Raw genomic sequence first — 55789 nt, forward strand, 5'->3', positions numbered from 1 at the left:
TCGCCGTGGTTCCCGATCCAGGATCCAGGGATTACCGGACAGCAGACGGCGATCCTGAATACGGTCGCAGTCGGCTTGGTCGTCTTTGGCATCAGCCAGCTCGAATATGTCGCCCTGCAGCGCTGGCAGGAGGTGACGACGATCCTGATCGGATTGTGGCTCATCGCTTCGCCCTACGTCCTGGGCTATTCCGGTGAAGGCTTTCTCCGTGTCTATCATACCGGCCTCGGCGCCGTGCTCGTGCTGCTCGGCATGCTGCAGCTGTGGCAGGACTGGGACCTGACCGACCAGGACATGCTCAAGCACGGACAATAGCGCGCCAATATCGGCAGGCCCGCCAGCCGCAGGCGGCGGGCCTGTATCCGTTCAATCGGCGGCTTTGGCGAGCCTGGAATCTTCGGGCTGCTGCTGCGGGCGCAGGCATCCCTGGCAGATGACCAGGGAGCGGTTGACCCTGGCGTCCTGCTCGGACGCGCTGCCGTCCTGCTGCTGCCACCATTCCTTCGAAGCCGACTGAAGCCCGGCTTGCGACCTCTCGCGCTCGGATCGGGCCGCGGCGCGTGTCGGTTGCGAGGCTGCATGCGGTCGATTGGGATCCTCGCCGGCGCCATCCCAGGCATAACGGGCGGGCTTGAAGGCAGGATCGGGCGCCAGGTGGGCTTGAGGACCCACGGCACATCCGGCGAGCGCCAGCGACAACAGGAGGACGGCGGGCGCTTTGACCATGATACGGCACTCTGCACGCGAGAACTGAGCGAGGGTGCGCCGATCATGTTTAAAATTCCCTGAACGGTTGCGGCCGCGCCCGCGACCAACGCGCATGCGCCACCTGATGCTTCTGCTCGCCCTGATCGCCTCCGCCGCACGTGCCGAGGATGCAAAGCCGTTCAATCCGTCCGACTATCCCCCCGGCGTGCAGCAGGCGCTGCGCTACGCCAATGAGGAATGCACCAGCCAGGACGGCGGCGCGGTGAGCTTTGCGCCCGATACGGTGCGCCGGACCGACCTCACCGGCGATGGCCGCGACGACTACATCGTCGATTTCAGCGACACCAAATGCGGCGACCGCGAGACCACCTATTGCGGAACCGGCGGCTGCGACATGAACATCCTGGTGACGCTGCCGGACGGCAGCGTGCGCAAGGTATTCGACGGCCGTGTCCTCCGCTACAGGATCATGACGGCGCGGACGAAGCGAGGGTCTGCGCGCATCCGCTTCGATCTGCATGGCAGCTTTTGCGGCGGCTTTGGCCCGCAGGCCTGCGTCAAGACGCAGACGATCACGGCAACGCCGTTCGCGTTCAAGCAGCCGTAGGGCAGGTGTGCGGCCGGCAGCCTTGCAGGGCCGCGGGCGATGGCGATAAATGGGCCGCAATGAGCGGGCGGCGAGCGCGCCGTCCGCCCTCGAAGAGGAAGCCCGATGCAGCCCCTGCGCATGTCCCGCCGCGTCATGAATCTCGCTTACATGCTGACCCAGAATGCGCGGCGGCACGGCGGGCGTCCCGGCTTCGTCTGGGGTGACAGATCCTGGACCTGGCGGCAGATCGATGCGCAGGTCTCGGCGCTGGCGGCTGCGCTCGCTGCGCGCGGCATCGCCAAGGGCGACCGCATCCTGGTCCATTCCAAGAATGGCGACGAGATGTTCTTGTCGATGTTCGCCGCATTCCGGCTCGGCGCGGTCTGGGTGCCCACCAATTTCCGCCTGATGCCGGACGAGGTCACCTATCTTGCAGAGGCGTCCGGGGCGAAGGCGTTTCTGTGCCATGTCGATTTTCCCGAGCACGCGGCGGCCGTGAAGTGCGGCGCGCTGGAGTTCACCTGGAGCGTCGACGGCAAGGCCGCGTTCGGCGAGACGTCGGTTGCGGAGGCCATCGCCTCGCGGGCCGGCGAGGCGGTCGAGAACGCTGCCGTCGAGCACGACGATCCCTGCTGGTTCTTCTTCACCTCGGGCACCACCGGGCGCTCCAAGGCGGCGGTGCTGACCCATGGCCAGATGGGCTTCGTCGTCACCAACCATCTCGCCGATCTCACGCCCGGCGTGACCGAGAACGACGCATCGCTGGTGGTGGCGCCGCTGTCGCATGGCGCCGGTGTGCATCAGCTGGTGCAGACCGCGCGCGGCGTCTGCACCGTCTTGCTGCCGACCGAGAAGTTCGACATCAACGAGGCGTTCCGCCTGATCGAGACGCATCGGGTTGCCAATCTCTTCACCGTGCCGACGATCCTGAAGATGATGGTCGAGCATCCCGCCGTCGACAAATACGATCACTCCTCGCTGCGTCACGTGATCTATGCGGGTGCGCCGATGTATCGCGAGGACCAGAAGACCGCGCTGAAGAAGCTCGGCAAGGTCATCGTGCAATATTTCGGCCTCGGTGAGGTCACCGGCAACATCACCGTGCTGCCGGCGGCGTTGCACGACGCCGAGGACAGTCCGCATGCCAGGATCGGCACCTGCGGCTTCGAGCGCACGGCCATGCAGGTCTCGATCCAGGACGACGAGGGCCGCGAGCTCGCGGCGGGCCAGAGCGGCGAGATCTGCGTGATCGGGCCTGCCGTGCTCGCCGGCTACTACGACAATCCCGAAGCCAATGCCAAGGCGTTCCGCAATGGCTGGTTTCGCACCGGCGATCTCGGCCACATGGACGAGGAGGGCTTCGTCTACATAACGGGCCGCGCTTCCGACATGTACATCTCCGGCGGCTCCAACATCTATCCGCGCGAGATCGAGGAGAAGATTTTGACGCATCCGGCGGTCGGCGAGGTCGCCGTGCTCGGCGTGCCCGATGCGACCTGGGGCGAGGTCGGCGTTGCCGTCTGCGTGGCGCGCGAGGGCGAGAAGGCGGTGAGCGAGGCCGAGATGGCGGCATTCCTCGGCCCGAAGGTGCCGCGCTACAAGATGCCGAAGCGCTTCTTCTTCTGGGATGCGCTGCCGAAATCCGGCTATGGCAAGGTGCCGAAGCGCATGGTGCGCGATGAGCTCGAGGCGCGCGGCCTGCTCGATCTCGACAAGACGAAGGCCGGCTGAGCGCAGCCGATGCGGAATATCAAGCAGCCGGGCGCGCCCGTCACAGAGCGCATCCAATGGGTGGAGGCGAGGGGGCGCGCCTTCTCGTTCGCGCTTCAAGCGGGCCTGCCGTTGCTGGAAGCCGCGCGGCGCGGCTTTGCGGCCGAAGGTTTTGCGAGCGGCGTGCTCAACTTCCGGCACGGCGCGCTCGGGCCGTTCGCCTATGTGATGCCGGCGCTGTCGAAGACCGGCGAGAACGCCGCGTTCTACAGCGATACGTACCGGCCCGGCGGCGTGACCCGCACGCGGCTCGGCAGCCTGACGCTCGGCACGCGCGACGGCGCGCCGTTCTTTCACTGCCATGGGCTGTGGACGGAGGCGGACGGCAAGGCCGGCGGCGGCCACATGCTGCCGGACGAGACTGTCGTCGCCGAACCGTTCGAGGTCGACGCCTTCGGCATCGACGGCGCGATGTTCACCGCCGAACCCGATCCCGAGACCAACTTCAAGCTGTTCGGGCCGGTGGCAGCCGCGCGCAGCGGCGCGCGCACGACGCGCCGTGCCTTCGCGCTGCGGCTGCGGCCGAACCAGGATTTTGCCGGCTCGCTCGAAGCGTTTTGTCGCACGCACGGTATCGCGCGCGCGCGGATCCATGGCGGCGTCGGCTCGACCATCGGCGCGCGCTTCACCCATGGCGGGGTGACCGAGCCGTTTGCGACCGAACTGGCGGTGACGGCCGGGCTCGTCGCGCCCGGGCCCTCCGGCGCACTCGAAGCGGCGCTCGACGTTGCGCTGGTCGACTATACCTGCGGCCTGGCGGAGGGGCGCCTGGTCCGCGGCGACAATCCGGTGCTGATGACCATGGAGCTGGTGCTGGAGGCGCTGGACTAGATTGCAGCCTGAACTTGTCGTGGCTGCTGAAGCCACTTCTTTTGAATGTCTGTTCCTGATATGTTCTATGGGTTGCGAGCTTTCTCGGACAGGGCAGGGAGTGGTGAATATGCGAGGGCGACAACGCGACATCAGGCTGCCTGCTCCCTATCTCCGCCGCGTCTGGCTCGACCGCGCGCTGGTTCCGGACTGGGAGGCATATCCGTATTGTCTGCCGATCTTCCGCGAGGAATTCGACCTGAGCTTCGACACCGCGATCACCATCGTCGTGGGCGAGAACGGCACCGGCAAGTCGACCATCCTGGAAGGTATCGCAGCGCTCGCGGGTTTTGACGACGCCGGCGGCGGCAAGGGCTATCGCCCGGTCGATCATTCCAACGCGCGCGAGATCATGGGGGGCGAGTTGTCGGCCGCGCTTCGCGCCGGCTGGGTGCCGAAGATCACCAACGGCTGGTTCTTCCGCGCTGAGACCTTCTTCTCCGTTGCCAGATTTCTCGATGAAGTTTCGGGCACGCCGCCCGATTTCCTGTCCTACTCCCATGGCGAGGGCTTTCTGCGCTTCTTCGAGGAGCGGTGCCAGAAGCAGGGCATCTTCATCTTCGACGAGCCGGAGTCCGCGCTGTCGCCGGCGCGCCAGATGGAGTTTCTCAAGCTGCTGCACCGCATGGATTCCTCCCGCAATTGCCAGGTCATCATGGCCACCCATGCGCCGATGCTGATGGCCTATCCCAACGCGCGATTGCTGCGGCTGACCAAGCACGGCCTCGAGCCCGTGACGGTGGAGGAGACCGATCATTACCGGGTGATGCGCGAATTCTGCAACGATCCGCGCGGGTTCGTTGAGGCGGCGCTGGGGGAGTGAATGCACCGTCCATTGTCATTCACCGGCTTCCGTAGTATATTTCTGCCATGATCAGATCTTGGCGGAACGCCGCGAGCCGTAAGGTCTGGGATGGTGAGCGCCCGAACCAGTTTCGCGGACTCGATTTCGAGGCGGCGGCCGAGTTGTTGCTTGCACTGAATGTTGCGAAATCGCTCGGCGATCTAAGTCCGTTGAAGAGCGTCGGATTGCACAAGCTGAAGGGCGATCGCAGAGGACAATGGGCGATGACGGTCAATGAGCGTTGGCGCATTTGTTTCGAATTCAGCAAGGGCGATGCCTACGAGGTGGAAATCGTCGACTATCACAAGGGCTGACATCCATGGCTCCGCTCGTTCATCCCGGCCGGTTGCTCAAGCGCGAATTGGTTGCGCGGGGGCTGAGCGCCAACAGGCTTTCACTCGACATCGGCGTTCCCTCGGGACGGATCACCGATATTTTGAATGGACGCCGAGGTATCTCGGCTGACACCGCGGTGCGACTTGGTCGGTATTTCGGCAATAGTCCTCAATTTTGGCTGGACCTGCAGGGGCAGTACGACATCGGTGTCGTCGAGCGGGAGAAGGGCGCGGAGATCGCTCGGCGGGTGAGGCCCGCCGACGCGGCTTGATCGGCTCGCCACGTTGGTGTCCCGGACAAGCTGCAACGCGAGAGCGTTGCGGCGCAGAGCCGGGACCCAGGGGCTGCACGTCGCGCTGTTGCATGGGCCCCGGCTCTGCAGCGCATCACCATAGCGCGTCGAAGACGCGCGTGAACGCGCTTATGGTGCTGCGCAGCGTCCGGGGCACGAGACCGTTGTCGATTGGTGGGCACGGTTTCGCATCCTCGCGGCAGAGTTCGCCCGAGCTTTGCTGCATTCACCACCCTCAAATGTGCCGAGGGCGCAGGGAAGGCCGGGTGCCGGCTGGCACCCGCGGTCCACTGTGCGAAAGCGTGTGCTTAAGGAAGCTGCACAGCGGCATACAGGTGAAGCCAAAACATCCGGCCTTCCCTGCGCAGTGGGTTGACGGCTTATGTCGTGCTCTCCCCGGGGAGCGTTGCACTATTGCCCCCGTCGCCTTGCGGCGGATCGATGTGCGCACCGGTTGGCCGCCGCATCGCCGCAAAGCTTGACGCCAGAACCCCGGGCGCCAGGACCACACGATTTTGCCGTACGCGAGCTGCGCCTGTCGTGTGCGCGCGTTGCCTGCTCACGGTGTGACCCGCCCTGCAAACCGACGGCGCGCGACGCGGCCCGCGTCCACCACCTCCCAACCCGCGTTCGTGACGATCGCGATCCGCCCCTCGGCCCGGGTTGAGGTGGTCGAGATATGCGACATTTCCGAATTCTAGTAAAGCGAATTGTTTTGAGCTGGAGGCATTGACCTTCCCGTGGGTGTTTCGCGCGTTGGGCCGCGCAACAGCTTGTGGGGCGCGCCGGGCGCCGCCGCAACGGCGCCACGAACCGGTCTCCCCTCGGCCCCAAAATGCGCTAGGATGACTGCAGCGCGCCCAAAGTCGCGCACGATCAACGGGACGTATGAGGAAACGAGAATGAGGGTGACGATTGGACGGCGCACAGCCGTGGCGGCGGTTCTGACGGCCGCGGGAGCGGCGGCTTTGACGGTGGCGCTCGCGCCGGCTTTTTCACCAGCCTGGGCCCATGGCCCGACCCGGCAGAAGGTGCGCGAATCCATCGAAATCAACGCGCCGCAGGACAAGGTCTGGGCCGCGATCCGCAATTTTCAGGACATGAGCTGGCTGCCGCCGGTGACCAAGACCACGGGCGAGAAGGGCAACGAGGTCGGCGCGACGCGGACGCTGACCCTGCAAGGCGGTGCGACGGTCGAGGAGGAGCTCTACAAGTACGAGCCCGACATGCTGAGCTATTCGTACCGGATCACCAAGGTCGACGTGAAGGTGCTCCCCGTGACCAATTATTCCTCGACCCTGACGGTGTCGCCCGCGCCCGACGGCAAGTCGAAGGTGGAATGGGCCGGCGCGTTCTACCGCGGCTTTCCCAACAACGATCCGCCGCCGGAGCTGAACGACGAAGCCGCCAAGACCGCGGTGAGCGGGCTCTACAAGACCGGGCTCGAGGCGCTGAAGAAAAAGATCGAGAGCGGTAGCTGATCGTGCGGGCACTGGCCTTGCGGGCGCTGCTCCTGGCGGCGCTCGCCGCTGGCCTTTGCTGTGCTGCTTTTGGCCCGGGCTTCGGCAGCGCGACTGCCGAGGAAGCGTTCGTCACCAACCAGCTCAGCGACGATCTGACGGTCGTGGACCTCGGCAACCTTCGCGCGGTGGCAACCATTCCGATCGGCGGCAAGCCGGCCGGTGTGGCCGTCAGCGCCGACGGGCGCCTTGCCTATGTCACCAGCCCCGATGCCAAGGCGGTGACGGTGGTAGACGCCGCCGCGCGGCAGGTGGCGGGTCGCGTCGAGGTCGGCGGCGGCCCGCTCGGCATCGCCGTGGCGCCAGATGGCAAGACCGTCTACGTCGCCGACTGGTACGCGGCCGCCGTGCGGGTGATCGATGCGGCCTCGCGCAGCGTGACCGCCAGCATCGCGGTCGGCGCCTCGCCGTCGGGGCTGGTGCTGACGCCGGACGGCAGGCTGCTGCTCTCGGCGGACCGTGACGACGACAGCGTTTCGGTGGTCGACACCGCGACGCGACAGCGCAAGACGACGATCAAGGTCGGCACCCGTCCGTTCGGCGTTACCATCGATGCCGAGGGCAGGCGGGCCTACACCGCCAATGTCGGCTCCGACGAGGTCTCCGTGATCGACATTGCGGAGGGGCGCGAGATCGGTCGCGTGCCGGTCGGCCTGCGACCCTATGCCGTGGCGTTGACGGGAGGGCGCGGCTTCGTCACCGACCAATATGGCGGCACGGTCAGCGTGTTCGATGTCGCGAGCCTGAAACCGATCAAGCGCATCAATGTCGGCGACTATCCCGAAGGCATCGCGGCGACCGCCGACGGCAAGCGCGTCATCGTCGCCTGCTGGGAGAGCAACACGCTTGTTATCATCGATGCCACTGAGTTGAAGGTCATCGGCGAGGTCAAGACCGGCGACGGCCCAAGGGCGTTCGGGGCATTCTTGCGCAGGACGGAGTAGGGCTGCGCAGGGCGTAACCCACCAATTTCGTCCCGCATCGCTGAAGCATGGTGGGTTACGCCGAACAGATGCGCTTCGCACATCCGCTCGGCTAACCCACCCTACGCGTCCGAGCTAGTATCGGCACAATCTCGTCCATCCGCTCGAACACATGGTCCGGCCCCAGCGCCCGCAGCGCTGCCGGCGCCGCGTAACCCCAGCACACCGCACCGCAGGCAATGCCGACGGCGCGCGCCGCCTCGATGTCGCGGACCTCGTCGCCGATCGCGATCGCCTGGTCCAGCTCCACGCCGGCGTGTTTGACGACCCGGCGGAATTTTGCGGGCTTGCCGAACAGCGCCGCCGCGCAGTCGAAATGCGAAAACAGCGCCGCGGCATCCCCGAGCTTCTCGCGCGCATTGGCCTCGCTGTCGGAGGTCACCAGCGCGAGTTGCACGCCGTTATCAGCCAGCGTCCGCAGCATCGTCTCGACGCCGGCAAAAAGCTCGATCTCGCTGGCCGCTTCCGCCTTCAACCGCCGCGCATGCCGCGCGATCGCCGGCAGCTTCCACAAGGGCACTTCGAGGTGGCTGAGGATTTCGCGCGTCGAGGCATGCCGCAGGCCTTCGATGTCCTCAGCGGCGACGCGGCGAAAATCAAAACGATCGGCGATGTCGTTGATGGTGCGCAGAAACCAGGGGAAGCTGTCGGCCAGCGTGCCGTCGAGATCGAAGATGGCGAGGGCGTAGGGCAATTGGAGGAAGATTTGAACTTAAGAGAGAAGAATCTTGAATGATCACTTTCCGATTCGCTTCTGGATCACGTTGATCTCTCTTATCATCGCACTAACATCCTCATGGGATTTGTTTTTGGCAGTCCATTCTTGAGCTTTCTTGAGCAGAGTCGCGCATCCGCCCGCGAACGATTGTTGTTCGATTGCCGACCAATGGTCAAAGTGCTTTGCGGCTAGACCGGCTAGTGCTCGACCGGCCTTGAACGGGTAATGGCGATTGTCGTCCTTGAAAATTTGCTTGAGGAGAAGGTTGAATCCAGATTTGAACAGACGAAATGCTTGATCTGGCCGATCAATCCAAGCCGCATGTTCGAGCTGAAATCTGGCGTAGTAGTTATCAATCCTAACCGTATTTGGACGGTTCTTCGAGTTCTCACGGGCATAAGCATTCTTGAACGCGGTTTCTGCGTCAGAAAATTGCGAAGCGATCGTGGATGCGATGCCGAGCTGCAACCAATAGTCGGGGTTGTTTCGGGTATCTCCTATCGGCCGAATAGTCTCGTAGTATTTCACAAGCATTTTCAGTTTGTTGCGCTCTGAAAATAGTGGCTCGATCACGTTGTATCGCGTCAAATTAAAGTAAGCGTCTCGAAATTCGGAATCAGAGTTTTGGTTCGCTACAGCCGCTTCGTAAATGTCTGCGAGACATTCGCAGATCGTTTCATCGTCAACATAGTTTTGTAGCATGAAAAGGCTGGTGACGTTCGTCCTTGGGCGAATTGAGGACGCATCCACGACGACAAAGTGTCTGATTTGATCGGAGTATTTCCGAAGAAGATCCCGGACGTTCCTTATCCGATAGAACGATTGCCAGTCGTTGATCCAGAAATTGTATCCTAGAAAGCTAACGATCAGAGCGGTAGTAAAAAAGCGCCTTGCGTCGACATTTTCACTGATGGGCGCCAGAATTGATGCAATTTCTGTTTTAACCTTTTCTGATTTTAGGATCTCTAGCAATAACCTATAGAGAGATCGATTGAGCGCCCCTGAAATGTACCCTCGTCGATGGCCAGGGGTGCGGCCAGCTAACTCTTTCGTCCACAATCCCGTAAAATTTGTAAGCTCTTCGAAATCTGCAATTTCCCTGTCCGCGAGTTGGTCAAGAACAATCTCGGGAACATGCGAAGACAACAGGTGTTCGCGGAGCAGGGGCCAGACTACCTCGTGAGTCGCTGATCTTTCCGTAACAACGAGTACATGATGGGCCGGTCGGCGCCGGATGTAGTTTCGCACCGTGTCGATATACTTGCCGTAGCCATCGACGATAAGGCAAACCTTTTCGTTGATCGTAGAAAGCCGATCTAGGTCAGACTCAAGCTTTCTACCGTCTTGTACCCAATAGACTTGATAGCCGGCCGAGATCAAAATCCTCGCGACGTCAAACGCAGCGAATGTTTTTCCGGACGCAAGGTCGCCGACAATTGCGAAGTCGCGGGCATCTCCGCGAACTACCGCTCGCGCGCAAGACTCAACTAGCGTGCGTGTCACATTAAAGGGGGTTTTGCCCACCACCAATGCGCCAGAGACGATCTCTGGGAAAGCGAGCGCTCCGTACACGAACTGTTCAAATATCTTTGCGGTTACCGGGCGATCCGCGTTTGCTCCCTTGAGTTCGCTTACCGGTGCAATTGAATAGAATGTCGGCGAAAGCTCCGACTTTTGGAACGTCTTCTTAGCCTCGGTAATCAAGTTGAAGAGTGACTCGATGCCGTCCGTGTTTACCGCGCCAAACGGCTCAAGGGTCGCAACTTCAACTTCGTCGGCATCGGGAGCGATGAAGAAAATAGTCTTGGCTTGCAGCGCCGTTGTGAGGAGTAGTCGGGCAATGTCGAGATCAGCCAAGCTGTAGCCGACAAATATGACCATCCGAGTTACGCGCAGATCATTTAAGAAGAACTGGCACCACTCCTTCTGTGATTCAAAATTTGAGTTAGCGTAACTATAGTCCGTGAGCCGGAGGTTTTCCGCGATGGTCTGCGGGGCAACAGTTTCGATTGAGCCATTTATATGGACGATTGCGCCGTCTGGAATCTCAATTGTCGGATCTTGAAGATTGTAGGATGCTCTTCCTCGTGAGCTATGCCGCGCGAACTCGATAGCGTTGTCATAGTTCGTCGTATAAATTCGTCGCCAAGGCAGCTTGTAAAAATCGATGAGTTCCTTTGACATCGAATGGACGGTTAACGCGTTCACAAGATATTCGTAAAGACGAGCAGACCCGAACTTCTTCACGTAGAAGCTCGAAATCTTCTCCAAAGGAAAGATCTTCCTGGTGCCAGTTTCAGCGTGTAGCTGTTGTTTTAAAACTTCACCGTTAGGTAGTGTGGCGCCATTTTTGTTCTTACACAGAAAAGAAAGGCCTGCGCCGACGAAGAGAATGGCGCTGCCTTCCAAAATAGCGTTTGTGAAAAATGGCCGGAAAGGCGCTTGGTCCACAGCAATCACTCCGGGCGAATAGATCTGAAAATTATTCGAATGAACCGTTCTTAGAGGCGGTTGTCAACCAGTGATAGAATTATATCAGTGAGGAGGCTCGTGAAAGTTACTCCGCCGCCTCGCTCGTACTCCGCCGCTTCGGCTTCCGTGCCTTCTTCAGCACCGGGTCCAAAAACTTCCCCGTATAGCTCCTTGGCGCCTTCACAATATCCTCCGGCGGCCCCCACGCCACGATCTCGCCGCCGCCGTCGCCGCCTTCGGGGCCGAGGTCGATGACCCAGTCGGCGGTCTTGATGACTTCGAGATTGTGCTCGATGACGACGACCGTGTTGCCCTGCGCCACCAGCTCGTGCAGCACCTCCAGCAGCTTCTTGACGTCGTGGAAGTGCAGGCCGGTGGTGGGCTCGTCGAGGATGTAGAGCGTGCGGCCGGTGGCGCGCTTTGACAATTCTTTCGCCAGCTTGACGCGCTGGGCTTCGCCGCCCGACAGCGTCGTCGCCTGCTGGCCGACATGGATGTAGTCGAGGCCGACGCGGTGCAGGGTCTGGAACGTCTCGCGCACGCGCGGCACCGCCTTGAAGAACTCGGCGGCTTCCTCGACCGTCATGTCGAGCACGTCGGCGATGGACTTGCCCTTGAACAGGACTTCGAGCGTCTCGCGGTTGTAGCGTTTTCCTTTGCAGACGTCGCAGGTGACGTAGACGTCGGGCAAAAAGTGCATCTCGATCTTGATGACACCGTCGCCCTGGCAGGCCTCGCAGCGGCCGCCCTTGACGTTGAAGGAGAAGCGGCCGGGCTCGTAGCCGCGCGCCTTGGACTCGGGCAGGCCGGCGAACCATTCGCGGATCGGCGTGAAGGCGCCGGTATAGGTCGCCGGATTCGAGCGCGGGGTGCGGCCGATCGGCGACTGGTCGATGTCGATGATCTTGTCGATGTGCTCGAGGCCCTCGATGCGGTCGTGCGGGGCTGCGCCTTCGCTGGCATTGTTCAGCTTGCGGGCGATGGCGCGATAGAGCGTGTCGATTAGCAGCGTCGACTTGCCGCCGCCGGAGACGCCGGTGACGCAGGTGAACAGGCCGAGCGGAATCTCGGCCGTGACGTTCTTGAGGTTATTGCCGCGCGCGTTGACCACCTTGATGGTGCGGCGATGGTTCGGCGGACGCCGCTCCGGCACCTCGACCTCGAGCTCGCCGGTCAGGTACTTGCCGGTCAGCGATTTCGGGTTGCGCATGATCTCGGCGGGCGTGCCTTCGGCGACGATGTTGCCGCCATGCATGCCGGCGCCGGGGCCGATGTCGAGCACGTAATCGGCGAGACGGATGGCATCCTCGTCATGCTCGACCACGACCACGGTGTTGCCGAGGTCGCGAAGTCTCTTCAGCGTGTCGAGCAGGCGGGCGTTGTCGCGCTGGTGCAGGCCGATCGAGGGCTCGTCCAGCACGTAGAGCACGCCAGTCAGTCCCGAGCCGATCTGCGAGGCCAGGCGGATGCGCTGGCTCTCGCCGCCGGACAGCGTGCCGGAGGAGCGGGACAGCGTGAGGTAATTCAGGCCGACGTCGAGCAGGAAGGTGAGGCGCTCGCGGATCTCCTTCAGGATGCGGCCGGCGATCTCGTTCTGCTGCGCGTTGAGCGCGCTAGGCACGGTCTCGAACCATTCGCCGGCCTTCCTGACCGACAGCTCCGAGATCTCGCCGATGTGCTTGCCGCCGACCTTGACGCAGAGCGCCTCGGGCTTGAGACGAAAGCCCTTGCACGCCTCGCAGGGCACGTCGTGGAAATACTTCGCCAGCTCCTCGCGCGCCCACTCGCTCTCGGTCTCGCGGTAGCGGCGGTTGATGTTGGTGATGACGCCCTCGAACGGCTTCCTGGTGTCGTAGGAGCGCACCCCGTCCTCGTAGGAGAACTTGATCTCGTCATCGCCGGAGCCGTGCAGGATGGCGTCTTTCGTCTTCTTCGGCAGGTCCTTCCACTTGGTGGTCAGGGTGAACTTGTAGTGCTTGCCGAGCGCGGTCAGCGTCTGCACGTAATAGGGCGAGGACGACTTGGCCCAGGGCGCGATCGCGCCCTTGCCGATGGCGAGATCCTTGTCGGGGATGACGAGGTCCTCGTCGACATGCTGCTCGACGCCGAGGCCGCCGCAGGCGGGGCAGGCGCCGTAGGGGTTGTTGAACGAGAACAGGCGCGGCTCGACCTCGGGAATGGTGAAGCCGGAGACCGGGCAGGCGAACTTTTCCGAGAACAGCATGCGCTCGGGGCCGCTCTTGTCGTGGATCTTGGCGGTCTTCTTCTTCTCCTCAGTGGGTGCGGCCGCGGGCGCGTCGGCGAACTCGACGACGGCAAGGCCCTCGGCGAGCTTCAGCGCGGTCTCGAAACTTTCGGCGAGGCGCTGGCCGATGTCGGCGCGCACCACGATGCGGTCGACGACCACGTCGATGTCGTGCGGGAATTTCTTGTCGAGCGTCGGCGCCTCGCTGAGCTCATAGAAGGTGCCGTCGATCTTGACGCGCTGAAAGCCCTTCTTGAGCCATTCGGCGAGCTCCTTGCGATACTCGCCCTTGCGGCCGCGCACGACGGGCGCAAGCAGATAGAGCCGCGTGCCCTCGGGCAGGGCGAGCACGCGGTCGACCATCTGCGAGACGGTCTGGCTCTCGATCGGCAGGCCCGTGGCCGGCGAGTAGGGCACGCCGACGCGGGCCCAGAGCAGGCGCATATAGTCGTAGATCTCGGTGACGGTGCCGACGGTGGAGCGCGGGTTCCTCGAGGTGGTCTTCTGCTCGATCGAGATCGCCGGCGACAGGCCGTCGATCTGGTCGACGTCGGGCTTCTGCATCATCTCCAGGAACTGGCGTGCATAGGCCGACAGCGATTCGACGTAGCGACGCTGGCCCTCGGCGTAGATGGTGTCGAAGGCGAGCGAGGATTTGCCGGAGCCGGAGAGGCCGGTGAACACCACCAGCTTGTCGCGGGGAATCTCGACGTCGATGTTCTTGAGGTTGTGCTCGCGCGCGCCGCGGATCGTAATTGCGCGCAGGCTCGAGCCCGCGTTCTGTTGTTGGCGCTTCGCCTTGATCACTTCATCCATCCGAGTTGCCCCTAGGGAATCCCATGGGTGCGCGACCGCGCCAGTAAAAAGGCGCGCTTCGTCCGGAACCGGGATCGGCGCCGATGGGGTTGTCAGCGAACGTAGGAAGAACGCGCGCGGATTTCCAGAGGGAGTTGCGAATCGTCAACGGAATGTTGGCACGCTGGCGGCATCTGGCAGCAGGCGCTGCACTGAACCGGCGCGTATTCGCCAAAACAACGTACCGCCAAAACAAAAAGGCCGGCGCGAGGCCGGCCTTTCGTGACGATGTGACCGTCGGTCGTGATCAGTACTTCGCAACCACCGGGCCACCGAAGTGATAGTTCACGCCGACCTGCACAGTGTGGAGGTTGAGCGTACCGGTGGGAATGGCGCCCGAGAAGTAGGTCTCGCCGTCGAGGCTGCGATAGAGGTACTCGCCCTTCACCGACCATTGCGGAGCGAAGTACGCCTCGACGCCCGCGCCGACGGTCCAGCCGGAGTGGAACTTGCTGTCGGAGGCCGAGAGGCCGCCCAGGGTGGCGGTGAGCTTGTTGTCGATCCAGGCGTAACCACCGGTGCCGTAGAGCAGCACGTTGTTGATGGCCCAGCCGATGCGGCCGCGCACGGTGCCCATGGCGTCGGTCTTGGAGGTCAGCGAGGCGGGGACGCCACCGACGCCGGCGACGAAAACCGTGCCAGCTGCCGAGGCGCTGACGTCAGCCCAGGCGGCATCGGCCTCGAGGCCGAACACGACGTTGCCGGTCTGCCAGTTGTAGCCGGCGGTGCCGCCGACGAAGCCGCCCTGCATCTTGGGGTCGCCCGAAGAGGCTTCCCAAGCGCCGCCACCGACGATACCGAGGTAGAAGCCGGTCCAGTTGTAGACCGAAGCCAGCGGAGCAACCGGCGCCTTGGTGTAGGGGCGAGCCGCGAGATCAGCAGCCGAAGCAGGGGCCGCCAGAGCGAACAAACAGGCCGAAGCCAACAGAACTTTCTTCATTTTCAACTTAATCCCAGTCCCAGTTTCTATTGTTGCCTTCCTGACGGAAGGGCAGCGGACTCAACGGCCCAACTGAGGCAGTGCTTACACCACTGAAGCCGCAAGTTGTGTCTCCGAGAAGCCACAGTGGTCGAAAAGGTGATGGTTACTGACTCATTACGGCTGCATATCTGATCTCCCGATGACAAAGGCCGGCGCGAGGCCGGCCTTCAATCATCGAACGATGTCAGAGAGATATCAGTATCTCGCGATCAGCGGCCCGCCCCAGCGGTAGTTCACCCGGATCAGGCCGATATCGACGTCCTGGCTGATACGATCGGAGCGTGTAACGGCGCCAAGCGGGGCCGCCAGCAGGTTGCCCGAACCGGTGAAAGTCATCGTGCGGTTGCCGAGGAAGATGTGGTCGTACTCGAGGCCCACCGTCCAGTTCGGCGCAAATCCAAACTCGATTCCTGCGCCCACAACGCCGCCCCAACGGGTCTCGTTGGCCCGGTCGAACTCGAGACCCGTGACGAGATCGTAGCTGCGGTAGCGGTCGCTGACGACGGCGCCGCCGCCTTTCACGTAGAGCAGCACGTTATTCCAGGCGTAGCCGACCTGGCCGGTGATCAGACCGAAGGCATCGATCTTCGAGCGATTGCGCAGGCCCGTGCCCACGAGCACCGTGCTGATGTTGTCGCCGGAGAAGTCGGCCCAGTTGCCCTGGCCTTCGAGGCCGAACACCCAATTGGTCGACTGCCAGCGATAACCGACCTGGCCGCCAACCGTGCCGCCGGTCGCGCTGTGACAGCCCTCGCCAACCAGGACGCCGGTCCCGGGCGTGACGAAATCCCAGCACTTGCGGCTGCTGCCGCCGCCGCCGTTGATGCCGACGTAGAAGCCGCTCCAGTCGTAGATGGCGGCGACCATCGGCGCCGGGGCCTTGGTGTAGGGCCGCGCGGCGAGATCCGCCGCGCTGGCGGGAGCCGACAGGCTCAATGTCACTGCACCGATGGCACCAATCAGAATCTTGTTCATTGCAGTCTCCCCAGTTTTCGCCGCTTCTCGCAGTCCCCGAAGCAGCGGATCAGGCGCGACGCCCTTATGATTCAATTACAGGGCGATCGTAGTCCCAAGACGGCGCCGAGTCCGTCTCTCAAATGCCACACTTGGCGGTGCCCGACAGGGGTCGCAACTTGCTCAATGTTAAGCGGTTTTGCCTGTTTACGGGAACCTCGCTCGGTTCCCGTCGTGGAACATTCCTTGGCGCCGGCGGGATGAATCCCAGATTCTGTCTCGATGGGCGATCGGGAAGAACAAATCTGGAACGTAGCGAAGGTCGATGCTATATGTGGGGATAACCCAGGGGGTGATGGGCTGAGGGGCGCCTGCGAGCGTATAGGGTCGCCCCAACAGGGCGCAGAGGAACGCGGGCAGCGCGCTCGGCCTTTGAAATCAGTGGCATTCGGAGTGGAGAGCGGCGATGGCGGGAAGCGTCAACAAGGTCATTCTGGTTGGAAATCTCGGCAAGGATCCTGAAATCCGCCGCACCCAGGACGGGCGGCCGATTGCGAATTTGAGCATCGCGACATCGGACACCTGGCGCGACAAGAACACCGGCGAGCGCAAGGAGAAGACCGAGTGGCACCGCGTCGTGATCTTCTCGGAGCCGCTTTGCAAGATCGTCGAACAGTATCTGAAGAAGGGCGCCAAGGTTTACATCGAAGGTGCGCTGCAGACCCGCAAATACACCGACCAGAGCGGTGTCGAGAAGTATTCGACCGAGGTCGTGCTGCAGGGCTTCAACTCGACGCTGACGATGCTCGACGGCCGCGGTGGCGGCGGCGGAGGCGGCAGCTTCGGTGACGAGCCGGGCGGCGATTTCGGCTCTTCCGGCCCCGTCAGCAGCGCGCCGCGCCGTCCTGTTGCCGCCGGTGGCGGCAGCCGCAACAGCGACATGGACGACGATATCCCGTTCTGAGAGCGGATCGGACGAGGGGGCGCTGGCCGGGTTCGGCGGCGCCTTTGCACGTCGTGTCAGCAAACCCTGCCAATTGACGGAACGGGCTCGGATTTCCGAGCCCGCTTCATGTTCGGGTTGAACTCGGCCCGCGCTCGGCAAAGCGGACTGATGGGCGCTCGCCGCGCGGGGGATCCATGTTGCCAGGGGCGATTTTGGACGACCTGTTCCAGGTTGATTCCGGAGGCTCCCTGCAACGCCGTAAGTCATTGGAAAAATAAGCGGAAAAAGCGCTTCCGAGTCCCCGCCAAGGGTGGTTATCAGGGGTGCGATGCGCTATATGATTCCCAGACAAAAACTCACCGGATTCCCCCTTGGCTGACGACGACAACAAGCCCGGCGACCAGCCGGCGCAACCCTCGGACATTCGCCCCGTCTCCATCTTCGAGGAGATGAAGAAGTCCTATCTCGACTACGCCATGAGCGTGATCGTGGCGCGGGCGCTGCCCGATGCCCGCGACGGTCTGAAGCCGGTGCACCGCCGCATCCTGTTCTCGATGAACGAGCAGGGGCACACGCCCGACAAGAAGTACGTCAAGTCCGCCCGCGTGGTCGGTGACGTCATCGGTAAGTATCACCCGCACGGCGATCAGTCGATCTACGACGCCATGGTCCGGATGGCGCAGGACTTCTCGATGCGCGTGCCGCTGATCGACGGCCAGGGCAATTTCGGCTCGGTCGACGGCGATCCCCCGGCTGCCTATCGTTACACCGAAGCGCGCCTGACAAAGGCGGCGCTGGCCCTGTTGGCGGACATCGACAAGGACACCGTCGACTTCCAGCCGAACTACGACAACAACGAGACCGAGCCGTCGGTCTTGCCGGCCAAGTTCCCGAACCTTCTCGTCAACGGTGCGGGCGGCATCGCGGTCGGCATGGCGACCAACATCCCGCCGCACAATCTGGGCGAGGTCATCGACGCCTGTGTCGCGCTGATCGACAACCCCGCGCTCACCATCGACGAGCTCATCAACATCGTGCCGGGACCGGACTTCCCGACCGGCGGCGTCATTCTCGGACGGCAGGGCATCCGCTCGGCCTATCACCTCGGCCGCGGCTCGATCATGATGCGCGGCAAGGTCGCGATCGAGACCTTCCGCAAGGAGCGCGAGGCGATCATCATCACCGAGATTCCCTACCAGGTGAACAAGGCGACGATGGTCGAGCGCATCGCCGAGCTGGTCAAGGAAAAGAAGATCGAAGGCATCGGCGACCTGCGCGACGAATCCGACCGCGACGGCTACCGCGTCGTCATCGAGTTGAAGCGTGACGCCGTTCCGGACGTGGTGCTGAACCAGCTCTACCGGTTCACGCCGCTGCAGACCAGCTTCGGCGTCAACATGGTGGCGCTCGACAGCGGCCGTCCGCGGATCATGCATCTGAAGGACCTGCTGACGATCTTCGTCGACTTCCGCGAGCGGGTCGTCACGCGGCGCACCAAGTATCTGCTGGCCAAGGCGCGCGACCGTGCGCATATCCTCGTCGGTCTCGCGATCGCCGTCGCCAATATCGACGAGATGATCCGCGTGATCCGAAGCTCGCCCGACCCGACCACCGCCCGCGACACCCTGATGTCGCGCGACTGGCCAGCCCGGGACGTCGAGGACATGCTGACGCTGATTGACGATCCGCGCCATCGCATCAGTGCGGACGGCACGATCCGGCTGTCGATGGAGCAGGCGAGGGCCATTCTCGACCTGCGGCTTCAGCGCCTGACCGCACTCGGCCGCGACGAAATCCGCGACGAGCTCGACAAGCTCGCCGGCGAGATCGCCGATTATCTCGACATCCTGCGCTCGCGCGAACGCGTGCTCGGCATCATCAAGACCGAGCTCGCCGAAGTGAAGGCCGAGTTCGCCACGCCGCGCCGCACCGTCATCATCGAGCAGGAGGGCGAGGTCGAGGACGAGGACCTGATCCAGCGCGAGGACATGGTCGTCACCGTCTCGCATGCCGGCTACGTCAAGCGCGTGCCGCTGTCGGCCTACCGCGCCCAGCGCCGCGGCGGCAAGGGCCGCTCCGGCATGCAGACCCGCGACGAGGATTTCGTCAGCCGGCTCTTCGTGGCGTCGACCCATACGCCGGTGCTGTTCTTCTCCTCGCGCGGCCAGGTCTACAAGGAGAAGGTCTGGCGTCTGCCGGTGGCCGCGCCGAACGGGCGCGGCAAGGCGCTGATCAACATCCTGCCGCTGGAGCAGGGCGAGCGCATCACCACCATCATGCCGCTGCCCGAGGATGAATCGACCTGGGGCAACCTCGACGTGATGTTCGCCACGACGGGCGGCAATGTCCGGCGCAACAAGCTGTCGGACTTCGTCGACGTCCGCCGCTCCGGCATCATCGCGATGAAGCTCGACGACGACGAGGCGATCGTCGACGTGCAGATCTGCACCGAGCGCGACGACGTGCTGCTGACCGCCGCCGGCGGCCAGTGCATCCGCTTCCCCGTCACCGACGTGCGCGTGTTCACCGGGCGCACCTCGATGGGCGTGCGCGGCATCGCGCTCGCCGGTTCCGACAAGGTGATTTCGCTGGCGATCCTGCGCCACGTCGAGACGACCTCGGACGAGCGCTCGGCATATCTGAAGATGCGCCGTGCGGTCGCCGGCGAAGCCGGGGCCGAGGAGGCGGCAGTAGACGCCGAGGCCGAGGAGACGTCCGGCAGCTTCCAGCTCGCCCAGGAACGTTATGCCGAGATGTCGGCGCAGGAGCAGGTCGTGCTCACGGTGTCGGTCAACGGCTACGGCAAGCGGACCTCGTCCTACGAATACCGCACCACCGGGCGCGGCGGCAAAGGCATCGTCGCCATGAGCGTTAACAACCGGAACGGCAACCTGGTCGCCTCGTTCCCGGTCGAGGACGCCGATCAGATCATGCTGGTCACCGACAAGGGCCAGCTGATCCGCTGCCCGGTCGAAGGCATCCGCATCGCCGGCCGCTCGACGCAAGGCGTCATCGTGTTCGACACCGCCGAGGACGAGCACGTGGTGTCGGTCGAGCACATCACGGAAGAAGCCGAGAGCGGGAACGGGACCAACGGCGAATAGGGAGCAGCGGCTGAGGCTTGCTGCCCCATTCGCTGTTCGCCGCCCATCATTCGCGGGCTGACAGGCCCGACTACGGCGTGCGGTTGGCGGTCACGAGGCGCGCCTCGCGGATCGTCGCCTTGGTGCCGGCCTTGCGCAGGCACGAGGCCTCGAAATTCGGCCAGGCCTGCTGCGAGCAGTCCTTGCCGATGGCGCGGATATCGAGCCGGTCGCTCTTGGCCAGCGGCTGCGGCACGCTGGCTTCGACCGCCGGGGCAAAGCCGGGCAGGAGCGTGAGGGCTGCGGCAACAAACGCCGAGAGTGCGATCGCTGAGAGAGCCTTGATCATTGACGGTCCCCTGTGATGCGGCCGCCTACGCCCAGTGTGCGGCCCGTCATTCGTTGGCCGGATTAGTAACCATGGCCAGTTTCCGGACGTCTTCGCCCGGCGCGGGAAATGGTTTCGTGCCCGCGTCCTTTTGTTTCGTGACCGCGCTCGGGACGAAACAAAGCGGCTATCGCCGACACGGCCGGCGGGGTATTGCCGGAAACGGCCGGGGAACCGGCCCGCTTGCCGGGCCGGGCCGGGCGCGGTAGGAGGGGGCATGCCGCGTATCGCCTTTTATCCGGGTTCCTTCGACCCCATCACCAACGGCCATCTCGACGTGGTCCGGCACAGCGTATCGCTGTGCGACAAGCTCGTGGTCGCGATCGGGGTCCATCCCGGCAAGAAGCCGCTGTTCTCGACCGAGGAGCGGCTGAAGATGCTCCATGACGTCTGCGGGCCGGTGGCGGCCAAGGCCGGCTGCGTGCTCGAAGCCGTGACGTTTGACGATCTGTCGGTGACGTCGGCGCGCAAGCACGGCGCGACCATCATGATTCGGGGCCTGCGAGACGGCAGCGACCTCGACTACGAGATGCAGCTCGCCGGCATGAACGAGGCGATGGCCCCGGAGGTGCACACGGTGTTCCTGCCGGCCTCGCCGATGGTCCGCCCGATCACCGCCACTTTGGTGCGCCAGATCGCCGGCATGGGCGGCGACGTTTCGGCCTTCGTCCCGCCGGTTGTCGCAGCCCAGCTCAAGGCAAAGTTCGCCGGATAACGGCGCTTCCTCTTCCTCTCTGATCCGGAGTTGTCATGATCCGAATTCTCGCAGTCCTTGCCGCGCTCCTGTTCGCGGTGCCGGCGGTGGCGCAGCAATTGCCTGCCAACCTCGACAAGGCCAATGCCATCGTCATCGACAGCACCAAGGGCCGCATCGTCATCAAGCTGCGCAACGACATCGCGCCCCAGCATGCCGAGCGCATCAAGCAGCTCGCGCGCGAAGGCTACTACAACAACGTGCCGTTCCATCGCGTCATGGACGGCTTCATGGCGCAGACCGGCGACGGCCAGAACTTCAACGGCACCGGCGGGTCGAAATATCCGAACCTGAAGCAGGAATTCTCCAAGGTGCATTTTGCCCGCGGCATCGTCGGCATGGCCCGGCGCGGCGACAGCGTCGACAGCGCCAACTCGCAGTTCTTCATCATGTTCGCCGACGGCGGCAGCCTCGATGGCCAGTACACCGTGATCGGCGAGGTCGTGCAGGGCATGGACGTCGTCGACAAGCTGAAGAAGGCGCCTCCCGGCTCCGCCGGCGGCGCCGTGACCGATCCCGACAAGATGGTGAAAGTGCAGGTCGCCTCCGACATCAAATAAGAGGTGGCGATGGCGCGTTGTGGCGACAAGCTCCTGCTGGTTGCCGCGATGCTGCTGCTCGGCACCTCGGGCACGGCTGCCGAGGTGAGGCAGGTCGATACCATCCAGGACGTGTTCCGGCACTTGCGCACCTGCTGGAGACCGCCGCCCGTTACCAAGGCTCGGCCACTCGACATCACCGTCGTCGTGAGCTTTAACCGGTCCGGCGACATTCTGGGCCATCCGAGGATCACCTATGAGTCCGCGGAGGCCTCCGACAATGACCGGCTGCAATACCGGATCGCGGTGATGGAGGCGTTGCAACGCTGCACGCCGATGCCATTTACCGATGCAATGGCCGGCGCCGCCGCAGGACGTCCATTCGCGATCCAGTTCCGCAACCGCAAGACGTCACCTGACAAGACTTCACCCCCAACACAAGAGAGACGAGCATGAGCGTCACCGAAAACACCCTGATCCTCGAGACCACGCAAGGCCCCGTCACCATCGAGATGCGCCCCGACCTCGCGCCCGGCCATGTCGCGCGCATCAAGGAGCTGGTCCGCGAAGGCTTCTACGACGGCATCGTGTTCCACCGCGTGATCGAGGGCTTCATGGCGCAGACCGGCTGCCCGCAGGGCACCGGCACCGGCGGTTCCGGCAAGAAGCTGAAGGCCGAGTTCAGCAAGGAGCCGCATGTGCGCGGCACCGCCTCGATGGCCCGCGCCGCCAACCCCGATTCCGGCGACAGCCAGTTCTTCATCTGCTTCGACGACGCACGCTTCCTCGACAACCAGTACACGGTCTGGGGCAAGGTCACCGAGGGCATGGAGAATGTCGACAAGATCAAGCGCGGCGAGCCCGTGCAGAACCCCGACAAGATCGTCAAGGCGCGGATGGCCGTCGACAAGGAATGACCGCGTAGCGGTCATTCCGGGGCGCGCGAAGCGCGAACCCGGAATCTCGAGATTCCGGGTTCGATGCTGTGCATCGCCCCGGAATGACGCGAACCAAAGGCGCGACAGCGCTCATGCGCACCGATCTCTTCGACTTCGACCTGCCCGCCGAGCGCATCGCCTTGCGCCCGGCGAGCCCGCGCGACTCCGCCAAGATGCTGGTCGTCGAGAACGGCGCGCTGCGCGACCAGACCGTCGCCGACCTGCCGTCATGGCTGAAGGCGGGCGACCAGATCGTCGTCAACGACACCAAGGTGATCGCGGCGCAGCTGAAGGGCCGCCGCATCGGCCGCGAGACCGAGCCCAGAATCGAGGCGACGCTGATCAAGCGGCTCGACGGCTCGCGCTGGCAGGCGCTGGTGAAGCCCGCCAAGAAGCTCGTCGCCGGCGACCGCATCCGCTTCGGCAATGAAGGCAAGGTCTGCCTGCTCGGCCATCTCGACGCCGAGGTCGAGGCCAAGGGCGCCGAGGGCGAGGTCACGTTGTCGTTCTCGTTCCACGGCCCAGCGCTGGACCAGGCCATCGCCGATCTCGGCAGCCCGCCACTGCCGCCCTACATCGCCTCCAAGCGCACGCCCGACGACCAGGACCTCGCCGACTACCAGACCATGTTCGCGGTGAACGAAGGCGCGGTTGCGGCGCCCACCGCCGGGCTGCATTTCACCCCGGCGCTGGAGCAGGCGCTGCGCGCGCGCGGCGTCGGCATTGTCAGGGTCACGCTGCATGTCGGGGCAGGGACGTTCCTGCCGGTGAAGGTCGACGACACCGAAGCTCATAAGATGCACGCCGAGTGGGGCACGATCTCGGCCGAGACCGCGGAGCGCCTCAACAGCGCTCGAAAAAATGGCGGCCGCATTATCGCCGTCGGCACCACGTCATTGCGCCTGCTCGAGAGCGCAGCCCGCGAGGACGGCACGATCCAGCCCTTCGCGGCCGAGACCGCGATCTTCATCACGCCCGGCTATCGCTTCCGGGCGGTCGACGTGCTGATGACGAATTTCCACCTGCCCAAGTCGACGCTGTTCATGCTGGTGTCGGCATTCTCCGGGCTGGAGACGATGAAGCAGGCGTATGCGCACGCGATCGCGAACGGGTACCGGTTCTATTCCTACGGCGATGCGTGCTTGCTGTTTCGGGAAAAGAAGTAGGGCGGGTTAGCTGAGCAGAGACGCGCAGCGCATCTGCTCGGCGTAACCCACCATCCTTGTCTGCACTGGAAAATGGTGGGCTACGGCTTCGCCTAACCCACCCTACGCACCTTGCTACGCCATCACCCGCTGCGGCAGAAGCTCGGCGATCTGCACCGCGTTCAGCGCTGCGCCCTTGAGCAGCTGATCGGCCGCCACGAACATCGAGATCGAATGGCCTGAGGGATCGCTGAGATCCTTACGGATGCGGCCGACCAGGACGTCGTCCTGGCCCGAGGCGTCGATCGGCATCGGGAAGTAGTTCTTGGCGCGGTCGTCGACCACCTTGACGCCGGGCGCCTGCGCCATGATGGCGCGGACCTGGTCTTCGCTGATCGGCTTTTCGCATTCGAAGGTGATGGCCTCGCAATGGGCGCGCAGCACCGGCACGCGCACGCAGGTGACGCCGACGGCGATGGTGTCGTCCTCGAAGATCTTGCGGGTCTCCTTGATGACCTTGGTCTCTTCGTCGTTGTAGCCGGTGTCGGGGTCGACGGCCGTGTTGTGGTTGAAGAGGTTGAAGGCGTAGGGATGCGGCATCACCTTCGGCGTATAGACCTGCCCGTTGAGATTGGCGCGGGTGGATTCGACCAGCTCCTCCATGGCGGCGGCACCGGCGCCCGAGGCGGCCTGGTAGGTCGAGATGATGACGCGCTTGATGCGGTTCTTCTGGTGGATCGGCCACAATGGCACCAGCGCGGTGATCGCCGCGCAGTTCGGATTGGCAATGATGCCCTTGTGGTCGCGGATTCGGTTCGCGTTGATCTCGGGGATCACCAGCGGCACGTTCGGGTCCATGCGGAAAGCGGAGGAGTTGTCGACCACGACCGCGCCCGCCCTGACCGCGATCGGCGCATACTTCTTGGAGATGCTGCCGCCAGCGGAGAACAGGGCGATATCGACACCCTCGAAGGACCGCTCGGTCAGCTCCTCGATCGCGATATCCTTGCCGCGGAACGACACCGTCCTGCCGGCCGAGCGGGCGCTGGCGAGCGCCTTGAGCTTGCCGACGCGAAAGCCGCGCTTGTCCATGGTGGCGATGAATTCGGCGCCCACCGCGCCGGTGACGCCGACAATCGCGACGACGGGATCGTTACTCACTTTGTCCTCCATTGAGATTTGCGAATGAGACAACAAAAAAAGCCCCGGACCATCGAGGGCGGGGCTTCGGTAGAGCTTGATGCGTTTTAGTCGACGACTACGCGCGCACGCCTCCCCGGGCCCCTGAGGCCGTGGTGGTTTTGGTCGTGCGTTTGGTGGTCGTGAACATGGCGGCGACTTATGCGGGAGAGTCTGGTCGCCGTCAATGGCCTTTTGCCCCGGTCGATGCCGGGGCGGCGACAGCCGCTACTTCGTCCTGGCGCCCGGGGGCTCCAGGATGACCTCCTTGAGGTCGTCGCCGCTGATCACGACGATCGCGAAATTGAGCCGGCCGCGTTCGCGCACGAGGCCACCGCTGATCGCCTTGCCCGAAGCCGCGCGCTCGGCAACGCGCACGGCATCCGCGAGGCGGTGCCTGATCGCACCGAGGGCCGCAAGGTTGTTGCGATCATCGTGGTCGAGCTCGGCGAGCGGCAGGGCAGCTTCTCCGCCCACCAGTTCGCCCGTCGCGGCGTTGATGGTGTGGCGCCAGATCCGGTCGTTGTGCAGGGTCTTCACCCGATACACCGCGACGCCGGAGCCGCCGTCGAAACTGACATCTGCGGTGGTGGCGCCGGCGTGGCGGGCTTCGGCGATCGCCATGGCCTGGCTGATCGAGATCGACGAGCTGCGGAAGCGCTCGATCTCGCGGCTGACGGCCTGGCGGTCAGCCTCGGCATCACCATCTGTATCGCTGTGAAGCGCGGTCGGCGTGCCCGCCGTCACGGTCGCCTGCAACGGCGCGGCGAGGAGCAGCGCAGGCAAGGCGATCGCGAGCAGTTGCAAGGTCCGTCGTCTGGCTGTCGTCATGTTCGAAACCTTCGACCTGCGAGTGTGCCGGATGAACGTAAAGAATTCGCGGCCGGCCTCGGGCAAAGGCCGGCCGCGGAACGCCGCGGCGGGCTGTACCTGCCGCGACGATCGAAGCGGTCCAGACCTCCTTGGGGCTGTGAAAGGCGGCCCGGACCAACTGAACTAAACAATACCGTATCGTTTTGTTTTGGTCAACGCCGATGCGGCGTCCCCCTTGGGGAGCGAGTTCACGGAATCGTCAGCGGGAGGAGCGGCGCCGCGTCGGGCCCTTGGCGGCGTCCCGGATCCGGTCGGCAGGACCCAGCGCACCGGCAAGGAACAGCTTGATCGCGCTGCGCATGCGCTTCTCGGCCGATTTCGGCTCGAGGATCGTTCCGAAGGTTGCCATGCGGTGGGTATGACCAACCACCACGTCGAGAAACACCTCGGCCGCAATGGTGGTGTCTTCGACGTCGAGCGCGCCTTGCGCGACCAGGTGGTCGAAGAAGCGCGCAGTGGTGGCGACCGCCTTGAGCCAGCCTTCCTCCTTGCCGAGCTTGGCGACGTCGGGGAAGTTGATGGCTTGTGACGTCATCATGCGGCTGAAGGCGACGGCATCGGGACCGCAGGTAAATGAGAGCATCTCGCGCCCGATCTCGACCAGCCGCTGCTCGACCGAGACGTCGGCGGCACTGCTCAACTGGGTCTCTGCCGCGGCCGACAACGGCGCAAGCCAGCGTGCGATCTCGCGCCTCAGCACGGCGGCAAACAGGCCGCGCTTGTCGCCGTAGCGGGCATAGACGGTGGGCTTGCTGACCCGGGCCGCTTCCGCCACCGCGTCGAGCGAGGTCGCGTCGAAGCCGCGATCCAGGAACAGGCGGGTGGCGACCTCGATCAGCCGCTGGTCGCGCTCGATGGCGGCGGTCTTGGTCGGCCGGCCACCGCGGGATTTCGGCACCTCGCGCCGCGGCGCTGCCGGTCTCGTCCTGGTCGCAGTCAATCCCATGCCCAATGATTCCTGCGCGTTTCTGACGTTCGTCATTCGCTCTATATCGCGCAGCAGCCGGGACGTCATCGCCAATCTGGCCGAATTGGCCGTATCGTCAACCGTTTCGGCACGGCCTCGTTCCGTCACGCGGATTCACGGCAGCGCCGAGGTCCAGGCCTGGCCGGATGCAGCCTTGTCGTATCCGTACTGATACAGCGCCCGCATATAGGCGGTGTCGAAGCCTTCCGACGGCGGCGCCGGATAGTCGCGCGCGATGTAGGAGAGATGAAAGCCGAGTCGGTTGCGCCGCGCGAAATCATAGGTCGAGAAGATGATCGAGCGCGTCTGCGACTGGGTGATAGCCGACAGGCTGCGCGAGGCGACGTCGATGGTGCCGTTGGAGACCAGCTCGAAATTGCGTTCGATCTTCTTGTTGACGAGGATGTAGATGTCCATCTTCGCACTTCCCGGCAGCCGGCTGCCCTGGAACAGCAGGGCTTCCGGCAGCGTGAGCACCGGCGCGGTCACGCCGCCGTCGACATGCATCTCCTGAAACTTGCGGCCCTGGCCCTCGGCGTCGATCATGATCGGCGGAAACACCAGCGGAATGCTGGCCGAGGCCGCCATCACGTCGCGAAACAGCTTGAGCGCCTCGGGCGTGCCGACGGCGGCGATCCTGCCCATGTCCCAGATCGCGGTGCGCTGGGTGTCGAGGTCGGTCGTCGCGATCAGCAACTTTCGCCCCTTGGCGTTCTCGCGCGCGACCTGGGCCAAAATCTCCGGCCCGACATAACGTGCGACCAGCTCGCGCAGCCGCGTGTTGCCGAACAGGCCGGATCCGAACAGCACGCGCATGATGCTGGGATCGTTCAGCAGGCTCTCCGCGATGCCGCTGGTGTAGACCTCCTTCAAGGTGTCGTCGTATTGCGGGCCGAGAAACGCGAATGGCGCGATCAGGCCGCCGGTACTGACGCCCGAGACGACGGAGAAGGTGGGGCGGGTTCTGGCCGCGGTCCAGCCGTTGAGCACACCGACGCCGTAGGCGCCATCGGCGCCGCCGCCGGAAAGCGCCAGATAGGACTTCGTCGCCGTGCTGGTGTCCTTGTCGAAACTGAATTTCGTGACGGGGTCATCGGCGTAGCGCCTGAGGCCATCGATATCGAGCACGCGCGATGTGCTGGCTTCCTGGGCCGTGTAGGGTGTGCGGGGCAGGGAGGTGCAGGCGGCGAGCGCCAGGCTGCACGTCAGGACTATGACCGCGGTCAGGCGGCCGGTTACGGGCCTGATCCGCTGGTGCAGGCGGCCGGAGAGGTCGGTCGAACAGGAAGGAAGGAGCATTGTCGGTGGCTGGCGATCACACATCTGGCGCCGTCGGCGGACTCGCCGCGGCACCCTCGTCCAGCCCCGAGTAAAACTATACTGTATCGTTTTGTTTAACAAGGCTGGCGGCGGGAATGAATCGCGCCCAGTGTGTCCCAGGCTGAGGCACCGGCCGGCCGCTGCACCGGCTGGGCGGGTTGATCGACGTGCTCCGACACGCAATAAGCACCGCCATGAATCCCGACAACGACCTTCCCAATCACTTTGAATTGCTCGCCACCGATGGCGCCGCGCGCACCGGACGCCTGACCACGCCCCATGGCGTCGTGCGGACGCCGGCCTTCATGCCGGTCGGCACCGCCGGTGCCATGAAGGGCATGCACTGGCGCGAGGTGCGCGATGCCGGCGCCGACATCGTGCTCGGCAACACCTATCACCTGATGCTGCGCCCGACAGCCGAGCGGATCGCGGCGCTCGGCGGCCTGCAGCGCTTCACCGGCTGGAACGGTCCGATGCTGACGGATTCCGGCGGCTTCCAGGTGATGTCGCTGTCGGACCTGCGCAAGGTCACCGAGAACGCCGTCACCTTCCGCTCCCATATCGACGGTGCCAAGGTCGAGCTGTCGCCGGAGCGCTCGATCGAGGTGCAGCGCCTGCTCGGCTCCGACATCGCCATGCAGATGGACGAGTGCGTGCGGCTGCCGGCCGAACACGCCGACATCGAGCGCGCGATGCAATTGTCGCTGCGCTGGGCGGAGCGCTCGAAGCGCGCCTTCGAAAGCGCTCCCGAGGGCTACATGCTGTTCGGCATCGTGCAGGGCGGCGACGTCCCGCAGCTTCGTCATGCCAGTGCCAAAGGCTTGGTCGAGATCGGCTTCCATGGCTATGCGATCGGCGGCCTCGCCGTCGGCGAGCCGCAAGAGGTGATGCTGGCGATGATCGACGAGACCGCGCCGGTGCTGCCGAAGGAGCGGCCGCGCTATCTGATGGGCGTCGGCACGCCCGACGACATCCTCGAAGCCGTGAAGCGCGGCATCGACATGTTCGACTGCGTCATGCCGACGCGCAACGGCCGCCACGGCGTCGCCTTCACGCGTTTCGGCCAGGTGAATTTACGCAATGCGCGCCATGCCGACGATCCGCGTCCGTTGGACGAGGAGAGCTCATGGCCGTCGACGCGCAATTGCGCGCGCGCCTATCTGCACCATCTCGTCAAGGCGGGCGAGACGTTGGGGGCGATGCTGCTGTCCGAAATCAATATCGCCTATTACCAGTTCCTGATGCAGGGCATCAGGGACGCGATCGCAGACGGAACGTTTGAGCAATTCTATCGGCGTACGCGCGAGGACTGGGCGAGGGGCGACATCGCCCCACGCTAGCTCAGTTGCACACGAAGCGTTGCTTCACGGCATGTTTGGTCACGAAGCCATAGCCGCAATTGTCGCAGGTCCAGAGATAGCTGATCATTTGGTCCGAGACGTAGGCGGAGGCTTCGGCGGCGACCATGGAGTCGGCGCAGACGGGACAGGTCGGCAACTCGCTGCAACGCGGATCGCGGTTCGGCGCGACGGTCGACAACACTTCAGCAATTGCTGACATCGTGGTGACCTCCCTGCTTTAAGACCTAAGTCTAACATAAGCAGAATCGGTTGACGAGGTCGCAACACAAATGCGTTGAATTTCTGATCGTCGCCGCTCACGTGATTTTGCGATGCAGCGTATTTAACATGTGCCGCATTGTCGCTTGCGTGCCGCCGCATGCTGTCTGTAACTGCACGATGCCGCGATAGATGTGCAGAGTTTGCCACAGGGAGTTCATCATGGACGCATCGTCCAACACGGGTGCAGCGCACCAAGCCGGCCGCGGCCGGATCTACGACTCGATCGTTGAGGCCTTCGGCAATACGCCGATCGTGCGCTTGCGCCGGCTGCCCGGCATGCACGGCGTGAATGCGACCATTTTGGCAAAACTTGAATATTTCAATCCTGCCGCAAGCGTGAAGGACCGCATCGGCGCCGCCATGATCATCGCGATGGAGAAGGCCGGCATCGTCAAGCCCGACACCGTGCTGATCGAGCCGACCTCCGGCAATACCGGCATCGCGCTCGCCTTCGTGGCGGCGTCACGCGGCTACCGCCTCAAGCTGGTGATGCCGGAATCGATGTCGATCGAGCGGCGCAAGATGCTGGCTTTTCTCGGCGCCGAACTGGTGCTGACGCCCGCGGCGCAAGGCATGAAGGGCGCAATCGCCGCCGCCGAGGAACTGGTGAAGACGACGCCGAACGCGGTGATGCCGCAGCAGTTCAAGAACCTCGCCAATCCCGAGGTGCACCGCCGCACCACCGCCGAGGAGATCTGGAACGACACTGGCGGCAACATCGACTTCTTCGTCGCCGGCGTCGGCACCGGCGGTACCATCACCGGCGTCGGCCAGGTGCTCAAGCCGCGCAAGGCCTCGCTTCGCGTGGTCGCGGTCGAGCCGGAGGAGAGCCCGGTGCTGTCGGGCGGACAGCATACCCCGCACAAGATCCAGGGCATCGGCGCCGGCTTCGTCCCCGACATCCTCGACCGCGCCGTGATCGACGAGATCGTGAAGATCAACTCGACGACCGCGATCGAGACCTCGCGCGCGCTGGCGCGGCACGAGGGCATTCCCGGCGGCATCTCCTCGGGAGCTGCGATTGCGGCCGCGCTGCAGATCGGCAAGCGGCCGGACGCCGCCGGAAAGACCATCCTGGCGATCGTGCCGTCCTTCTCCGAGCGGTATCTTTCGACGGCCTTGTTTGAAGGAATCTAGGACATGGCGGAGCAACCACCGAGGCGGCCGCGCACCCTTGGCGATGCCAGGACGGAAGCAGAGGCCGCGTTCAAGAAGGTGACGGCCAAGGTCGCCGCGGCGCCGCCTAAGCAGATGGCTGTTCCCGGCATCAAGGAGCAGGTCACGCTGCGCATCGATCAGGACGTGCTGGAGTTCTTCCAGGAGGGCGGCCCCGGCTGGCAAGATCGCATCAACGAGGCGCTGCGCAAGGCGGCGGGGAAGTAGGGTCCGCGGATGGGCTGTAGCTCCTCATCCTGAGGAGCTTGCGCAGCAAGCGTCTCGAAGGATGAGGGCCCCGCTGCAAGGAGTTGGGCCTGCATGGTTCGAGACGGCGCTTCGCGCCTCCTCACCATGAGGATCACAAACGAAAAGCCCGGCGTGAGCCGGGCTTTTGCATTCTGAGATCGTCGCCTCGCCTCAGCGGCGGAACATGCCGCCCATCATGCCGCCGACGACACCGCCGACGAAGGCCGCACCGGCGGCATCGCCGGGGCTGCTGCGTTGCGGGGCCGGCGCCGGCGCGCTGCCCTGAGCCGGGGCGCTGGCGGCGCGCCGGGCCGGCTTCTGGCTGGTGTCGCTCGCAGTCGCCGGGGCAGCCACGATCTCCGAGAGCAGAGCCTTGTGCTGGAGCTTGTTGAGGTAGCCTGACGAGGGATAGCCGCGCGCCGTCTGCCAGCGCTTGAGCACCGATCGCGTCTCCTCGTCGAACGTGCCGCTCGGCTTGGTGTCGAAGCCGAGCGCCGTCAGGCGACGCTGCACGTCGCGGCGCTTGGTCTTGTCGAGGCCGATCTGGTCCTCGGTGACTTGGGTGGACTCGTCGGTGAAGGTTGCGGGATCGATGCCGGCGTTGAGGGCGCGGGTCGCGGTCGAGGGGCCACTCTTGATGGCGGCAAGACGTGCCAGCGCCAGCGCCTTGAACTGACCGTTCGGATAGGCGGTGAGATAAGCGTTGAGCTCTTCCGGCTTGTTCGATTCCTTCACCGAGCGCCAATATTCGAGCTCGACGCCGTCCGAGCCGCCGCTCGCAGCCGGCACCATGCCCGAAGCGGTCGGCGCCGCGTTGGCGACCTGCGTGGTGGGGGCCTGGTTGAGATAGACCGAGCCGGTCAGGTTGGTATGGCCCCACGGCAGCTGGCCCTTGCGGGTCTCTTCATTGACCTGGGCGCGCACCGACGTCATCGCCTGCTGGATCTCGACGCCGGGCTTGGTGATGTTGTCGATCAGCGCACGCGTGAACGGGCTGTTGTTGCCCTCCTGACCGTCGAGCGCGGTCTGGCCGGGGCCCGTGGCGAACGCGATCAGGGTGCCTTCACCGGATTTCATCTCGGCAAGACCGCTCTGCACGTTGACGCTGCGGGTCGCGGAGTTCGACTTGATCTTGGCGGCGAACGGATTGTCGCGGCAGGCATCGAGGAACACGAGCTTGACCTTGGCATCGCCCATGGTCTGCTCGAGCGTCAGGTCGATGTTGATGGCCGCGCCCAGCTTGACGTCCATCTCCGACTTGATGTCGGCGTCGACGGGCAGCAGGTAGTTGGTGCCGCTCACGGCGATGCCGTGGCCGGCATAATAGAACAAGGCGATGTCGGAGCCCTGCGCCTTGCGCCCGAAGTCGAGCAGCTTCTCCGTCATCTGGTCGCGGCTGAGATTGGAGCCTTCGATCACCTCGAAGCCGACATTGCGCAGCGTCGATGCCATCGCCTTGGCGTCGATCGGCGGGTTCGGCAATTGCGCGACGTTCTTGTAGGAGCCGTTGCCCACGACAAAGGCGACGCGGCGGTCAGCCTTCGCGGCACTGACCGACAGCGCCATGCACATCAGCGAGGCGAGGAGGGTGAGATAGCGCATTCTGAAATCCCCAGAATCGAATTGCAGGCAGCAACAAATTGGCAACGAACCTACACGAAGTGCCCGACCTCGCGCCACCAAAACGGCAGGACGTCCGCATCAACCCGCTGCTGTGTGGCCGAATGTGCACGGTGGAGCGCCGCTCCAACGTGATCTAAATCACACGGCCACTTTGTTTTGTCGCGCAAGGCGGCGCAAGGTTCACTGCCTGCGGGCAGGAACCGGCGGCACCGGCTTCAAATTCAGGAGATTGCCGCACAGGATCAGCGCCGCGCCGAGCACGGTCCAGCCGTCGAGCCGCTCGGAATAGAGCAGCCAGCCGGCTGCCGCAGTCAACGGAACCCGCAGGAAGTCCATGGGCACCACGATCGTCGCATCCGCGTACCGGAGCGCACTGGCGAGGCAATAATGGGAGAAGGTGCCGCAGACCCCAATGACGAACAGCCAGCCCCATAGACGAGGCGAGGGCCAGACCCACACAGCGAGCGTCGGCAGCAAGCCCACGACGGCCTGCACCACGATCATCCAGAACAGGATCGACAACGCGCTTTCGGTCCGGGTCAGCGACTTCGCCAGGATCATGGAAATGCTGAAGCCGATTGCAGCCCCGAGCGCGATCAACTGGCCGGGATTGATTTCGCTGGTGGCGGGCCGCACGATCATGACGACGCCGACGATGCCGAGCACGACGGCGGCGATCTTCCACAGCGTCATGCGCTCGGACAGGAACGTCGCGGCCAGCACCGCGGTCCAGATCGGCATGGTGAATTCGATCGCGACGACCTGCCCGATTCCGATCAGCGTCAATGCGTAGAACCAGCCGAGCTGGGCGAAATAGTGCACCCCGTTGCGGGCGAGGTGCTGGGGCAGGCGCGTGGTCGCGACCGCCTTGAAACCGCCGGCGCGGTATATGATGGGCAGGAGGAGCGCAAACCCAATCACCGAGCGCACTTCCATGATCTGGAAGACGTTCAACTCGCGCGTGGTCTCGCGCCCGGCAACCGCCATCACCAGCATCAGCGACAGCCAGCCGGCCATCCACAGTGCAGCCATCGTTTTGGACGGTGTCGCGCTCATCGGCGGTGATTGCGGGAGGACGGAATGTGAAGGGACGGCCGGTATCGGCGACATCGCCGCCGTTTGCAACGGCCAAATCTGCGGATGCAGCGATGCATCGGGCCGTGCTAAAGCATGATACGGAAAAGTGCGCAGCGGTTTTCCGAAAACATCATGCTTAAACGGCAAGCTGAGGCGCGATAGCAAGTCATCCTCATCGCATCGCGCTTTAGGCAGCATCAACAACAACAATCGGGAGAGCTTCGCTCATGCAGATCCTGCAGCCAGCCGAATGGAAGAAACCGCGTGGCTTTTCCCATGGCGTCGCGGTCGAGGGGCCGGGGCGCTGGGTGGTCCTGGCCGGCCAGACCGGCGGCGACGAGGGCGGCAATTATGCGCCCGACCTGGCGGCGCAGGTCGAAATGGCGCTGAAGCGGATCATCAAGCTGCTGGGCGAGGTCGGCGCGGGTCCGGAGCACATCGTCCGCCTGACCTGGTACCTGACCAGCCGCAGCGAATATGAAGCGGCCGGTGCGGGCATTGGTGCGGCCTGGAAGGAAACGCTCGGACGCAATTTCCCGCCTTCGACGCTGCTCTATATCGGCGGTCTCGTGGACGAGCGGGCCAAGGTCGAGATCGAGGTCACGGCGTTCGTCCCGGCGGCATAAAAAAAAGATCCGGCGGGACTGCCGGATCGTTTGTCGGATCGACCGCTTGCTTACTTCGACAGCGAGATGTTCGCTCCGCGGAACTGGCTGTCCGCGCGTATCGCGACGCTCTGCTTATTGCCGCTCGTCTTCAACGAGATGTTGGCATTGAAGCCCGCGGCAGAGGCAAGCAGCTCGTAATGGCCGCCGGAACCATGCCCCTGGAGCGATCCAGAGATGTTGCGGCTGATCTCGGACCAGCTCCCGCTGACGGATCTGCCCTCAGCCTTGAGGCTGGCCGTGAAGTTGAACTTGTAGGCGTCGCTGGCGCAGGTCAGGGTCAGCTCCATGGTGGGGCCGATCGGGGCGTACTTGGCCCGGCAGCGGATCCGTTCGGTCGAGCCGTCGTCCAGGGCCACCGTCCCCGCGCCACTCCAGCTGCCCGCCAGTGGGGCGAACGGGCTCGACTGGGCCTTGCTTTCAGTGCCGGCGATCCCTGCCGCAAACAAAACGGCGGCCGCGATCAGCAGCCGCCGGCTCCGGGCGCGAGCCTCGATTGGTTTATTGGCGCGATGCTTCCCATCGCCCGCTGCACGGTATGCCTGCAGATGCTCCATTCCACTTCCCCGATCCGGCGTTGCCGTTGAGTTGACCGTTGGCATATGCACCATTGATCGAAACTTTCACAAGACCCCCGCTGCCGATGGTGCCGGAAACGTTAGCGCCGGGCGCAGTGATCTTTCCGTCGGCAACTGTCAGCATGGAACTCGCGGTGGGTTCGCACGAGCCGCTCTTGGTCACGATCGTGACGTGCCAGTTGCCGTCGTAAGGCGTCTGGGCAAAGGCGGAAGCGGCGAGGGTGCCGGTGAAAACTGAGGCGGCACAGAACACCGCAATGCGAGCAAAACGCATAAATCCGTCCTTCAATGTGTCTGATATGCTGTCGCTTATCTGGACCAAATGTGACGGAAATTTGTTGCGATGCCAAACTGCAAATTGTTCCTGTTGGAACAATGGTTTATTTGCGTTTTCGGCTCCGATTTTCCAAGTGGAATCAACGTGGCTTCACGTTAAGGGTAAACGTCGTGAGCGAGCCCTTGGATAGGCTTCACGAAAGGCTTGGCGCGGAGGTCGCGAACTGCTCGTCCTGAGTCTTGGCGGGCAGCGCCTTGTGGACCTTGGCGTAGTCGATCACGTCGGCCAGGAGCTTGAGGCCGAGAGGGGCCAGCGCGCGCTCCCAGAGCTCTCGCGCCGTCTCGCCCTTCTTGACGAAGCACCAGTCCTGGGCGGCGATGGCGCCGGCGTCCATGCGGTCGGCGAGGTGATAGATCGTGCCCCCGGCGATCGGATCGCCTTCCTTGATGGTCCATTCCACGGCGGCCTTGCCGCGATGACGCGGCAGCAGCGAGGGGTGATAGCCGATCCCGCCGAGCCTGGCTGCGGCGAGGGCGTCCTTGCCGATCCGGGCGTGGCTGTGCGCCGTGATGATCAAATCGGTATCAGGGGCGATCTCGGAGCCTACGACCAGCTTCGGGTTGGCCTGCACCACGACCTCGATGCCGGCCGCCTTGGCGGCCGCGGCGAGGCGATCCTCGGCGTCGGCCACCACGACCCGCACGATCGAAACGCCGTGCTCCCGGAGCATGTTCAGGGTGGTCACGCCGAAATGGCGGGAGCCGACGAGGGTAATGCGCATGGGTCTCCGATCCGATCTCGCAACTGCGTCATCACCCGATAACACGTCCGGACGCCCTGTCACCACCCGCACGGCGTTTGCCGGGGTTATCAACAATACGCCGGGACGGGGCCCTGAACGCGCAGCCAGCCGTTCCGGTGTCTCCATGGCGGCCGCAGAATGCCGCGCAATTGCTTCCGCGAACCCATTGCGCGAACCATGAGCGTTGCCGTGCGGCCACGGCAGGAAGGCAAGCGTCCGACAAGTCGGTTCCTGTGTTTCGTTGTTAACAGAGGGACGCCGGGCGGGCTGATAAGAGTGCGTGGACCGGGGCTGGCTACATTTCAACCCGCATCCGTTTTTAAACCCGGCCTGGGCCGCTGGCGTTACCGCCAGCGGCCTTTTCAATGCCGCGTATCACGAAATCACCGAATGGTAACGCGATCTCAACCAACCCGGCGTATCGACGAATCCGTCGCGGATTTGTATTGCGTACCGCGACATCGAAAATGTCCCGCCGGCGTGGGTGCGCCGCGCGGGCCTTTTCGCCGGGACAAATCTCATGCCGCGCGCAATTGAGCAGATTGTCGACAGCTATGTGCGGCTGAAGAACCGCCGTGGGCTCGACGAGCTGATGATGCACAGGCAGCGGCTCGCGGTCGAGCTGAAGAGCAGGTCCGGTTATGATTTCAGCCTGCCGATCGGCCAGATCGACGAGGAGATCGCGATCATCGAGGCGGGCCTCAGCCGGCTCAAGGCAGATAATTCCACGGCGATCTAGCGGGGTCTGCGCGGCAAGGCTACGGACGCCGCGGCGCCGTCTGATCGTCGGTCAATGCGCTTGTCGTTCAATCGCGCCGGCCGCCATCGATCACTGTGAACAGCGGCCGCGCCGGGGTCGGCTCGACCAGCAATTCCTCCACCAGCGCGGTTGCCGCGTCGACATATTTGCGTGTCGGCTTGTCGAGCGGGCGCCTGGCCTCGTCGTCGAGCGCGACCTTTGCGGCCTCGACCAGCTTGCGCATGCGCGCCGCGTGGTCATCGCCCGCCGTCAGCGTCGCGCGCGCCAGCGAGCGCAGCACGAACAGCTCGCCTTCGAGGCGGAGCAGGCGGTCGTTGAGCCTAGTCAGGACGGCGTTGAGGTCGGCCATGATTGCTGGTTCGGCGCCAAGGGTCGGTTCTGATCTAGCGGCGATCGATGAACGGAGTCCAAATGGCGCCGCTGCAATTCGGCCGATCCGCCGGTCCGTCTCGGGCGACCCTGAGGCGTCGTCAGGGCTGGCCGCGTGATGGGCGGCCTACCATTCCACGTCCGCCCAGCGCTTTCCGAACACGGGTGGCCGCGTCTTGACGGCTTGCCAGCCGAAGAAATGATGCTTGCCGGACCATGCGTGCACCACGCCGCTGCAGATGCTGCATTTGAAGTGGCCGGCGTGGGCTTCGCTGTGCTCCTCCCTGGTCGCGGTGTAGTTCATGCCGCAACCCGCACAGGTGAATTCTTCGATCGTCCAGATGCTGTTGGCCATTGCACGGAATGCTTCTTGGTGACCCCGATCCACGCTAGCCGCGGGCGTTTGCAGCGGCGTAAACCGGCGCGCGGGAATCCGGTTAACGGGCGTTAGCCAAGGGCGGGCGACGTCGGAGGCGGCCGCGGGTCGCGGGCCATGGTGCAACGGCCCTGACGTGGTGCCAATCGCGGGGCGGGCCGGTTCCCGTCGCCTTGACGCCGGATGCGTTGCTGGCAATAACGGCTGGGCCTCGCAAGCACCGGAAGTTTTGCGTTCATGCCGCAAGGAAAGCAGTGCCCGTGAAAAGTCTCCGTCAGCTCCTGACGGGAGAGGATGTCATCCAGCTGGTGATCCGGCTCGGCCTGCTCGCCCTGCTGATCATCTGGACCTTCCTGATCATCCGCCCGTTCGTGCCGATCCTGGCCTGGAGCGGCGTGCTCGCGGTTGCGTTCTATCCGGCCTTCAGCTGGGTCGCCAAAGCCCTCGGCGGCCGGCCCAAGACCGCAGCCGCGATCCTGACCATGATCACGCTCGGCATCGTGATCGGCCCGGCGACCTGGCTCGGCATCAGCGCGGTGGACGGCGTGCGCGAGCTGGCCCACCAGCTCGGCACCGGCGATCTGGCGCTTCAGGCCGCGCCCGAGCAGATCAAATCGTGGCCGCTCGTCGGCCCCTGGCTCTACGAGCTCTGGGACCAGGCCTACACCAACGTCCGCGCGCTGGTGCGCGAGGTGGCGCCGTATCTCCAGCCGCTGGCGGGCCCGCTGCTGTCGCTTGCCGGCGATGCCGGCGTCGGCACGCTCCAGTTCCTGGTCTCGGTGTTCGTGGCCGGCTTCCTGTTTCCGCATGGGCCGAGGCTGGTCGCGGCCGGCCGCGGCTTCCTGTTTCGCATCGTGCCGGAGCAGACCGAGCATTTCCTCTCGCTGGCGGGCGCGACCATCCGCGCCGTGGCGCAGGGTGTGATCGGTGTCGCGATCGTGCAGGCGCTGCTCGCCGGCATCGGCTTCAAGCTCGCTGCCTTGCCGAGCGCCGGCCTTCTGGCCTTCATCGTGTTGCTGCTCTCGATCGTGCAGATCGGCGCGTTCCTCGTGCTGCTGCCGGTGATCATTTGGATCTGGACTGCCAAGGACGTCACCACGGCGCTGCTGCTCACCGTGTTTCTCGTCCTCGTCGGCTTCATCGACACCATGTTGAAGCCGCTCGTGATGGGACGCGGCCTGACCACGCCGACCATCGTGATCTTCGTCGGCGTGATCGGCGGCACGCTCGCCCACGGCATCGTCGGCCTGTTCATCGGCCCGATCATCCTGTCGGTGGCCTGGGAGTTGATGATGGCCTGGATCAGGACCGAGGACCGGGCAGGGGCAGGCAAGGACTGATCCCGCGCCAACCGCGGCGATCTGCCCGAGGTGCCGCGCCGGCATCCGGCGCCTCGAAGCATGCCGCGAACTTGTCTGTTTCACTAGACAAGTTACGATCGGAACGATTCTGTTTCAGCGACGGCAGCAATGGCGAAGTCTTCCAAGCTCGTCGCCGCGAGGCGCGGCAAGGTATTGTTGGTCAGACGCCGGTCGGACGGCCTGTGGATGTTTCCGGGCGGCCGCAAGCGGGCGCGCGAGTCTGCGAAGGATTGCCTGCGGCGGGAGATCCGGGAGGAACTGCCCAAGCTGAAGCTCGGCAGGATCAGTCTCTGGAAGGAAGTGAAAGCCAGGAACAAGCGTTCCGGCCGCAAGATGAGCGACGCGATCTTCATTGCCAAGAGCGCCAAAGGCCGGCTGGCCATCGGCGACAAGAAGGAGATCGACCGCGCCGCCTGGCAGAAGCCGCGCGGCATCCGTCTGACCGCGACCTCGCGCTACATCCGCGACCGCCTGTTTCCGCGCAAGCAGAAGCCGAGGTGAGCTAGTCCTCGCGTTCGGCCGATCGCGTCCGTCCGGCAAATCGCCTCGATTGCGCCGCGCGCGGTTCGGGTGCGGCAAGCCTCAAGGCCTCGGCCTCCCTAATATCCTTGCGGACCTTGCGCGCATTGCGCATCGCGCGCTTGATGAAGGGATGCTGGGAATCCTCGGTGAAGAACAACACCACTTCGCAACTCGGGCATTGCCTGGAATAGCCGTCCTGCAACCGCCCGGCGCGATCGCGAAACACGCTCTTGCACCGCGTGCACTGAATCTGGACCGAGCTCATGCGCCGACAACAATGACTTTGAAAAACGGATCTCGAGCTGATCCCAAATGTCTGAACAAAGCTTGAAGGATATTGCGGCAGGATGCCGGAGCGCGCGAGCTTCGGCCGGCCGCTATTGCCCGGCCGCCATCGTGTCGAGGCAGTGGGTGAGGAAAGCGGTGCGATCCCTGGGCAGCACCTTCTCGAGATCCGCCTTCAGCGCGCATTCGCGCTGGCGCAGCTGCTCGGCCCGGCGCTTCTCGGCTGCCTCGCGATATTCGGGAGCGACCTTGCTCGGATCGACCAGCGTCTGCGAGCGGGCGGGGGCCGACGCAAGCAGCGCGACGGCGGCGATGAAAAGCAATGGTTTCAAATGAGCCTCCGTAAAAGCCGGCATCCTAGCGCGCGGCGCGTGCGCGCTCAAACGGCAATGCGGTATCCCACTCCGGCGGATTGAACGGGACGAACGTTCAGGCCGCCGCGCCGAAGCTTTCCGCCGGCGAAGATGGAACGACTTGCATGGAACGACTTGGCATGGCCGGCGTCGAATCCTGGCTCCGGCCCAGCCCCACCCCCAGCCCCCCAAAAGCAGCGGGCCGCGACAAAACCTTCCCCACAAAGGTTGGCGACCTCAGAGCCTCCGCGCTGAGGTCGTTTATTTTGCCGCAGGCATGTGAACCAGTTCACAAGCGCGCGCTGAAATCGCTGCTATGAAGATGTCATTGCTTGACCAATTCATTTGAACGAAACGCCCCAGCGTGGCTCCAAGCGCTGGGGTTTTTCGTTTCTCTCCGTGCGCGGAACGGTTACAATCGCGCCAGCGTCGCATCGACAGACGCAGATCCCGCGCCGCGCCAGTTCCGCTGCAGCGGTCGACAAGCCAGCCCTTGTGTCGGGATCGTTGCGCCGGGCCGAACGTTGCCACCAGGCGTGCGTTCGCGGGGCAAATCTCATATGCATGGCGCGATGTCGCCGAATCGCAAATGAGGGCGGCTGGCGTTCAGTTGACGACGGTTTACGACCAGAAACGGATTCAAGTGAGGCTTACCAAGAAGGCGCGGGTGGCCAAGAGGTCGCCGAAGAAGACGTTGCCGAGCAGGACGTCGACAAGCAAGGCGTTGCCGAACAGGACGTCGCCAAGGACGAGCAAGGCGGTGCAGCGCGCCACGATCTCGTCGGCGTCGCCGCTCGGGGTGCTGGCGCTCCACCTGCTTGCCCAATGGAAGCAGTCTGGACCGGGCGGCATCGTTTTTCTCGCCGAGAACGAGAACAGGGCGGAGCGGCTGGGCAGCGTCATCCACGCGCTCGACCCCGCTTGCGAGGTCCTGGTGTTTCCGCGCCTGAACACCTTGCCGTTCGATCAGCTCGAGCCGTCGCACGAGCTCGCGGGGCGCAGGGCCTCCGTGCTGAGGCGCCTTGCGAAATCCAAGAACCCGCTGTTTCTCGTCTCGACGGCGGAAGCAGTGATGGAGCGCCTGCCGCCGCCGGCGAGCCTGGTGCGCCTCAGCCTGAGCTTGAAGGTGGGCGGCCCGTTCTCCGAGCGCGAGCTCGAGACGCGTCTCGAAGCCCTCGGATACGATCTCGACGACGAGCCGGATTATCCGGGCGGCGCGCTGTTCCACGGCCAGACCTTCGAGATCTTTCCCGCAGGCGCGCTGGGGCCGTTCCGGATCGAGCATTCGGATCGGGCGATCAAGCGGATCGTGGCGTTCGATCCGAACGAGCACAGGATCATCTTCGAGACCAAAGAGCTTCTCGTCGATCCCATGTCGGAGCGGCTTGGCCTTGCCGGCAAAGGAAGCAAGCGCGCGAGCCTGTTCGACTATTGTGGACGTGCCAAATGGATCGCCGATGCGGGCATTCCGGCGCACGTCGACGGCTGGTTCGATACGATCGAGGAGGCCGCGCCGCGCGCCGAGCGCGAGCGCGAATATCTCGGGCGGCGCGACTGGAAGCAGCTCTCCAAGGGCATGAAGGTGCTGCCGCGCGCGGCGTCCTCCCAGACCATCCCGGAGTTTTCGAAGCTGACATCCGCCAGGAAGGCGCTGCGTGCTTTCGTCGAGGAGACGCGGCGGGCCGGTTCGCGCCTGATCCTCGCCGCGGCGCAGGAGGACGATCTGCGCGTGATGGAGCGCATGAGCGGCCTCAAGGCGGCGCGCTGCGAGGACTGGGACGAGGCGGCGAGCGCGCGGAGCGGCGAGGCGGCGCTGCTGGCCGATCTCGATGCGGGCTTTGTCGTGCCGGGCCGAAAGCCTCTCGTCGTCGTGACGGCCTCCGACGTGCTCGGCAGCCGGGCGCATCATCCGCAGCCGATGGCGCGGGCCTGGAGCACGGCCTTCGACCATGCCGACGTGCCCGAGCAGGGCACGGTGGTGATCCATCTCCAGCGCGGCCTCGGCGTGCTCGACGGCCTGCAGACCGTCAACACCGGCGGCGGCGGCTTGCGGGAGATGATCCGCCTGAAGTTCGCCGGCGACAATGCGGTGCTGGTCCCGCCGTCCGATCTCGCCTTGATGTGGCCCTACGCGGCCGAGCTCGGCAAGCTCTCGCTCGACAAGGCGGACGGCAGCACATGGTGGGCGCGCCGCACCGAGGCGGAGCGCGAGATTCAGGCGGCCGGCAGGGCGCTCGCCAAGCACATCAGCCAGCGCCGCCGGCGGCGCGGCGAGAAGCTGGTGCCGCCGGGATCGGCCTACGAGAAGTTCGTCGCGCGTTTCCCCTACTTCACGACGATCGACCAGGCCGTGGCGATCCACGACGTGCTGGATGATCTCGCCTCCGGTCATCCCATGGACCGGGTGGTCTGCGGCGACGTCGGCTTCGGCAAGACCGAGGTGGCGCTGCGGGCGGCGGCGGCCGTGGTGCTCTCGGGCAAGCAGGTGGCGGTCGCGGTGCCGACGACGGTGCTGGCGCGCCAGCACGTCGCGACCTTCCAGAAGCGCTTTGCCCCGTTCGGCATCGAGGTCGGCAACCTGTCGCGGGCGACCTCGGGCGCCGAGCTGCGCGAGACCAGGGAGGGCCTGCGCAGCGGCCGGATCAAGGTCGTGATCGGCACGCAGGCGCTCACCGGCAAGGACGTCAGGTTCGACGATCTCGGCCTCGTCATCATCGACGAGGAGCAGCATTTCGGCGCCGCCGAGAAGGCCAGGCTCGCCGGCCTCGCCAAGAACGTCCATGTGCTGATGATGAGCGCGACGCCGATCCCGCGCACGCTCGCCGCCGGTCTTGCCGGCTTCCGCGACCTCAGCGTGATCGCCTCGCCCCCGGTGCACCGGCTGCCGGTCGCGACCCGGATCGCGCCGCTGTCGGATGCCGCGATCGCCTCGGCGCTCTTGCGCGAGCAGCGCCGCCACGGCCAGAGTTTTCTGATCTGCCCGCGCATCCAGGACCTCGATCCGATGCTGGCGCGGGTGCAGGCGGTGGCGCCGGACCTGCGCATCGTCTGTCTGCACGGCCGATTGGCGGCGAACGAGATCGACGACCGCATGATGAGCTTCGTCGAGGGCAGGGCCGACGTGCTGCTCGCGACCAACATCGTCGAAAGCGGGCTCGACATTCCCCGTGCCAACACCATCGTGGTCTGCTGGCCGGAGAAGTTCGGCCTCGCCCAGCTGCATCAGCTGCGCGGACGCGTCGGCCGCAGCGGCATCCGCGCCTTCGCCCATCTGTTGACCGAGACGCAATCCGGACAATCCGAGAAGCGGCTGGCCGTGCTCGAGGAGTTCAGCCGGCCCGGCGCTGGCTTTGCCATCAGCGAGCGCGACCTCGACCTGCGAGGCGCGGGCGATCTGTTCTCCGAGCAGCAATCCGGCCACGTCAAGGTGTTCGGGCCGGTGCTCTACAGTCATCTCCTCAAGATGGCTTCGGAGAAGCTCGACGAGGGGCAGGCGGTATGGGTGCCGGACCTCAACCTGCCGCTCGGCGAAATGCTGCCCGAGAGCTACGTGCAGTCCGAACCGGTGCGGCTCGAGCTTTATGCGCGCGCCGCACGTTGCACGGATGAGGACGACCTCGAAGACCTCGAGGAGGAAACCGCCCGCCGCTTCGGTCCGTTGCCGGAGGTCGCGCGCGACTTCTTCGCCGCGGCGAGGCTCAGGATCGAATGCAAGCGCAGAGGCATCATCCGCCTCGACGTCGGCCCGGAAGCTGCGGCCGCGACCTTCCTGCCGGGGCGCCTGCGGAAGTCGCGGGGCAAGTCGCTGCAGCGCGACGGCGACCGCGTGGTCTATCACGCCAAGATGCAGGGCGCGCCGTTCGAGCGGGTGGAGGAACTGTTCGAGCTGCTGGACGAGGGCTGAGGCGGCCTGCAAAATATGCGAAAACAACCCCATGCACAGTAGCTAAGTGCTGCTGGCGCAAGGCTTTTTGAATCCGGCGGAAAGGGTGCGTTTGCCGCGTCGGGCAAAACAGGGATGTTCGCCGGTCCCCGTACTCGAACGGAGACGTTGGGCCCTTCAGCCGCCTCGCCGCTAACGTGGAATTAATCCGAAATGCTCACAATTTTAGGCAGTTGTGTAAGGGTGCTGCGTACAAGGGACTCCTCGTGAGGGCGTTTCCAGGAGCGGCTTCCTGTTGCTCGCTCATTGGGGTCCATGCACGTGACCACGACATTCGAAACGGCAGGCTTTGCCGAAGAGCTCGACGCCGCCGCCCTGGCCGAAGCCGCGTCAGCGCATGAACCCGAAACGCCCGTAGCTTCGGAACCGATCAAGCGGTCGAGCCGCAAATCGATCCTGGCCTTTTCGCTATGCGCGCTGGCCATCAACGGCGCGGCGGCCATCTACACGGCGCCGGCTGATTTCTCGTCGCTGAACCTCGGCAGCCTGGCTGAGCTGCTGCCGCGCCATGACGCGGCCGCGCCAAAGCCGGATCCGGTCGTCGCTGCCCTGAAGGAGATTCAGGCGGCCCAGCAGCAACACACCGCGTTGCTGCAGCAGAACAACCAGGCAGCGGATCAGAACTCGGTTCTGCTGCAGCAGGATTCGATGCTGCTGCTGTCGCTGCGACAGAGCATCACCGACGAGCGGGTCGACGTGAAGAAGATCTCGTCGCAGCTGTCGACGCTGATTGCGAAGATCGACTCGCTGCAGAGCACGGCGATGTCGGACGTCACCTCGTCCGTCCGAAGAGCGCATGCGCGCTATGGATTGTCCGCCGCGATGCGCAAGCGGACGGTCCGGGAGCCCAAGCCTGTAGTGCCTCTGGGACCCGTGGGGCCGGTGTCGGTTGGCGGCGCGCCGCTGAGCGTGCCAGCGGCGACCCCGGAAAGCTGAAGCCGCGTCAAGCCGATCGGCGACAACGACGTCCGCGCTGGTCCGGCGCGGCGGATCGGCGCCGTCACTTCAAGGCGTGATCGATCTTGTGCGCCAAATGACCGGTGTCGTGGTCGCGGCGCAGCTGGCTCAGCGACGTCTCGTTCAGCTGCGCCAGGACCTCGCTGAGCTGCGTCGCATCGGGATACCCGGCGGCAAAGCTCTTGCCGTAGATCTTGCGCAACGTGCCGACCAGCGTGTTGCCGTGCTTCTTGCTGATCCCGCCATCTTTGTCGCGATGGCGGCCGTCCAGGCCCGGTTCCTTCATGGCTCGCTCCCTGTGCGGCGTCTTGAGCGCCTGGAGAGAAGCCTGCGCCCAAACCGGTGGACTGGCAATGGCGGCGCGTTCAGCGACGGTCGGACTGTCCCATAGGAGCGCGCGCAGTTAAGCTTGGCCGCTAAACCGTTAAGCCGCGAAGCAACCCAGCGTTGGCTGCACGATGCCGCGTCGAATGTCGGCCGAGGCGGATAGCGGCGGGAGACCGCTTGGGATCAGGCGGCCTGCTCTTCGAACGAGGTGTAGACCCGGCCGGCGGGATCGACGACCTGAACGTCCCAGCAGCCATCCTCGACCAGCTCCCTGGCCTTCTTGAGGGCGGCGGCGAGTGAAGGCCGCTTGAGGCTGACGATACCCGCCGTGTCGAAACCGTTGATTTCAAACATGCCGCTCCTCCGGTTTGGAGCGAATCCTACACGTTTCGGGCGGGTTGTCAGCGGGTTTTTGGGGTGGGTGGCGACCACCCCAGCTTAGAACCGTGCCGGCGAGATATTCGGCATTCCTGCAAGGGTTTGCGGAAGGCTCTTCGTTCGAGGGATCAGGTCAGGCGGCCCCGCGCAGAGGCAGTGCCAGCTGAAGACCGAACGGACGTGACGAATTGGCGCGGATGAAAGCCTCGAGTGCAGGCGACAAGTCGATCCGGTCGCGCGCCGCGCGGTCAGCCAGGGCGTCGGCGATGTCCTCGGTGGCGTCGCGCGACCAGCCGTCGATGGCGTTGAAGGTGACGATCCTGAGCGGGTAGGCGTATTGGCCGGAGAGCAGGTCCCGCAGCACCGTCTCGCGGTCGGTGTCCTGCTCGTCGGTCTCTCGCCAGGCGCAGCCGGCACGCGCGCCGAAGTCCTCCAGAACGAGGTAGATCTCGCGGTCCAGGCGATCCAGCGGGACGATCGAGGGTGATTGACGCATACGCAACTCCTACTCCGAGGAAAGAAATTGCTGCGACAGATCATCGTTCCGCGGTTTACTTGCCCGCGAGCGAGGTCATCGCCTCCAAAAGACGTTCAAGCCTGAACGGCTTCTGCAGCATGATGCTGCCTGACACCGGTCTTGGAGCGTCGTGCGTGTAGCCGGTGGCGTAGATGACCGGCATGCGCGGATTGGATTGCCTGCACTGGATGGCAACGTCCCAGCCCGTCAGCGAACCGGCCAGCTTGATGTCCGTGAATAGTAGATCGGGCGCGGCTTCGGCACAGAGCTGGAGCGCACGCTCGCCGCTATCAGCTTCCATGACCTCGTGCCCTTGCGTCTCCAGGATGTCGACCACCACATCCCGGATCAGGTCTTCGTCTTCAGCTACAAGAACCCGCAAAATCATCCTCCAGTCGCGCTCTTCGTCCACGACGTGAGGACCCATGCGCAGAAAACGCGGCTCCGGCGAGTTGGGGCCGCCTCCGCCAGCTCGGCCGACGAGCCAGCGAGATTATCAAGCTGGAGCAGGGGCCTTTGTTCCTGCCCACCTGCTGTGCCGTCCGGCCTTGGTGCTGGTTTCTGAAGGCAGCGTCAGCGGCCCGGCGGCAGGCCCATGATCGCCTACGCCAGCGGAATGCTGTCGACGCGCAGACAGGGGCGGCACTGGAAAGCGTGGATCGCGGGCAGATGGAGGATGGCGGGAAGCGTGGCCAGAAACGTCATCGGCCGTCTGCACTTGCAGCAGATCAGAATAGGCGGGCTGTCTTTCGCTGCGCAAACCATCGCCAAAGTGCCTGGAGGAATAGGGCACGATAGGCGGATGCTGCGGGGAGTTCATCTCGGGGCGACTACTGGGGTTTATCGGAATCTGGCGAGCTGTTTTGCGAGGTAGGAGCGGCTGAGGAATGCACTGACGATCAACTGCGGATCACAATGGTGCCGGTCGCAAGGAATAATGGGTTTCGAAGCTCGACGATCGTGCGTGCTAGCTGGCCGCCGCGCGGCGGAGGTGCGAGGGAATGGGGACGGGACGATGGTCCTCCTCGGCAGCCTCGATCCAGCAGGCAATCGCATCCTGCACATTCTGCACGGCTTCGAATTCGGTCGCACCATCGGACATGCAGCCGGGAAGGTCGGGCACAGTCGCAACGAAGCCGCCGCCGTCTTCTTCCGACAGCGGCTCGATGATGATCTTGTAATGCGGACGCTCGCCCATATGGTCTCAATCTCGCAGGAAGGCTACCGTGGGACGCACTTGGCATCGTGAAGACCGCAAATGGTCTCAACATCCTGGATGCGCCATCCAGATGGATTGCGCTCCATGTCGTCCAAGATCGTACGGGCCATCGTTGCTCACCTCAAATCTCGAAAGAAGCGAGGCGGGCGTGATTGCCCCTCCACGAACGGGGCATCATTTCCGATGCCTGCAGGGATGACAAGGCCGAGGCAACGGCGGCTCGATCTGGCGGACTTGAGTGCACTATCGCCGTAATCGCCAAAAGCATCATTGCCGTCTGCACTTAGAGCAGATCAGAAAGGAGGCGCTGGGCTTGCTTCGACGATGGAGCGCGTAGGATGGGTTGAGCTCTTGCGAAACCTTCGCCGGTCATTCGATCGGTCACTCTGTGGCCCCTTTGACGATTGCTTGAACAAGCGAGTACGGATCGCATTGGCGCGGATCGCAACAAGTGATGGGTTTCGCAAGAGCTCAACCCATCCTACGGGCTTGTGGCGACCACCTTTACAAATTCGATCATATCGCCGAACACGCCATCGATTTTATCGTATTCATGAAGGAGGTCCTCGACCGTGTAAGAAACCACTTGTTTGGCGGTCGTCTTGTGCAGTTCAAACCTGCTAATTTGTTTGTGGCCTCTCAGTTTGTTCACAGAATAGCTCCAGCGCGAATTGAACGTGCGGCCGCCATGGTGCAACCTGTGCGAAACAGCTGGTTTCGCTGCTCGCGACAATAAACTACGCTGCGGAAGTCAAAATGATTCAGCCTACTTCTATAGCCGAACAACTGATGTACTCGACCGTCCGAATAATTGCTCAAAACGGAGCAGCGATCAGTCGTGGCACCGGGTTCTTCTACAACTTTCCACTGAAAGAAGAAGGCCAAGTCGTCCCTGCTATCATAACGAACAGGCACGTTGTACAGGGCTCTATCTCGCAGAACTTCCTCTTGCATCTCCACGATCCGAAGAAGGGCGAGAAAGCTCCATCTGGAACATTCAACGTCAATATTCAGGCGGGTTTGGGAAACGGTTGGACCGAGCATCCAGATCCGAACGTTGATCTATGTGTTTTGCCGATTGCTCAAATTCAGAATAAAGTACCTGCGCCCCACCAGCCGTTCTATGTGCCCCTCGGTGGCGTCCCCGGCGACGAAGAACTAAAGAAGCTGGATGCTGTCGAACAGGTTCTCATGATCGGGTATCCCAATGGATTGTGGGATCACGTTAATAATCTGCCCCTAATACGCAGAGGGGTTACGGCATCTCATCCCGGAGTAGATTATCAAATTGAAGGCCAGTCTGGGCCCGGTGTGACTGTCATCGATATGGCGTGCTTCCCCGGTTCGTCAGGGTCCCCAGTTTTCATCTATAATCAGGGCACCATTCCGGAAAAAAATGGAAACGTGAGCTTAGGCACCCGTGCGATTTTTCTGGGCGTCTTGTTCTCCGGTCCAGTTTGGCAGCAGGACGGAAATATTACCGTGAAGAACATTCCGACCAAGAGTGTACCCGTCGCGGAGATAAGCACGATGATCAATTTAGGATACGTAATCAAACCCAGAGAAATCGTGGCATTAGGCCGGCACCTGTATGCCAAGAATGGAATGGTCTATCCCGATTAGATCTCAGCCGCGTGCAATCTCTACAGGATCACCACGAACCAAGCCGCGATCACCAACCTGTTCCGCGTCGTCAACCGCCACGTCGGAAACCTCGCACCGATGCCCGGCGTATTTCCAGACTATCCCGCACCAGTGATCCGAAACACCGAGAGCGGCACTGAGATGACGCTGATGCGCTGGGGCATGCCGCCGCCGCTGCGCACGGGCGGACCGCCCGCACCAACATCAGCACTGGCGTGGCTGGCTAAAGCCAGAGAACCGCTGCTTGGTCCCGTTCAACAGCTTCGCGGAATACGCTCCCGAGCCGAACCCGGAGACAAAGAAAAAGGATGTTGTCTGTTCGGCCCCGATGAGGAGCGCCCGTTGGCGGCGTTTGCTGGCATCTGGACCACCTTCAAAGGTGATCGCGGCACGAAGTCGAAGCCGGTGCCTGGGCCGCATCAGGTCCACGGCTTCCTGACGACCGCACCGAATGCAATTGTCGAGCCGATCCATCCGAGGCCATGCGGGTGATCATGACGACTGACGAGGAACGCGATGCCTGGCTGCGTGCGCCTTGGGATCAGGCGAAGGCATTGCAGCGGCCATTGGCAGATGACGCGCTCAGGATAGTGATGCGTGGAGTCGGAAAGGAGGACAAGGCCGCAATGTGTAAACGCTGATGCGTCACGAGCGCCCAATGGCGGGCGGTGTCCTCTGGCAGGCGAGCGAATATCCACACTTGGACGTAACGAGCGACGCTGTTAAACTCTTGGTTGTTGGGGGAGAGATTATGGTTGCTGATACTGACGCACATTTTAAAGTTCAAGTTGATAATGATCACATCAAGAAGCTCACCACCGGTCGCCCGATTGCGGCGGTGGCTGAGCTTGTCTGGAACGCCGTCGACGCAGACGCCACCCGCGTCGACGTCGAAGTCGAACTCAACGACATTGCCATGACCGCTCTCGTGATCCGCGACAACGGACACGGTATCCCACACAATGAAGCTGGCGCTCTGTTCGGTAAACTTGGCGGTTCGTGGAAGGGGATGGCCAGGTCTAAGGGACAGGGGCGCTTTCTGCATGGCAAAGAAGGCAAGGGGCGTTTCAAGGCACTGGCCCTCGGACGAGTAGCCGACTGGATTGTTACCTTCCGTGAAGGCCAGAAGCTGCTGCAATACACCATCGGCCTCATGCGAGACGACCTCGTGGATGTCCGCGTCAGCCGTCCCGTTGAGGTGCCGCCGACGCTCTCGACAGGGGTCGAGGTAAGGATCACGGAGTTAGATCGAACCTTTCGCTCGCTGTTACCGGATCAAGCAGTCCAACCCCTTTCTGAGATTTTTGCTCTGTACCTGACGGACTATCCTACGGTCGCTATTTACGTTGACCATCAGAAGCTCGATCCGTCGGAATTAATTCGTAGCCGCGAGACGTTCGATCTTGATCCTGTTTTGGATGATGGGAAGCCGTATCCCGCAAGGCTTGAATTGATCGAATGGACCGCAGCGCAGGAGCGATCCGTGTTTCTCTGTGGTGACGAAGGCTTTCCGTTGCACCGGATAGTGCCGTCGTTTCACACACCCGGCGCGCAATTCTCGGCCTACATCAAGTCTCCATTGATCTCGGACCTCCTGATGAAAGGCACGCTCGACCTAGCGGAGATGAACGGAGCGGTCGAAAGCGCGTACGAGCAAGCTTCGACCAAGATAAAGAACTACTTCCGTGACCGCAACGCCGAGGCTGCGCGGTCGGAGATTGACGAATGGAAAGCGGAGAACGTCTACCCCTATCGCGACGAGCCAAAGACTGCTGTCGAGACCGCAGAGCGGCAGGTCTTCGAGATCGTTGCCTTGAACGTCAATAAGCATCTGCCCGACTTTGCGACAGCCCCGAAGCAGACGAAGGCCTTTCAGTTGCGCATGCTGAGGCAGGCAATCGAAAGAGGTCCCGACGAGTTGCAATTGATCCTACGCGAGGTGCTTGAATTGCCCGAGCGAAAACTCCAGGAACTCGCAAGGCTATTGGAGGAGGCTGACCTCGCGAACGTCATCAGCGCGTCAAAGATGGTTGCTGATAGACTAAAGTTCTTGCATGGGCTGGAAGCGTTGCTCTTCAGCGCTGAGACAAAAGCGCACTTGAAGGAGAGAAGCCAACTTCATCGCATCATCGCAGATAATACGTGGATATTCGGCGAAGAGTTTAGCCTGACAGTCGATGACCAGTCGCTAACGGAGGTATTGCGGAAGCACCGGAAGCTGTTGGGCGACGACGTCGTTATTGATAGTCCCGTCAAGCGAATTGACGGCAAGGTTGGGATCGTGTGACCTGCCCCTGAGTATTTCCTCCAGATGGAGTTAGAGTCCGGCCTGAAAAGGACGGACAGATGAAGCGAGCAAGGTTCACGGAAGAGCAGATTATCGCCGTGTTGAAGGAGCATGAGGCCGGGGCGAAGACGGCCGACCTGGCTCGCAAGCACGGGATTTCCGAGGCGACGATCTACAACTGGAAGGCCAAATTCGGCGGCATGGATGTCTCCGAGGCCAGGCGGTTGAAAGCGCTCGAGGAGGAGAACGCGAAGCTGAAGAAGCTGTTGGCCGAGCAGATGCTCGATGCGGCCGCGCTACGCGAGCTTCTTTCAAAAAAATGGTAGGGCCCGCCGCCAAACGCGCCGCGGTGGCGCATCTGGAGGCCGCGATGGGCCTGTCGGAGCGGCGGGCCTGTTCGATCGTCGGTGCGGATCGGAAGATGATCCGCTACCGCTCTCGCCGGCCACCGGACATCGAGCTGCGCGCCCGGCTGCGCGAGCTGGCCAATGAACGCCGCCGGTTCGGCTATCGCCGGCTGTTCGTCCTGCTGCGGCGGGAGGGCGAGCCATCCGGGATCAACCGGATCCACCGGCTTTATCGCGAGGAAGGGCTCACTGTCCGCAAGCGGCGGGCTCGCCGCAAGGCGACAGGCACCCGGGCTATCCTGGTCGAGGCGAAGCCGAACGCACGTTGGTCCCTCGACTTCGTCTACGATCAGTTCGCCAACGGACGGCGCTTCCGCGTTCTCAATATCGTCGATGACGTCACCAAGGAATGCCTGGGCGCGGTCCCGGACACGTCGATCTCCGGACGGCGGGTGGCTCGGGAACTGACGGCGATCGTTGAACGGCGCGGCAAGCCTGGCTCGATCGTCTCCGACAACGGCACCGAGTTCACGTGCAACGCCATGCTGGCCTGGTGCAAGGACACCGGCATCGACTGGCACTTCATCGCGCCGGGCAAGCCGATCCAGAATGCCTTCGTCGAGAGCTTCAACGGGCGTATGCGTGATGAACTACTCAACGAGACCCTGTTCTTCGACCTCGACGACGCCAGGGCAAAGATCGCGGCGTGGGTTGCCGACTACAACGGCGACCGCCCGCACTCATCGCTGAAATACCTCACCCCGGCGGCCTATGCTGCCACATTCACCGCAACGGGCGATCGGCTGCGCAACCCCGACCAGCTCCGCCGATCGCCCGTTGCTCCACCTGCGCCAATCGGCGTACAAACCCCCGAGACTCTAATTGCCTCTGGATGAAAACTCAGGGGCAGGTCACGTGGACTTGATGCTCTCTCGTTCCGTGCCTCAAAACCGTGCGGATGAATTTGAACATCTCGTCGTGGAATTGAAGCGACCGAGTGTCAAGGTGGGTGCTGACGAAATCAGCCAGACCGAGAAGTACGCCTACACTGTAGCGAACGACGAGCGGTTTCGACATGTTAAGACAAGCTGGAATTTTTGGGTCGTCTCCAATGACCTTGACGCCTTCGCACAAGTGAAAACGCGACAGAAAGACCGTCCGCGCGGACTTGTTTCAGATGCGGATGATGGCCGGGTGAAGGTCTGGGTCAAGACATGGGCAGAAATATTAACGGAGGGCAAAGGGCGAATGCGCTTCGTACAAGAGCATTTACAAGCCAACGTCGATCCCGACCGTTCCCTAAAGTACCTCAAACAGACGTATGATAAATACCTTAGCGGAATAGCGGATGTCGACGAAGAGGCCGCTTGGGCGTCATGACACGTTGGGAAGCGCTGGTACGATACGACGACGAAATCCGAGAGGCGGCGGAGCGACTTATGCCGTTCGGAGCTATTTGGGTTGAGAGGTTCGGGGAAGCTTTCTTCGCCTTAAATGAAGACCGCACGTACATTCCGAACATTGTCGAGCGCTTGGTCAAGGACGCGGAACAGGAAGCCGGTGCTGAGTGGCTGCGCCAATTTTCAAGAACGAAGGAAGGGGACGCGACTAGTCAGGAGGCGCTACGAGTGCTGGTAGAGGCTCAAATGATGGGGTTTCAGGTCTCAAAGAGTGGGAGCGGCATCTTCGAGGTGTTCAGCAAAAATACTGGCACCAAATACCTTTGGTCGAACGAGGATATTGTGCGGTTTGGTAAGCTCATTTTGAAACGCTGAGAAGCCTCCTGCATAAGACCAGAGACTTAGTTGCAGGGTCGCCGCAATCGCGTTCGGTTGCGGATGGGGCGCATGGGTTGTCGTTCTTGCGAAGGAGGCGGCCAGCCGGTGAGTATTTCGTCAAAGAACCACTCGTCTATGCCGAGCGACCTCGGTCCCGCGCACCGACCGATGCGCATCAATCTGCCTAAGCCCGTCACCGACATCTACCGCGCCGTTGCGGAATTGGAAGCGCTTTATCCCGGTCGCAAGTTCACGCCTGACGGACATCTGGTCGGATCAATAGGCGAAGTGATTGCTGCTGTCCGGGTACGTTCCGGCCGTGAGGTACGGGCTTTTGAGTTGGATCGTGTGTCCTGACGCTTCGATGGCATCCCATGCGATGTACCCATCGCGGCTACTTCAGTCACGTTGAATTCAATTTGGCCAACTCAGTCCTCCAATCGTCCCATAATCGTCCCACAAAGCCTTGCACGGGACGATAGCATGCAATCAAAGCACTCATTCTTTTGAACTAAAAGCGGATATTGGTGAGCGCGCTGGGGCTCGAACCCAGGACCCCGTGATTAAAAGTCGATATGCGCATCAATGATCGTCGATGATTATCGATGATCGATGGAACCAATTCCTTCACAAATTCAATGGGTTAGTCTAAAATATCGGTGTGAATTGTCGATCGTCGATGATCGTCAAGGCGGTCCCGAAATCGCACCTGGGACCGCACCTTTGGGGGCCCCGATATGCCGAAAACATTGTTCACCGAATTGTCTGCCGCAAAGCTCAAGCCCACGCCTGGGCGGCAGGAAGTGTATCGCGACACAAAACAGGCGGGCCTAATCCTGCGGGTCAACGAGAAGGGCACCAAATCGTGGCGCTGCCTGTTCTACGTCAATGGCAAAACCCGATCCGAGGCACTAGGACGATTTGAGCCGGACGCCCCTGATCACATGACGGTCAAAGCGGCGCGGGATGCCGCCGCGCACTTTCGAGCAAATCAGAAGGCGATCCTCTCGGAGAGAGCAAAGCAGGCCGTTGCTCTCAAGGATAGTTTCAAGACCGTCGCCGAAAGATACTTGAAGAAGCATGTCGACGGCAAACGTCGGACTGCCGCGCAAATGCGTCGACTGGTCGAGCTGCTGTATCCTCGATGGGGCGATAAGCCATTTGAGGCAATCAAGCGCTCCGATGTCTCCGAACTGCTGGACGACATAGAAGAGACCCGCGGGCCTCGTGCAGCCGACACAACGCTGGCGGTCCTGCGCTCGATGATGGCAAATCGCGCAGCGAACTCCGATGAATATTCGTCTCCAGTCGTCAAAGGTATGGCTCGCATCAAAGCGCCAAAGGAGCGCGCTCGCAAACGCATTCTGAACGACGATGAGATCCGCGCGATGTTTGAGGCGTGTGCCGACTTGGGTACGTTCGGAAATCTCACTAAGTTTTTGCTTTTCACAGGTCAGCGGCGCGCGAAATGCGCAACAATGCGCTGGGCTGATCTCAAAGGGGACGCGTGGGTCATTGCGACGGAAGCGCGCGAAAAAGGCAATGCAGAGAGTTTGAAGCTGCCCAAGCCCGCGCTCGCACTCATTGAGGCCCAGCGTGACGTTCGCCTCAACGACTTCGTGTTTCCAAGCAGCTACACTCAACCGCGGCGCAACGGACCTGGCAAAGAAACTTATGGCTCTTTCAGCGCCTTCGGGGGCGGCAAGGCGGAGCTCGACAAAGCGATGGCGAAGTCGTTGCCCGAAATTCAACCTTGGGTCCTGCACGATCTACGTCGAACTGCGCGCAGTCTGATGAGCCGTGCAGGCGTCGCGCCGCACATCGCTGAGAGAACGCTTGGCCACGCCATCGCAGGCGTCGAAGGAGTTTACGATCGGCACCGATATGATACCGAGAAAGCGCAGGCACTGACCGCCGTTGCAGCTCTAATCGGCAACATTCTCGAACCGGAACGCTCGAACGTCGTCGTTCTCGCACGATGACGCTCCTGCCCGGCAGAGCGCGCCCCATGAGGGCAATTGAAGTCCGACGCGTCAGCGTGCGGTAAG

Annotated in this window: 60 protein-coding genes and 1 pseudogene (1 of these 61 cut by a window edge); 33 read left to right on the top strand and 28 right to left on the bottom strand. The window is 63.3% G+C overall.

Translation table 11 applies throughout. The features are described from left to right. Positions 1–315 carry the 3' portion of an SPW repeat protein gene (locus K410_RS0118450; RefSeq protein WP_028136261.1) on the top strand. The gene continues 81 nt to the left of window position 1, outside the view, so the window shows 315 of its 396 coding nt (coding positions 82–396); its start codon lies off the left edge, out of view; it ends in the stop codon at positions 313–315. A gap of 51 nt (positions 316–366) precedes the next feature. On the opposite strand, the gene K410_RS0118455 is transcribed toward K410_RS0118450, so the two are convergent. Then, on the bottom strand, positions 367–726 hold the full coding sequence (locus K410_RS0118455; protein WP_028136262.1) for a hypothetical protein: 360 nt from the start codon (positions 724–726) through the stop codon (positions 367–369). Positions 727–820: 94 nt separating this feature from the next. Here K410_RS0118455 and K410_RS0118460 point away from each other — a divergent pair, with 94 nt between their 5' ends. The 8 genes from K410_RS0118460 to K410_RS0118495 all read left to right on the top strand — a co-directional run bounded on the left by K410_RS0118460 (position 821) and on the right by K410_RS0118495 (position 7873). Further along, on the top strand, positions 821–1315 hold the full coding sequence (locus K410_RS0118460; RefSeq protein WP_028136263.1) for a hypothetical protein: 495 nt from the start codon (positions 821–823) through the stop codon (positions 1313–1315). Positions 1316–1420: 105 nt separating this feature from the next. After that, the gene (locus K410_RS0118465; protein ID WP_028136264.1) at positions 1421–3028 is read left to right on the top strand and encodes an acyl-CoA synthetase; all 1608 of its coding nucleotides are present in this window, start codon (positions 1421–1423) and stop codon (positions 3026–3028) included. Between the two features lie 9 nt (positions 3029–3037). Next, positions 3038–3898 carry a PCC domain-containing protein gene (locus K410_RS0118470; protein ID WP_028136265.1) on the top strand — a complete coding sequence of 287 codons (861 nt, stop codon included), beginning with the start codon at positions 3038–3040 and terminating at the stop codon, positions 3896–3898. A 109-nt stretch (positions 3899–4007) separates the two neighbouring features. After that, entirely contained in the window at positions 4008–4760 is a 753-nt protein-coding gene (locus tag K410_RS0118475) for an AAA family ATPase (protein ID WP_028136266.1), read from the top strand. Between the two features lie 47 nt (positions 4761–4807). Further along, entirely contained in the window at positions 4808–5095 is a 288-nt protein-coding gene (locus tag K410_RS0118480; RefSeq protein WP_028136267.1) for a type II toxin-antitoxin system RelE/ParE family toxin, read from the top strand. A gap of 5 nt (positions 5096–5100) precedes the next feature. Continuing rightward, complete coding sequence (locus K410_RS0118485; protein ID WP_028136268.1) at positions 5101–5388, top strand: HigA family addiction module antitoxin; 288 nt, start codon at positions 5101–5103, stop codon at positions 5386–5388. A gap of 923 nt (positions 5389–6311) precedes the next feature. Beyond that, complete coding sequence (locus K410_RS0118490; protein ID WP_028136269.1) at positions 6312–6890, top strand: SRPBCC family protein; 579 nt, start codon at positions 6312–6314, stop codon at positions 6888–6890. A 17-nt stretch (positions 6891–6907) separates the two neighbouring features. Continuing rightward, positions 6908–7873: a YVTN family beta-propeller repeat protein gene (locus K410_RS0118495; protein WP_028136270.1), complete on the top strand. Its 966-nt coding sequence runs from the start codon at positions 6908–6910 to the stop codon at positions 7871–7873. Positions 7874–7964: 91 nt separating this feature from the next. On the opposite strand, the gene K410_RS0118500 is transcribed toward K410_RS0118495, so the two are convergent. The 5 genes from K410_RS0118500 to K410_RS0118520 all read right to left on the bottom strand — a co-directional run bounded on the left by K410_RS0118500 (position 7965) and on the right by K410_RS0118520 (position 16159). Beyond that, a complete protein-coding gene (locus K410_RS0118500) occupies positions 7965–8606 on the bottom strand; it encodes an HAD-IA family hydrolase (RefSeq protein WP_028136271.1) in 642 nt (213 codons plus the stop codon). A 42-nt stretch (positions 8607–8648) separates the two neighbouring features. Next, positions 8649–11081 (bottom strand): SIR2 family protein, encoded by a 2433-nt coding sequence (locus K410_RS0118505; protein ID WP_155253479.1) that lies wholly within the window; start codon positions 11079–11081, stop codon positions 8649–8651. Positions 11082–11187: 106 nt separating this feature from the next. Further along, positions 11188–14163: an excinuclease ABC subunit UvrA gene (gene uvrA, locus K410_RS0118510; RefSeq protein WP_028136273.1), complete on the bottom strand. Its 2976-nt coding sequence runs from the start codon at positions 14161–14163 to the stop codon at positions 11188–11190. Positions 14164–14449: 286 nt separating this feature from the next. Continuing rightward, the gene (locus tag K410_RS0118515) at positions 14450–15142 is read right to left on the bottom strand and encodes an outer membrane protein (RefSeq protein ID WP_028136274.1); all 693 of its coding nucleotides are present in this window, start codon (positions 15140–15142) and stop codon (positions 14450–14452) included. Positions 15143–15379: 237 nt separating this feature from the next. Further along, the gene (locus tag K410_RS0118520; protein ID WP_028136275.1) at positions 15380–16159 is read right to left on the bottom strand and encodes an outer membrane protein; all 780 of its coding nucleotides are present in this window, start codon (positions 16157–16159) and stop codon (positions 15380–15382) included. A gap of 445 nt (positions 16160–16604) precedes the next feature. Between K410_RS0118520 and K410_RS0118525 the strand changes: the two genes are divergently transcribed. Then, positions 16605–17102: a single-stranded DNA-binding protein gene (locus K410_RS0118525; protein WP_028136276.1), complete on the top strand. Its 498-nt coding sequence runs from the start codon at positions 16605–16607 to the stop codon at positions 17100–17102. 353 nt (positions 17103–17455) lie between these two features. Beyond that, entirely contained in the window at positions 17456–20188 is a 2733-nt protein-coding gene (gene gyrA, locus K410_RS0118530) for a DNA gyrase subunit A (RefSeq protein WP_028136277.1), read from the top strand. 70 nt (positions 20189–20258) lie between these two features. Here the strand turns inward: gyrA and K410_RS0118535 are convergent, their stop codons facing one another. After that, positions 20259–20516, bottom strand: a complete 258-nt coding sequence (locus tag K410_RS0118535) for a hypothetical protein (protein ID WP_028136278.1) — start codon at positions 20514–20516, stop codon at positions 20259–20261. A gap of 256 nt (positions 20517–20772) precedes the next feature. Here K410_RS0118535 and coaD point away from each other — a divergent pair, with 256 nt between their 5' ends. The 5 genes from coaD (at position 20773) to queA (ending at position 23952) form a co-directional block, all read left to right on the top strand. Further along, positions 20773–21270, top strand: coding sequence for a pantetheine-phosphate adenylyltransferase (coaD, locus tag K410_RS0118540; RefSeq protein ID WP_028136279.1), 498 nt, complete (start codon positions 20773–20775; stop codon positions 21268–21270). Between the two features lie 35 nt (positions 21271–21305). Continuing rightward, complete coding sequence (locus tag K410_RS0118545) at positions 21306–21869, top strand: peptidylprolyl isomerase (RefSeq protein ID WP_028136280.1); 564 nt, start codon at positions 21306–21308, stop codon at positions 21867–21869. A gap of 9 nt (positions 21870–21878) precedes the next feature. After that, a complete protein-coding gene (locus K410_RS0118550; RefSeq protein ID WP_028136281.1) occupies positions 21879–22304 on the top strand; it encodes a UCP034077 family protein in 426 nt (141 codons plus the stop codon). Further along, entirely contained in the window at positions 22301–22765 is a 465-nt protein-coding gene (locus K410_RS0118555; protein ID WP_028136282.1) for a peptidylprolyl isomerase, read from the top strand. Before K410_RS0118550 ends, K410_RS0118555 begins: the two co-directional genes overlap by 4 nt. 113 nt (positions 22766–22878) lie before the next feature. Continuing rightward, on the top strand, positions 22879–23952 hold the full coding sequence (gene queA, locus K410_RS0118560) for a tRNA preQ1(34) S-adenosylmethionine ribosyltransferase-isomerase QueA (protein WP_028136283.1): 1074 nt from the start codon (positions 22879–22881) through the stop codon (positions 23950–23952). 114 nt (positions 23953–24066) lie between these two features. Here the strand turns inward: queA and K410_RS0118565 are convergent, their stop codons facing one another. The 4 genes from K410_RS0118565 to K410_RS0118580 form a co-directional block, all read right to left on the bottom strand. Beyond that, a complete protein-coding gene (locus K410_RS0118565; RefSeq protein ID WP_028136284.1) occupies positions 24067–25104 on the bottom strand; it encodes an aspartate-semialdehyde dehydrogenase in 1038 nt (345 codons plus the stop codon). Between the two features lie 234 nt (positions 25105–25338). Continuing rightward, complete coding sequence (locus K410_RS0118570) at positions 25339–25941, bottom strand: PepSY domain-containing protein (protein ID WP_028136285.1); 603 nt, start codon at positions 25939–25941, stop codon at positions 25339–25341. 241 nt (positions 25942–26182) lie between these two features. Further along, positions 26183–26929 (bottom strand): TetR/AcrR family transcriptional regulator, encoded by a 747-nt coding sequence (locus tag K410_RS0118575; RefSeq protein WP_028136286.1) that lies wholly within the window; start codon positions 26927–26929, stop codon positions 26183–26185. A 135-nt stretch (positions 26930–27064) separates the two neighbouring features. Then, positions 27065–28273, bottom strand: coding sequence for a patatin-like phospholipase family protein (locus K410_RS0118580; RefSeq protein ID WP_028136287.1), 1209 nt, complete (start codon positions 28271–28273; stop codon positions 27065–27067). A 191-nt stretch (positions 28274–28464) separates the two neighbouring features. Here K410_RS0118580 and tgt point away from each other — a divergent pair, with 191 nt between their 5' ends. Next, the gene (gene tgt / locus K410_RS0118585) at positions 28465–29610 is read left to right on the top strand and encodes a tRNA guanosine(34) transglycosylase Tgt (protein WP_028136288.1); all 1146 of its coding nucleotides are present in this window, start codon (positions 28465–28467) and stop codon (positions 29608–29610) included. 1 nt (position 29611) lies between these two features. On the opposite strand, the gene K410_RS0118590 is transcribed toward tgt, so the two are convergent. Next, the gene (locus K410_RS0118590) at positions 29612–29830 is read right to left on the bottom strand and encodes a hypothetical protein (protein WP_028136289.1); all 219 of its coding nucleotides are present in this window, start codon (positions 29828–29830) and stop codon (positions 29612–29614) included. A 221-nt stretch (positions 29831–30051) separates the two neighbouring features. Here K410_RS0118590 and cysK point away from each other — a divergent pair, with 221 nt between their 5' ends. Both cysK and K410_RS0118605 read left to right on the top strand, forming a co-directional pair. Further along, positions 30052–31029, top strand: coding sequence for a cysteine synthase A (cysK, locus tag K410_RS0118600; RefSeq protein ID WP_028136290.1), 978 nt, complete (start codon positions 30052–30054; stop codon positions 31027–31029). A gap of 3 nt (positions 31030–31032) precedes the next feature. Continuing rightward, the gene (locus tag K410_RS0118605; RefSeq protein WP_028136291.1) at positions 31033–31275 is read left to right on the top strand and encodes a BrnA antitoxin family protein; all 243 of its coding nucleotides are present in this window, start codon (positions 31033–31035) and stop codon (positions 31273–31275) included. A 192-nt stretch (positions 31276–31467) separates the two neighbouring features. Here K410_RS0118605 and K410_RS0118610 read toward each other — a convergent pair whose 3' ends face one another. Together K410_RS0118610 and K410_RS0118615 are read right to left on the bottom strand one after the other, a co-directional pair. Then, positions 31468–32898, bottom strand: coding sequence for a caspase family protein (locus tag K410_RS0118610; RefSeq protein WP_028136292.1), 1431 nt, complete (start codon positions 32896–32898; stop codon positions 31468–31470). A 201-nt stretch (positions 32899–33099) separates the two neighbouring features. Further along, positions 33100–33975 carry a DMT family transporter gene (locus K410_RS0118615; protein WP_028136293.1) on the bottom strand — a complete coding sequence of 292 codons (876 nt, stop codon included), beginning with the start codon at positions 33973–33975 and terminating at the stop codon, positions 33100–33102. Positions 33976–34223: 248 nt separating this feature from the next. On the opposite strand from K410_RS0118615, the gene K410_RS0118620 reads away from it, so the two are divergent. Continuing rightward, positions 34224–34622, top strand: a complete 399-nt coding sequence (locus tag K410_RS0118620; protein ID WP_028136294.1) for a RidA family protein — start codon at positions 34224–34226, stop codon at positions 34620–34622. A gap of 50 nt (positions 34623–34672) precedes the next feature. Here the strand turns inward: K410_RS0118620 and K410_RS0118625 are convergent, their stop codons facing one another. From K410_RS0118625 to K410_RS0118635, 3 genes are all read right to left on the bottom strand, one after another. Continuing rightward, entirely contained in the window at positions 34673–35218 is a 546-nt protein-coding gene (locus tag K410_RS0118625; RefSeq protein ID WP_028136295.1) for a hypothetical protein, read from the bottom strand. Beyond that, positions 35163–35513, bottom strand: coding sequence for a hypothetical protein (locus K410_RS38500; RefSeq protein ID WP_080672231.1), 351 nt, complete (start codon positions 35511–35513; stop codon positions 35163–35165). The genes K410_RS0118625 and K410_RS38500 overlap by 56 nt, the downstream gene beginning before the upstream one ends. A 196-nt stretch (positions 35514–35709) precedes the next feature. Then, the gene (locus K410_RS0118635) at positions 35710–36297 is read right to left on the bottom strand and encodes a formyltransferase family protein (protein ID WP_028136296.1); all 588 of its coding nucleotides are present in this window, start codon (positions 36295–36297) and stop codon (positions 35710–35712) included. A gap of 541 nt (positions 36298–36838) precedes the next feature. Here K410_RS0118635 and K410_RS0118640 point away from each other — a divergent pair. Beyond that, the gene (locus tag K410_RS0118640; RefSeq protein ID WP_028136297.1) at positions 36839–37057 is read left to right on the top strand and encodes a hypothetical protein; all 219 of its coding nucleotides are present in this window, start codon (positions 36839–36841) and stop codon (positions 37055–37057) included. A gap of 67 nt (positions 37058–37124) precedes the next feature. On the opposite strand, the gene K410_RS0118645 is transcribed toward K410_RS0118640, so the two are convergent. Beyond that, entirely contained in the window at positions 37125–37427 is a 303-nt protein-coding gene (locus K410_RS0118645; RefSeq protein WP_028136298.1) for a hypothetical protein, read from the bottom strand. Positions 37428–37574: 147 nt separating this feature from the next. Beyond that, positions 37575–37802, bottom strand: a complete 228-nt coding sequence (locus tag K410_RS0118650; RefSeq protein ID WP_028136299.1) for a hypothetical protein — start codon at positions 37800–37802, stop codon at positions 37575–37577. Between the two features lie 275 nt (positions 37803–38077). Between K410_RS0118650 and K410_RS0118655 the strand changes: the two genes are divergently transcribed. Next, positions 38078–39163 carry an AI-2E family transporter gene (locus K410_RS0118655; protein WP_049820092.1) on the top strand — a complete coding sequence of 362 codons (1086 nt, stop codon included), beginning with the start codon at positions 38078–38080 and terminating at the stop codon, positions 39161–39163. A gap of 129 nt (positions 39164–39292) precedes the next feature. Continuing rightward, on the top strand, positions 39293–39685 hold the full coding sequence (locus K410_RS0118660) for an NUDIX hydrolase (RefSeq protein ID WP_028136301.1): 393 nt from the start codon (positions 39293–39295) through the stop codon (positions 39683–39685). 1 nt (position 39686) lies between these two features. Here K410_RS0118660 and K410_RS0118665 read toward each other — a convergent pair whose 3' ends face one another. From K410_RS0118665 to K410_RS41285, 3 genes are all read right to left on the bottom strand, one after another. Continuing rightward, positions 39687–39932 (bottom strand): hypothetical protein, encoded by a 246-nt coding sequence (locus K410_RS0118665; protein ID WP_433994202.1) that lies wholly within the window; start codon positions 39930–39932, stop codon positions 39687–39689. 151 nt (positions 39933–40083) lie between these two features. Continuing rightward, positions 40084–40323 (bottom strand): hypothetical protein, encoded by a 240-nt coding sequence (locus K410_RS0118670; RefSeq protein WP_028136303.1) that lies wholly within the window; start codon positions 40321–40323, stop codon positions 40084–40086. A 660-nt stretch (positions 40324–40983) separates the two neighbouring features. Then, on the bottom strand, positions 40984–41118 hold the full coding sequence (locus K410_RS41285; RefSeq protein ID WP_283805925.1) for a hypothetical protein: 135 nt from the start codon (positions 41116–41118) through the stop codon (positions 40984–40986). A gap of 25 nt (positions 41119–41143) precedes the next feature. Here K410_RS41285 and K410_RS0118680 point away from each other — a divergent pair, with 25 nt between their 5' ends. Both K410_RS0118680 and K410_RS0118685 read left to right on the top strand, forming a co-directional pair. Next, the gene (locus tag K410_RS0118680) at positions 41144–44248 is read left to right on the top strand and encodes a DEAD/DEAH box helicase (protein ID WP_028136304.1); all 3105 of its coding nucleotides are present in this window, start codon (positions 41144–41146) and stop codon (positions 44246–44248) included. A gap of 294 nt (positions 44249–44542) precedes the next feature. Beyond that, positions 44543–45223, top strand: coding sequence for a hypothetical protein (locus K410_RS0118685; RefSeq protein ID WP_028136305.1), 681 nt, complete (start codon positions 44543–44545; stop codon positions 45221–45223). Between the two features lie 64 nt (positions 45224–45287). Here the strand turns inward: K410_RS0118685 and K410_RS0118690 are convergent, their stop codons facing one another. The 6 genes from K410_RS0118690 to K410_RS39625 all read right to left on the bottom strand — a co-directional run bounded on the left by K410_RS0118690 (position 45288) and on the right by K410_RS39625 (position 48337). Continuing rightward, entirely contained in the window at positions 45288–45530 is a 243-nt protein-coding gene (locus tag K410_RS0118690) for a hypothetical protein (protein WP_028136306.1), read from the bottom strand. Positions 45531–45754: 224 nt separating this feature from the next. After that, complete coding sequence (locus K410_RS40405) at positions 45755–45925, bottom strand: hypothetical protein (protein WP_194408051.1); 171 nt, start codon at positions 45923–45925, stop codon at positions 45755–45757. 157 nt (positions 45926–46082) lie between these two features. Continuing rightward, positions 46083–46445, bottom strand: a complete 363-nt coding sequence (locus K410_RS0118700) for a hypothetical protein (protein ID WP_028136307.1) — start codon at positions 46443–46445, stop codon at positions 46083–46085. A 55-nt stretch (positions 46446–46500) separates the two neighbouring features. Beyond that, positions 46501–46878, bottom strand: a complete 378-nt coding sequence (locus tag K410_RS0118705; protein ID WP_196236022.1) for a response regulator — start codon at positions 46876–46878, stop codon at positions 46501–46503. 555 nt (positions 46879–47433) lie between these two features. Next, positions 47434–47664, bottom strand: coding sequence for a type II toxin-antitoxin system HicB family antitoxin (locus K410_RS0118715; RefSeq protein WP_028136309.1), 231 nt, complete (start codon positions 47662–47664; stop codon positions 47434–47436). 502 nt (positions 47665–48166) lie between these two features. After that, entirely contained in the window at positions 48167–48337 is a 171-nt protein-coding gene (locus K410_RS39625; RefSeq protein WP_155253483.1) for a hypothetical protein, read from the bottom strand. A 104-nt stretch (positions 48338–48441) separates the two neighbouring features. Here K410_RS39625 and K410_RS38505 point away from each other — a divergent pair, with 104 nt between their 5' ends. The 8 genes and pseudogenes from K410_RS38505 to K410_RS0118755 all read left to right on the top strand — a co-directional run bounded on the left by K410_RS38505 (position 48442) and on the right by K410_RS0118755 (position 55723). Beyond that, positions 48442–49308, top strand: a complete 867-nt coding sequence (locus tag K410_RS38505; protein ID WP_080672171.1) for a S1 family peptidase — start codon at positions 48442–48444, stop codon at positions 49306–49308. Between the two features lie 99 nt (positions 49309–49407). After that, positions 49408–49970, top strand: a pseudogene (locus tag K410_RS36970) (SOS response-associated peptidase family protein). Between the two features lie 17 nt (positions 49971–49987). Continuing rightward, positions 49988–51616, top strand: a complete 1629-nt coding sequence (locus K410_RS36975; RefSeq protein ID WP_245269398.1) for an ATP-binding protein — start codon at positions 49988–49990, stop codon at positions 51614–51616. Between the two features lie 59 nt (positions 51617–51675). Then, positions 51676–52859, top strand: a protein-coding gene (locus K410_RS0118740) for an IS3 family transposase (RefSeq protein WP_155253484.1) whose coding sequence is annotated in 2 segments (ribosomal slippage) — positions 51676–51928 and positions 51928–52859 — 1185 coding nt in all. Because the reading frame shifts where the segments join, the coding sequence is not laid out codon by codon here. Between the two features lie 28 nt (positions 52860–52887). Further along, positions 52888–53343, top strand: coding sequence for a hypothetical protein (locus K410_RS0118745; protein ID WP_245269474.1), 456 nt, complete (start codon positions 52888–52890; stop codon positions 53341–53343). After that, on the top strand, positions 53331–53738 hold the full coding sequence (locus tag K410_RS0118750) for a hypothetical protein (protein ID WP_155253485.1): 408 nt from the start codon (positions 53331–53333) through the stop codon (positions 53736–53738). The genes K410_RS0118745 and K410_RS0118750 overlap by 13 nt, the downstream gene beginning before the upstream one ends. Positions 53739–53909: 171 nt before the next feature. Further along, positions 53910–54098, top strand: coding sequence for a DUF6998 domain-containing protein (locus tag K410_RS38510; RefSeq protein ID WP_155253486.1), 189 nt, complete (start codon positions 53910–53912; stop codon positions 54096–54098). A 380-nt stretch (positions 54099–54478) separates the two neighbouring features. Next, positions 54479–55723 (top strand): tyrosine-type recombinase/integrase, encoded by a 1245-nt coding sequence (locus K410_RS0118755; RefSeq protein WP_028136313.1) that lies wholly within the window; start codon positions 54479–54481, stop codon positions 55721–55723. The last annotated feature ends 66 nt before the right edge of the window (positions 55724–55789 follow it).

Origin of the sequence: Bradyrhizobium sp. 22 (genome assembly GCF_000482425.1) — a bacterium.
GTDB lineage: Bacteria > Pseudomonadota > Alphaproteobacteria > Rhizobiales > Xanthobacteraceae > Bradyrhizobium > Bradyrhizobium japonicum_B.

Bases quoted from the DNA above. Each gene is read 5' to 3' on its own strand.
- K410_RS0118455 (WP_028136262.1), bottom strand. From the start codon at position 726: ATGGTCAAAGCGCCCGCCGTCCTCCTGTTGTCGCTGGCGCTCGCCGGA.
- K410_RS0118460 (WP_028136263.1), top strand. From the start codon at position 821: ATGCGCCACCTGATGCTTCTGCTCGCCCTGATCGCCTCCGCCGCACGT.
- K410_RS0118465 (WP_028136264.1), top strand. From the start codon at position 1,421: ATGCAGCCCCTGCGCATGTCCCGCCGCGTCATGAATCTCGCTTACATG.
- K410_RS0118470 (WP_028136265.1), top strand. From the start codon at position 3,038: ATGCGGAATATCAAGCAGCCGGGCGCGCCCGTCACAGAGCGCATCCAA.
- K410_RS0118475 (WP_028136266.1), top strand. From the start codon at position 4,008: ATGCGAGGGCGACAACGCGACATCAGGCTGCCTGCTCCCTATCTCCGC.
- K410_RS0118480 (WP_028136267.1), top strand. From the start codon at position 4,808: ATGATCAGATCTTGGCGGAACGCCGCGAGCCGTAAGGTCTGGGATGGT.
- K410_RS0118485 (WP_028136268.1), top strand. From the start codon at position 5,101: ATGGCTCCGCTCGTTCATCCCGGCCGGTTGCTCAAGCGCGAATTGGTT.
- K410_RS0118490 (WP_028136269.1), top strand. From the start codon at position 6,312: ATGAGGGTGACGATTGGACGGCGCACAGCCGTGGCGGCGGTTCTGACG.
- uvrA (WP_028136273.1), bottom strand. From the start codon at position 14,163: ATGGATGAAGTGATCAAGGCGAAGCGCCAACAACAGAACGCGGGCTCG.
- K410_RS0118515 (WP_028136274.1), bottom strand. From the start codon at position 15,142: ATGAAGAAAGTTCTGTTGGCTTCGGCCTGTTTGTTCGCTCTGGCGGCC.
- K410_RS0118520 (WP_028136275.1), bottom strand. From the start codon at position 16,159: ATGAACAAGATTCTGATTGGTGCCATCGGTGCAGTGACATTGAGCCTG.
- K410_RS0118525 (WP_028136276.1), top strand. From the start codon at position 16,605: ATGGCGGGAAGCGTCAACAAGGTCATTCTGGTTGGAAATCTCGGCAAG.
- K410_RS0118535 (WP_028136278.1), bottom strand. From the start codon at position 20,516: ATGATCAAGGCTCTCTCAGCGATCGCACTCTCGGCGTTTGTTGCCGCA.
- coaD (WP_028136279.1), top strand. From the start codon at position 20,773: ATGCCGCGTATCGCCTTTTATCCGGGTTCCTTCGACCCCATCACCAAC.
- K410_RS0118545 (WP_028136280.1), top strand. From the start codon at position 21,306: ATGATCCGAATTCTCGCAGTCCTTGCCGCGCTCCTGTTCGCGGTGCCG.
- K410_RS0118550 (WP_028136281.1), top strand. From the start codon at position 21,879: ATGGCGCGTTGTGGCGACAAGCTCCTGCTGGTTGCCGCGATGCTGCTG.
- K410_RS0118555 (WP_028136282.1), top strand. From the start codon at position 22,301: ATGAGCGTCACCGAAAACACCCTGATCCTCGAGACCACGCAAGGCCCC.
- queA (WP_028136283.1), top strand. From the start codon at position 22,879: ATGCGCACCGATCTCTTCGACTTCGACCTGCCCGCCGAGCGCATCGCC.
- K410_RS0118565 (WP_028136284.1), bottom strand. From the start codon at position 25,104: ATGGAGGACAAAGTGAGTAACGATCCCGTCGTCGCGATTGTCGGCGTC.
- K410_RS0118570 (WP_028136285.1), bottom strand. From the start codon at position 25,941: ATGACGACAGCCAGACGACGGACCTTGCAACTGCTCGCGATCGCCTTG.
- K410_RS0118575 (WP_028136286.1), bottom strand. From the start codon at position 26,929: ATGGGATTGACTGCGACCAGGACGAGACCGGCAGCGCCGCGGCGCGAG.
- K410_RS0118580 (WP_028136287.1), bottom strand. From the start codon at position 28,273: ATGTGTGATCGCCAGCCACCGACAATGCTCCTTCCTTCCTGTTCGACC.
- tgt (WP_028136288.1), top strand. From the start codon at position 28,465: ATGAATCCCGACAACGACCTTCCCAATCACTTTGAATTGCTCGCCACC.
- K410_RS0118590 (WP_028136289.1), bottom strand. From the start codon at position 29,830: ATGTCAGCAATTGCTGAAGTGTTGTCGACCGTCGCGCCGAACCGCGAT.
- cysK (WP_028136290.1), top strand. From the start codon at position 30,052: ATGGACGCATCGTCCAACACGGGTGCAGCGCACCAAGCCGGCCGCGGC.
- K410_RS0118605 (WP_028136291.1), top strand. From the start codon at position 31,033: ATGGCGGAGCAACCACCGAGGCGGCCGCGCACCCTTGGCGATGCCAGG.
- K410_RS0118610 (WP_028136292.1), bottom strand. From the start codon at position 32,898: ATGCGCTATCTCACCCTCCTCGCCTCGCTGATGTGCATGGCGCTGTCG.
- K410_RS0118615 (WP_028136293.1), bottom strand. From the start codon at position 33,975: ATGAGCGCGACACCGTCCAAAACGATGGCTGCACTGTGGATGGCCGGC.
- K410_RS0118620 (WP_028136294.1), top strand. From the start codon at position 34,224: ATGCAGATCCTGCAGCCAGCCGAATGGAAGAAACCGCGTGGCTTTTCC.
- K410_RS0118625 (WP_028136295.1), bottom strand. From the start codon at position 35,218: ATGGAGCATCTGCAGGCATACCGTGCAGCGGGCGATGGGAAGCATCGC.
- K410_RS38500 (WP_080672231.1), bottom strand. From the start codon at position 35,513: ATGCGTTTTGCTCGCATTGCGGTGTTCTGTGCCGCCTCAGTTTTCACC.
- K410_RS0118635 (WP_028136296.1), bottom strand. From the start codon at position 36,297: ATGCGCATTACCCTCGTCGGCTCCCGCCATTTCGGCGTGACCACCCTG.
- K410_RS0118640 (WP_028136297.1), top strand. From the start codon at position 36,839: ATGCCGCGCGCAATTGAGCAGATTGTCGACAGCTATGTGCGGCTGAAG.
- K410_RS0118645 (WP_028136298.1), bottom strand. From the start codon at position 37,427: ATGGCCGACCTCAACGCCGTCCTGACTAGGCTCAACGACCGCCTGCTC.
- K410_RS0118650 (WP_028136299.1), bottom strand. From the start codon at position 37,802: ATGGCCAACAGCATCTGGACGATCGAAGAATTCACCTGTGCGGGTTGC.
- K410_RS0118660 (WP_028136301.1), top strand. From the start codon at position 39,293: ATGGCGAAGTCTTCCAAGCTCGTCGCCGCGAGGCGCGGCAAGGTATTG.
- K410_RS0118685 (WP_028136305.1), top strand. From the start codon at position 44,543: ATGCACGTGACCACGACATTCGAAACGGCAGGCTTTGCCGAAGAGCTC.
- K410_RS0118690 (WP_028136306.1), bottom strand. From the start codon at position 45,530: ATGAAGGAACCGGGCCTGGACGGCCGCCATCGCGACAAAGATGGCGGG.
- K410_RS40405 (WP_194408051.1), bottom strand. From the start codon at position 45,925: ATGTTTGAAATCAACGGTTTCGACACGGCGGGTATCGTCAGCCTCAAG.
- K410_RS0118700 (WP_028136307.1), bottom strand. From the start codon at position 46,445: ATGCGTCAATCACCCTCGATCGTCCCGCTGGATCGCCTGGACCGCGAG.
- K410_RS0118715 (WP_028136309.1), bottom strand. From the start codon at position 47,664: ATGGGCGAGCGTCCGCATTACAAGATCATCATCGAGCCGCTGTCGGAA.
- K410_RS38505 (WP_080672171.1), top strand. From the start codon at position 48,442: ATGATTCAGCCTACTTCTATAGCCGAACAACTGATGTACTCGACCGTC.
- K410_RS36975 (WP_245269398.1), top strand. From the start codon at position 49,988: ATGGCGGGCGGTGTCCTCTGGCAGGCGAGCGAATATCCACACTTGGAC.
- K410_RS0118745 (WP_245269474.1), top strand. From the start codon at position 52,888: ATGCTCTCTCGTTCCGTGCCTCAAAACCGTGCGGATGAATTTGAACAT.
- K410_RS38510 (WP_155253486.1), top strand. From the start codon at position 53,910: ATGCGCATCAATCTGCCTAAGCCCGTCACCGACATCTACCGCGCCGTT.
- K410_RS0118755 (WP_028136313.1), top strand. From the start codon at position 54,479: ATGCCGAAAACATTGTTCACCGAATTGTCTGCCGCAAAGCTCAAGCCC.